This window comes from Enterococcus sp. DIV0421, assembly GCF_051713745.1.
In the GTDB taxonomy this organism is placed as follows: Bacteria; Bacillota; Bacilli; order Lactobacillales; family Enterococcaceae; genus Enterococcus_D; species Enterococcus_D casseliflavus.
The window spans coordinates 864,938-922,608 of sequence record NZ_JBIOQM010000002.1 but is presented as its reverse complement, the minus strand read 5'-3'; the positions used below and the strand labels follow the sequence as shown (position 1 = coordinate 922,608).

The 57,671-nt window shown below is 42.6% G+C and carries 62 protein-coding genes (2 of these 62 running past the window's edge); 8 read left to right on the top strand and 54 right to left on the bottom strand.

The window, feature by feature from the left end; genetic code table 11:
* Both IGI96_RS15525 and IGI96_RS15520 read left to right on the top strand, forming a co-directional pair.
* Positions 1–1,683, top strand: the 3' portion of a protein-coding gene (locus IGI96_RS15525) for an amino acid ABC transporter substrate-binding protein/permease (protein WP_010748161.1). Its footprint begins 471 nt before the window's first position; 1,683 of the gene's 2,154 nt are visible here — the last part of the coding sequence; the start codon falls outside the window, past its left edge; its stop codon occupies positions 1,681–1,683.
* Between the two features lies 1 nt (position 1,684).
* Positions 1,685–2,422: an amino acid ABC transporter ATP-binding protein gene (locus IGI96_RS15520; RefSeq protein ID WP_438785332.1), complete on the top strand. Its 738-nt coding sequence runs from the start codon at positions 1,685–1,687 to the stop codon at positions 2,420–2,422.
* Positions 2,423–2,470: 48 nt separating this feature from the next.
* Here the strand turns inward: IGI96_RS15520 and IGI96_RS15515 are convergent, their stop codons facing one another.
* Entirely contained in the window at positions 2,471–2,710 is a 240-nt protein-coding gene (locus IGI96_RS15515; RefSeq protein WP_142967264.1) for a hypothetical protein, read from the bottom strand.
* Positions 2,711–3,098: 388 nt separating this feature from the next.
* On the opposite strand from IGI96_RS15515, the gene IGI96_RS15510 reads away from it, so the two are divergent.
* Positions 3,099–3,638: an outer membrane protein assembly factor BamE gene (locus IGI96_RS15510; RefSeq protein WP_142967263.1), complete on the top strand. Its 540-nt coding sequence runs from the start codon at positions 3,099–3,101 to the stop codon at positions 3,636–3,638.
* Positions 3,639–3,743: 105 nt separating this feature from the next.
* Positions 3,744–4,499: a Tat pathway signal sequence domain protein gene (locus IGI96_RS15505; protein WP_074934012.1), complete on the top strand. Its 756-nt coding sequence runs from the start codon at positions 3,744–3,746 to the stop codon at positions 4,497–4,499.
* A 95-nt stretch (positions 4,500–4,594) separates the two neighbouring features.
* On the opposite strand, the gene IGI96_RS15500 is transcribed toward IGI96_RS15505, so the two are convergent.
* The 11 genes from IGI96_RS15500 to IGI96_RS15450 all read right to left on the bottom strand — a co-directional run bounded on the left by IGI96_RS15500 (position 4,595) and on the right by IGI96_RS15450 (position 16,818).
* Positions 4,595–5,050, bottom strand: a complete 456-nt coding sequence (locus IGI96_RS15500; RefSeq protein WP_438785331.1) for an S-ribosylhomocysteine lyase — start codon at positions 5,048–5,050, stop codon at positions 4,595–4,597.
* 12 nt (positions 5,051–5,062) lie between these two features.
* Positions 5,063–5,707, bottom strand: a complete 645-nt coding sequence (locus IGI96_RS15495) for a class I SAM-dependent methyltransferase (protein WP_086338282.1) — start codon at positions 5,705–5,707, stop codon at positions 5,063–5,065.
* Between the two features lie 2 nt (positions 5,708–5,709).
* A complete protein-coding gene (locus IGI96_RS15490) occupies positions 5,710–6,855 on the bottom strand; it encodes a cystathionine gamma-synthase (RefSeq protein WP_074934015.1) in 1,146 nt (381 codons plus the stop codon).
* The gene (locus tag IGI96_RS15485; protein WP_086338283.1) at positions 6,845–7,810 is read right to left on the bottom strand and encodes a PLP-dependent cysteine synthase family protein; all 966 of its coding nucleotides are present in this window, start codon (positions 7,808–7,810) and stop codon (positions 6,845–6,847) included. Before IGI96_RS15485 ends, IGI96_RS15490 begins: the two co-directional genes overlap by 11 nt.
* 409 nt (positions 7,811–8,219) lie before the next feature.
* Entirely contained in the window at positions 8,220–9,320 is a 1,101-nt protein-coding gene (locus IGI96_RS15480; RefSeq protein ID WP_034857973.1) for a glycerol dehydrogenase, read from the bottom strand.
* A 187-nt stretch (positions 9,321–9,507) separates the two neighbouring features.
* Positions 9,508–10,677 (bottom strand): molecular chaperone DnaJ, encoded by a 1,170-nt coding sequence (gene dnaJ / locus IGI96_RS15475; RefSeq protein WP_005225937.1) that lies wholly within the window; start codon positions 10,675–10,677, stop codon positions 9,508–9,510.
* Positions 10,678–10,803: 126 nt separating this feature from the next.
* On the bottom strand, positions 10,804–12,633 hold the full coding sequence (gene dnaK / locus IGI96_RS15470; protein WP_005225936.1) for a molecular chaperone DnaK: 1,830 nt from the start codon (positions 12,631–12,633) through the stop codon (positions 10,804–10,806).
* Positions 12,634–12,685: 52 nt separating this feature from the next.
* Positions 12,686–13,273, bottom strand: coding sequence for a nucleotide exchange factor GrpE (grpE, locus tag IGI96_RS15465; RefSeq protein ID WP_005225935.1), 588 nt, complete (start codon positions 13,271–13,273; stop codon positions 12,686–12,688).
* A gap of 38 nt (positions 13,274–13,311) precedes the next feature.
* On the bottom strand, positions 13,312–14,355 hold the full coding sequence (hrcA, locus tag IGI96_RS15460) for a heat-inducible transcriptional repressor HrcA (protein WP_005225934.1): 1,044 nt from the start codon (positions 14,353–14,355) through the stop codon (positions 13,312–13,314).
* A gap of 183 nt (positions 14,356–14,538) precedes the next feature.
* Positions 14,539–15,729: a radical SAM family heme chaperone HemW gene (gene hemW / locus IGI96_RS15455; protein ID WP_086338284.1), complete on the bottom strand. Its 1,191-nt coding sequence runs from the start codon at positions 15,727–15,729 to the stop codon at positions 14,539–14,541.
* Between the two features lie 441 nt (positions 15,730–16,170).
* On the bottom strand, positions 16,171–16,818 hold the full coding sequence (locus IGI96_RS15450; protein WP_015509594.1) for a hypothetical protein: 648 nt from the start codon (positions 16,816–16,818) through the stop codon (positions 16,171–16,173).
* Positions 16,819–16,935: 117 nt separating this feature from the next.
* Between IGI96_RS15450 and IGI96_RS15445 the strand changes: the two genes are divergently transcribed.
* Complete coding sequence (locus IGI96_RS15445) at positions 16,936–17,802, top strand: aldo/keto reductase (RefSeq protein ID WP_086338285.1); 867 nt, start codon at positions 16,936–16,938, stop codon at positions 17,800–17,802.
* A gap of 136 nt (positions 17,803–17,938) precedes the next feature.
* On the opposite strand, the gene iadA is transcribed toward IGI96_RS15445, so the two are convergent.
* The 4 genes from iadA to truB all read right to left on the bottom strand — a co-directional run bounded on the left by iadA (position 17,939) and on the right by truB (position 22,967).
* Positions 17,939–19,123, bottom strand: a complete 1,185-nt coding sequence (gene iadA, locus IGI96_RS15440) for a beta-aspartyl-peptidase (RefSeq protein WP_086338286.1) — start codon at positions 19,121–19,123, stop codon at positions 17,939–17,941.
* Between the two features lie 30 nt (positions 19,124–19,153).
* Entirely contained in the window at positions 19,154–20,845 is a 1,692-nt protein-coding gene (gene yfcC, locus IGI96_RS15435; RefSeq protein ID WP_176323998.1) for a putative basic amino acid antiporter YfcC, read from the bottom strand.
* A 239-nt stretch (positions 20,846–21,084) separates the two neighbouring features.
* Complete coding sequence (gene ribF / locus IGI96_RS15430; RefSeq protein WP_176323960.1) at positions 21,085–22,038, bottom strand: riboflavin biosynthesis protein RibF; 954 nt, start codon at positions 22,036–22,038, stop codon at positions 21,085–21,087.
* Between the two features lie 2 nt (positions 22,039–22,040).
* Complete coding sequence (gene truB / locus IGI96_RS15425) at positions 22,041–22,967, bottom strand: tRNA pseudouridine(55) synthase TruB (RefSeq protein ID WP_016610162.1); 927 nt, start codon at positions 22,965–22,967, stop codon at positions 22,041–22,043.
* A gap of 122 nt (positions 22,968–23,089) precedes the next feature.
* Between truB and IGI96_RS15420 the strand changes: the two genes are divergently transcribed.
* Positions 23,090–23,668 (top strand): phosphatase PAP2 family protein, encoded by a 579-nt coding sequence (locus tag IGI96_RS15420; protein WP_015509588.1) that lies wholly within the window; start codon positions 23,090–23,092, stop codon positions 23,666–23,668.
* Positions 23,669–23,719: 51 nt separating this feature from the next.
* Here the strand turns inward: IGI96_RS15420 and rbfA are convergent, their stop codons facing one another.
* From rbfA to IGI96_RS15360, 12 genes are all read right to left on the bottom strand, one after another.
* Positions 23,720–24,070, bottom strand: coding sequence for a 30S ribosome-binding factor RbfA (rbfA, locus tag IGI96_RS15415; RefSeq protein ID WP_005225925.1), 351 nt, complete (start codon positions 24,068–24,070; stop codon positions 23,720–23,722).
* Between the two features lie 33 nt (positions 24,071–24,103).
* Entirely contained in the window at positions 24,104–26,863 is a 2,760-nt protein-coding gene (gene infB / locus IGI96_RS15410) for a translation initiation factor IF-2 (RefSeq protein ID WP_086338289.1), read from the bottom strand.
* A gap of 12 nt (positions 26,864–26,875) precedes the next feature.
* Positions 26,876–27,178 (bottom strand): YlxQ-related RNA-binding protein, encoded by a 303-nt coding sequence (locus tag IGI96_RS15405; protein WP_015509584.1) that lies wholly within the window; start codon positions 27,176–27,178, stop codon positions 26,876–26,878.
* A complete protein-coding gene (gene rnpM, locus IGI96_RS15400; protein ID WP_005225922.1) occupies positions 27,171–27,467 on the bottom strand; it encodes an RNase P modulator RnpM in 297 nt (98 codons plus the stop codon). Before rnpM ends, IGI96_RS15405 begins: the two co-directional genes overlap by 8 nt.
* 16 nt (positions 27,468–27,483) lie before the next feature.
* Positions 27,484–28,698: a transcription termination factor NusA gene (gene nusA / locus IGI96_RS15395; RefSeq protein ID WP_016610167.1), complete on the bottom strand. Its 1,215-nt coding sequence runs from the start codon at positions 28,696–28,698 to the stop codon at positions 27,484–27,486.
* Positions 28,699–28,719: 21 nt separating this feature from the next.
* Positions 28,720–29,193 carry a ribosome maturation factor RimP gene (rimP, locus tag IGI96_RS15390; protein WP_005225920.1) on the bottom strand — a complete coding sequence of 158 codons (474 nt, stop codon included), beginning with the start codon at positions 29,191–29,193 and terminating at the stop codon, positions 28,720–28,722.
* Positions 29,194–29,400: 207 nt separating this feature from the next.
* A complete protein-coding gene (locus IGI96_RS15385) occupies positions 29,401–29,742 on the bottom strand; it encodes a DUF2752 domain-containing protein (RefSeq protein ID WP_254907852.1) in 342 nt (113 codons plus the stop codon).
* On the bottom strand, positions 29,739–30,173 hold the full coding sequence (locus tag IGI96_RS15380; protein ID WP_034857985.1) for a DUF4234 domain-containing protein: 435 nt from the start codon (positions 30,171–30,173) through the stop codon (positions 29,739–29,741). Before IGI96_RS15380 ends, IGI96_RS15385 begins: the two co-directional genes overlap by 4 nt.
* Positions 30,174–30,325: 152 nt before the next feature.
* Positions 30,326–32,266, bottom strand: coding sequence for a threonine--tRNA ligase (gene thrS, locus IGI96_RS15375; RefSeq protein WP_375354175.1), 1,941 nt, complete (start codon positions 32,264–32,266; stop codon positions 30,326–30,328).
* Positions 32,267–32,577: 311 nt separating this feature from the next.
* A complete protein-coding gene (locus IGI96_RS15370; RefSeq protein ID WP_005225916.1) occupies positions 32,578–32,754 on the bottom strand; it encodes a 2-hydroxymuconate tautomerase in 177 nt (58 codons plus the stop codon).
* An 88-nt stretch (positions 32,755–32,842) separates the two neighbouring features.
* Positions 32,843–33,340, bottom strand: coding sequence for an ASCH domain-containing protein (locus IGI96_RS15365; RefSeq protein WP_016610174.1), 498 nt, complete (start codon positions 33,338–33,340; stop codon positions 32,843–32,845).
* Positions 33,310–34,182, bottom strand: coding sequence for an aminoglycoside 6-adenylyltransferase (locus IGI96_RS15360; RefSeq protein ID WP_034857988.1), 873 nt, complete (start codon positions 34,180–34,182; stop codon positions 33,310–33,312). The genes IGI96_RS15365 and IGI96_RS15360 overlap by 31 nt, the downstream gene beginning before the upstream one ends.
* 139 nt (positions 34,183–34,321) lie before the next feature.
* Between IGI96_RS15360 and helD the strand changes: the two genes are divergently transcribed.
* Entirely contained in the window at positions 34,322–36,601 is a 2,280-nt protein-coding gene (gene helD / locus IGI96_RS15355) for an RNA polymerase recycling motor HelD (RefSeq protein ID WP_086338292.1), read from the top strand.
* Between the two features lie 57 nt (positions 36,602–36,658).
* Here helD and IGI96_RS15350 read toward each other — a convergent pair whose 3' ends face one another.
* From IGI96_RS15350 to fabT, 24 genes are all read right to left on the bottom strand, one after another.
* The gene (locus IGI96_RS15350) at positions 36,659–37,318 is read right to left on the bottom strand and encodes a hypothetical protein (protein ID WP_034857991.1); all 660 of its coding nucleotides are present in this window, start codon (positions 37,316–37,318) and stop codon (positions 36,659–36,661) included.
* A 215-nt stretch (positions 37,319–37,533) separates the two neighbouring features.
* Positions 37,534–38,256: a YebC/PmpR family DNA-binding transcriptional regulator gene (locus tag IGI96_RS15345; protein ID WP_005225911.1), complete on the bottom strand. Its 723-nt coding sequence runs from the start codon at positions 38,254–38,256 to the stop codon at positions 37,534–37,536.
* Positions 38,257–38,335: 79 nt separating this feature from the next.
* Complete coding sequence (locus tag IGI96_RS15340; protein WP_086338293.1) at positions 38,336–39,502, bottom strand: nucleotidyltransferase; 1,167 nt, start codon at positions 39,500–39,502, stop codon at positions 38,336–38,338.
* A 27-nt stretch (positions 39,503–39,529) separates the two neighbouring features.
* Positions 39,530–40,258, bottom strand: coding sequence for a class I SAM-dependent DNA methyltransferase (locus tag IGI96_RS15335; protein WP_016610179.1), 729 nt, complete (start codon positions 40,256–40,258; stop codon positions 39,530–39,532).
* Positions 40,258–40,599, bottom strand: a complete 342-nt coding sequence (rsfS, locus tag IGI96_RS15330; RefSeq protein WP_034695537.1) for a ribosome silencing factor — start codon at positions 40,597–40,599, stop codon at positions 40,258–40,260. The genes IGI96_RS15335 and rsfS overlap by 1 nt, the downstream gene beginning before the upstream one ends.
* 11 nt (positions 40,600–40,610) lie before the next feature.
* Positions 40,611–41,210 carry a bis(5'-nucleosyl)-tetraphosphatase (symmetrical) YqeK gene (yqeK, locus tag IGI96_RS15325; protein ID WP_005225907.1) on the bottom strand — a complete coding sequence of 200 codons (600 nt, stop codon included), beginning with the start codon at positions 41,208–41,210 and terminating at the stop codon, positions 40,611–40,613.
* Positions 41,200–41,841 carry a nicotinate-nucleotide adenylyltransferase gene (locus IGI96_RS15320; RefSeq protein WP_005225906.1) on the bottom strand — a complete coding sequence of 214 codons (642 nt, stop codon included), beginning with the start codon at positions 41,839–41,841 and terminating at the stop codon, positions 41,200–41,202. The genes yqeK and IGI96_RS15320 overlap by 11 nt, the downstream gene beginning before the upstream one ends.
* A 12-nt stretch (positions 41,842–41,853) precedes the next feature.
* Positions 41,854–42,165 (bottom strand): ribosome assembly RNA-binding protein YhbY, encoded by a 312-nt coding sequence (gene yhbY / locus IGI96_RS15315; RefSeq protein WP_005225905.1) that lies wholly within the window; start codon positions 42,163–42,165, stop codon positions 41,854–41,856.
* 15 nt (positions 42,166–42,180) lie between these two features.
* Positions 42,181–43,299, bottom strand: coding sequence for a ribosome biogenesis GTPase YqeH (yqeH, locus tag IGI96_RS15310; RefSeq protein ID WP_010748089.1), 1,119 nt, complete (start codon positions 43,297–43,299; stop codon positions 42,181–42,183).
* A 1-nt stretch (position 43,300) separates the two neighbouring features.
* A complete protein-coding gene (locus tag IGI96_RS15305; RefSeq protein ID WP_005225903.1) occupies positions 43,301–43,825 on the bottom strand; it encodes a YqeG family HAD IIIA-type phosphatase in 525 nt (174 codons plus the stop codon).
* Between the two features lie 359 nt (positions 43,826–44,184).
* Entirely contained in the window at positions 44,185–44,910 is a 726-nt protein-coding gene (locus tag IGI96_RS15300) for an amino acid ABC transporter ATP-binding protein (RefSeq protein ID WP_005225901.1), read from the bottom strand.
* A gap of 16 nt (positions 44,911–44,926) precedes the next feature.
* Positions 44,927–45,616, bottom strand: a complete 690-nt coding sequence (locus IGI96_RS15295) for an amino acid ABC transporter permease (RefSeq protein WP_005225900.1) — start codon at positions 45,614–45,616, stop codon at positions 44,927–44,929.
* A gap of 22 nt (positions 45,617–45,638) precedes the next feature.
* On the bottom strand, positions 45,639–46,484 hold the full coding sequence (locus tag IGI96_RS15290; RefSeq protein ID WP_005225899.1) for a transporter substrate-binding domain-containing protein: 846 nt from the start codon (positions 46,482–46,484) through the stop codon (positions 45,639–45,641).
* A 190-nt stretch (positions 46,485–46,674) separates the two neighbouring features.
* Positions 46,675–47,460, bottom strand: coding sequence for an acetyl-CoA carboxylase carboxyl transferase subunit alpha (locus IGI96_RS15285; RefSeq protein WP_015509573.1), 786 nt, complete (start codon positions 47,458–47,460; stop codon positions 46,675–46,677).
* Positions 47,453–48,322, bottom strand: coding sequence for an acetyl-CoA carboxylase, carboxyltransferase subunit beta (gene accD / locus IGI96_RS15280; RefSeq protein WP_005225897.1), 870 nt, complete (start codon positions 48,320–48,322; stop codon positions 47,453–47,455). The genes IGI96_RS15285 and accD overlap by 8 nt, the downstream gene beginning before the upstream one ends.
* 12 nt (positions 48,323–48,334) lie before the next feature.
* Positions 48,335–49,699, bottom strand: coding sequence for an acetyl-CoA carboxylase biotin carboxylase subunit (locus IGI96_RS15275; RefSeq protein WP_438785330.1), 1,365 nt, complete (start codon positions 49,697–49,699; stop codon positions 48,335–48,337).
* A 7-nt stretch (positions 49,700–49,706) separates the two neighbouring features.
* On the bottom strand, positions 49,707–50,135 hold the full coding sequence (gene fabZ, locus IGI96_RS15270) for a 3-hydroxyacyl-ACP dehydratase FabZ (RefSeq protein WP_005225895.1): 429 nt from the start codon (positions 50,133–50,135) through the stop codon (positions 49,707–49,709).
* A gap of 4 nt (positions 50,136–50,139) precedes the next feature.
* A complete protein-coding gene (accB, locus tag IGI96_RS15265) occupies positions 50,140–50,610 on the bottom strand; it encodes an acetyl-CoA carboxylase biotin carboxyl carrier protein (RefSeq protein WP_438785329.1) in 471 nt (156 codons plus the stop codon).
* Positions 50,611–51,849, bottom strand: coding sequence for a beta-ketoacyl-ACP synthase II (gene fabF / locus IGI96_RS15260; protein WP_005235583.1), 1,239 nt, complete (start codon positions 51,847–51,849; stop codon positions 50,611–50,613).
* A 12-nt stretch (positions 51,850–51,861) separates the two neighbouring features.
* The gene (fabG, locus tag IGI96_RS15255; RefSeq protein ID WP_438785328.1) at positions 51,862–52,599 is read right to left on the bottom strand and encodes a 3-oxoacyl-[acyl-carrier-protein] reductase; all 738 of its coding nucleotides are present in this window, start codon (positions 52,597–52,599) and stop codon (positions 51,862–51,864) included.
* Positions 52,600–52,608: 9 nt separating this feature from the next.
* Positions 52,609–53,532 (bottom strand): ACP S-malonyltransferase, encoded by a 924-nt coding sequence (fabD, locus tag IGI96_RS15250; protein WP_074536437.1) that lies wholly within the window; start codon positions 53,530–53,532, stop codon positions 52,609–52,611.
* 123 nt (positions 53,533–53,655) lie between these two features.
* Entirely contained in the window at positions 53,656–53,880 is a 225-nt protein-coding gene (locus IGI96_RS15245; protein WP_005225890.1) for an acyl carrier protein, read from the bottom strand.
* 52 nt (positions 53,881–53,932) lie between these two features.
* Complete coding sequence (locus tag IGI96_RS15240) at positions 53,933–54,895, bottom strand: beta-ketoacyl-ACP synthase III (RefSeq protein WP_086338296.1); 963 nt, start codon at positions 54,893–54,895, stop codon at positions 53,933–53,935.
* Positions 54,896–54,904: 9 nt separating this feature from the next.
* Positions 54,905–55,345, bottom strand: coding sequence for a fatty acid biosynthesis transcriptional regulator FabT (fabT, locus tag IGI96_RS15235; RefSeq protein ID WP_008378199.1), 441 nt, complete (start codon positions 55,343–55,345; stop codon positions 54,905–54,907).
* A gap of 320 nt (positions 55,346–55,665) precedes the next feature.
* Between fabT and IGI96_RS15230 the strand changes: the two genes are divergently transcribed.
* Positions 55,666–56,607, top strand: a complete 942-nt coding sequence (locus tag IGI96_RS15230; RefSeq protein ID WP_086338297.1) for a GIY-YIG nuclease family protein — start codon at positions 55,666–55,668, stop codon at positions 56,605–56,607.
* 68 nt (positions 56,608–56,675) lie between these two features.
* Here IGI96_RS15230 and IGI96_RS15225 read toward each other — a convergent pair whose 3' ends face one another.
* On the bottom strand, positions 56,676–56,906 hold the full coding sequence (locus IGI96_RS15225; RefSeq protein ID WP_005225886.1) for a YkuJ family protein: 231 nt from the start codon (positions 56,904–56,906) through the stop codon (positions 56,676–56,678).
* An 83-nt stretch (positions 56,907–56,989) separates the two neighbouring features.
* Positions 56,990–57,671: the 3' portion of an NAD(P)-dependent oxidoreductase gene (locus tag IGI96_RS15220; protein WP_016610191.1), read on the bottom strand. Its footprint extends 194 nt past the window's final position; only the last 682 of its 876 coding nucleotides appear in the window; its start codon lies off the right edge, out of view; its stop codon occupies positions 56,990–56,992.

Sequence of the window (57,671 nt, the reverse complement as noted above, 5' to 3'; positions counted from 1 at the left end):
CAATATGGCTACGACATCAAACTTTATGATGACGCTACTGGGTTGTATGGCGCTGTACGCAATGGTACTGTGGCAGCCGCTTTTGATGATTATCCAGTGCTTGGCTATGCCATCAACAACGGCGAACCGATGAAACTTGTCGGCGAACCTGAAAAAGGTGCTTCTTACGGATTCGCTGTCAGAAAAGGCCAAAATCAAGAACTACTTGAAAAATTCAATGCTGGTTTAGCCAACATGAAAGCTTCTGGCAAATACGACGAAATCGTCAATACTTACATCACAACGTCTGATTCAGATGCAGACACCAGTGAAATGGTGAAAGTCGAACCAAAGAAAGATGTTTACCGAATTGCCAGTGACTCCGCCTTCGCTCCATTTGAATTCCAAAATGAAGACAATGAGTATGTAGGGATCGATGTGGATTTAATGAATCGGGCGGCAGAATTGCAAGGGTTCAACATTGAATTCAATTTCATCGGTTTTTCAGGAGCTTTGCAAGCCTTGGATGGTAACCAAGCAGATGGGATGATCGCTGGGATGACGATCACTGATGAGCGTCGTCAATCCTATGACTTCTCTGACTCTTACTTTGAAAGCGGCATTCAGATCGCTGTAAAAGAAGGCAATGATTCCATCAATTCCTATGAAGATTTAGATGGAAAAACCGTTGGTGCGAAAGTGGGAACAGAAAGTGCAGACTTCTTGATCGCCAACGAAGAAAAATATGGCTATTCGATCAAATATTATGATGCAGCCGATCAATTATATGCAGCTGTTAACGGCGGACAAATCGATGCCATGATGGATGATTATCCAGTGATCGGTTATGCCATCAGCCAAGGTCAAAAACTAGTGACACCGATTGAAAAAGAATCTGGCGGTCAGTACGGTTTTGCGGTGAAAAAAGGCCAAAATCCTGAACTGATCCAAATGTTCAATGAAGCATTGAAAGAAATGAAACGGACTGGCGAGTACGATCAAATCATCAATAAATACATTGAAGATGGCTCTGCCACAGAAAAACGAGTGGATGAATCAACGATCACTGGTTTGATCAGCAACAACTATAACGTCTTATTAAAAGGTTTATGGAATACCCTTTTACTAGCATTGATTTCTTTTGCCTTAGCATTAGTGATCGGCATCATTTTTGGACTATTTAGTGTTGCTCCAATCAAAGCATTGCGGGTTTTTGCAGGGATCTATGTTGATATCATTCGTGGTATTCCTATGATGGTATTGGCTTTCTTCATCTTCTTCGGACTTTCCGATGCCATTGGTATCACGATTCCCGACTTTGCAGCCGGGGTCATTACATTGACTTTAAATGCCAGTGCCTATATCGCTGAGATCGTCCGTGGCGGGATCAATGCGGTGCCAAAAGGTCAGATGGAAGCCTCTCGTAGTTTGGGGATGACCTACACTCGGACAATGCAGAAAATCATTTTACCGCAAGCGATCAAAATCATGATTCCATCTTTCGTTAACCAATTCGTTATCTCGTTGAAAGATACAACGATCATCTCGGTTATCGGAGTCGTAGAATTATTGCAAACTGGGAAAATCATCGTTGCTCGGACTACGCAAAGTACCTATGTTTACTTGATCATCGCGATTATTTACTTAGTCGTGATCACAGCTTTAACGAAACTTGCAAAAGTTTTAGAAAAGAAGGTGAAATAGCATGAAAGAAAAAATCTTAGTTGAAAATCTTGTAAAAAAATACGGCGACAATACCGTATTGAACAATATCAATGTTTCAATCGCTGAAGGAGAAGTCGTTTGTGTGATCGGTCCTTCAGGATCTGGGAAATCGACGTTCTTACGCTGTTTGAACCGCTTAGAAGAACCAACCAGCGGCGATATTATCGTTGACGGCGCACATCTGATGGATAAAAACACCAATATCAATGCTGTTCGTCAACATATCGGCATGGTGTTTCAGCATTTCAATCTCTTCCCTCACTTGTCGGTTTTAGAAAATATCATTTTAGCACCGATGGATCTAAAAAATGCTTCTCGGCAAGAAGCGGAAAAGAACGCAATTCGTTTATTAGAAACGGTCGGTTTGGCAGATAAAAAAGACATGTACCCTGACAATCTGTCTGGAGGACAAAAACAACGGGTGGCGATCGCTAGAGCTTTAGCAATGAATCCCGATGTGATGTTGTTCGATGAACCAACCTCCGCACTCGATCCAGAAATGGTTGGCGATGTACTAAATGTTATGAAGGGTTTGGCAAAACAAGGAATGACCATGGTGATCGTTACTCACGAGATGGGGTTTGCCAAAGAAGTAGCAAACCGTGTGATGTTTATTGACGGCGGGAACTTCTTGGAAGACGGTACCCCTGAGCAAATCTTTACCAATCCTAAGCATGAGCGTACCAAAGACTTCTTAGACAAAGTATTGAATATTTAAAAAAACCTCTGCATCAGTCCGACGAAGGAACTGTTGCAGAGGTTTTCTTTATTGTTTGTTCCGTTTCGTTTCATCTGCGATCCGCTTTTGATTTTCCCCCAAAAACACTTTTGTATCGATGGGGTTTGCTTTGTTCGCCCCGCCGATGCCAGTATCAACCATTTTCCCCCAGCCCTTCAACGGCTCTTTCCCCGCTGCACGAAGCTTGGCATTTTTTAACCGTAATGCCTGTTTTTTTACTTCTTTTTTCGCTTGATGTTTTGCTTGCCAGTCCCTTAAGATCTTCATTCCCTCTTCCTCTCTTTTCTATTAAAACAATGCCACATTCAAATGCTCGAAAACATTCCCAACGATCTGTTTGCGTCAAATGCCCTTTGCCACTGAAGCCGTATTTTTTTATCTTGTAGTTGACTATAGTATATCACGTGAATTTCATAATCATCAGGAATAGAGACTAAATTTTATTAAAACTATGAAATGCAATTTGAAATCGAGTAGTCAGATCAGGAGTGGCATGTTACACTTATTAAACAACACTCCCTCCATAACTGCATAAGCTGTATAAATACATTGATTCTTTTGTTTAACCATCGGTCAGAACCCTTCTTATAAAAAACCAACCTTAAAATAACAACAAAAGAAAAATGCAGAAAATTACTTTGGAGGCATGCATCGTATGAAAACCATCTATTTCTTTCCCTTACTGATTTTCCTTTCCTTATCACTCACAGGCTGTACCCTGATTGACGAACTCCTGGATGAAACGCGACAAAGCAGTTCTTCATTAGAAACAGCGGTGACGTCTCAATCATTGTCAATGGATTCGGAAGCTAGCAGCTCTTCCTCTACTGAAAAGCAATCAACGTCTACTACAATTGACATAAGCAGCTCTTCTGACAGCCTTGATCAACAGTCAGTAAGTACCGAAGAATCCACCTCTCACTTCACCTATTGCGAGCAATTGCAGATTGGATTGCCACGACGTTGGAATAGAACCGTCACCAAAGATTTGCTCCACCAATTGCAAGAAGGAATGTCCTGCGATCAAGTATTAGAGATCATGGGTGGACTGCCTTCTTGGCGACTAGCGATTCTAGGCGTGGAATCCAATGCCTGGATCAATCAAGAGGGCGAAGCGATCATCGTTACCCTTTCCAACCGAACCGTTACTGGCGTTACCTGGCATGATCAGTTTTCTGAAACAGAAATTGAGTAATCCATTAAGCGATCTCTCGTAACTAAGATTGGCAAAATGCGTGATGAAATTCAAACACCTCTATTATCATAAGTCGTCTAAAAAACTTAGGAGTTGAAGGATAAAATGAAACTGAATCGTCCTCAGAAAAAAATCCGGGAGCATCGCAGAAGAAGTCTTTTGCTTTGTTTGGGCATTAGTTGTTTTTTACTCGGAGCTGTCCTCTTCTACAGCGAAAATCAACCAGCAGCTGCCTACGAGCAGTTTTTAGAGATCGATTACTTAACTGCTTTACTGGAAGAAAGACCTTCCCCTGAATCCATCAGCGATCTTGGCCTCGATCTCATCAAACGTAGTGATCGGGTAAACCAAGAGCGCAGTGCCATTAACCGAAAGCGGCGCCGCGAAAATGTGATCGTCACGGAAGAGACTAGAAAAGTTTTTTCTCCCGATCAAGGAGCAATGGTTGATGAAGTAAGAAAAGTAACCACTCGTTTACCTGATTCAGCCATTGATTTGTTATCAACGATGGCTGACAGCAGCGCTCTCGAGACAAAAAGAGTTCCTTTAGGTTCAAGGGACAAACTGTCCAAAATCAGCTTTGATTTTGACTCCGATAACGCGGGAAATGAACATTTATCTAGAATCACATTGGTTGATGTCCCAGAATTTTTCGGTATTGATTTCTCACAATTCGGGAAAGAGGATGATATTGAGGAGATCAAAGAGACATTGATCGAACAGTATGGTTTAGATGCTCACATCAGAGACGTTAGCGCCATTCGGAGACTTTTCTTTGTTCATGAAGGATTTGAGTTTTACATTAGTCAAACCTATAATCCAAACGGAGTCGGCATCACTGTCCAAGCAGTAGAACCATAAACAAAAACTATCGAACCCCCGTCTCTTTGCGGGTTTAACAAAAAAGGCGTCTGCGAATCCAAACGCAGGCACCTTTTTTCTACTTCTATTTTTATTTAGGCAAAAACGGTCGACCAATTGTCACGTTCATCAAGAAATTCTTGCGCTAATTTTTGCGCACCCTCTAAGGTATGGTTCGCCGCCCAACCGCATTGCACTTCATTGCTGGCAGGTACTTCAGTTGCTTGCAAAACGTCCTTCATGGTTTTTTCTAGGACGGTCAAAATCTCTTCATAATCGTCGTGATTCAAGACAGTCAAATAAAAGCCGGTTTGGCAGCCCATTGGTGACCAGTCCACGATATAATCCGCATGATTACGAATCAATTCTGCCGTCAAATGTTCTAGCGAGTGCAGACTTGCCATATCTATATGCGCTTGGTTCGGCTGCTTCAAACGGACATCATATTTGATGATGGTATCATTCGTTCCTTGTTTTTTATCGGCAACCCGTACATAAGGTGCTTTGACTTTCGTATGATCCAAATTAAAGCTTTCAACATTCATTTTCATTGTACTTCTCTCCTACTCTTTTAGTGCTTCCACAAGCCAAACATACTCATTGATCTGCTTAAAACGACTGGTAAACCCATGCTGACGAAAGTACCGTTCGATATCCGCTGTGACTGGATAGTACTCTCTTTGCAGATCAGCGGCTAGTCGCTGGTAACCAGCTTGCCGTGCTTCATCGATTCGTTCCATTTTGTGGGCTAGAGAAAGAAACATCGTATCCCCGAAAAGCACTTTCCCGCCTTTGGGCAGCATCGCAGCATATTTGCCGATTGCCCGTTGTTTTTCGTCCTCCGTAAGATGATGAAAAACATAGGTAGAAACGATCGTATCAATCACATCCGTGATCTCAGGAAAAACCTCCATATCACCATCTACAAAAGTCACTTTAGAAAGACTGGGTTTTGACTTGGCGATTCGCCGCATCTCTGGCGATGGCTCGATTGCCAGCACGTTTTTTCCTTGATCAAGCAGAGCTTGTGTTAGATTTCCAGTTCCACTACCAAATTCTACCACAGACTGCCCTGCTTTTTCAGCTATTTCAGCGAGTAACTGTTCATATTTGAAAAAAACCGCTCGATATTCTTCATCCTTACCTGCAACTGTTTCATCGTACTCAGCTGCCCAGTCAGAAAAAATTGGAATAAACTCTCTCCCCATCACTAGCTACCTGCCTTTTCAAACGCTTGTTCTAAATCTGCCTGCAGATCCTCACCGTCTTCGATGCCGAGAGACAACCGAATCAAGCCATCTTTGATCCCAGATTGCTCACGAATTTCTTTAGGGATCGAGGCATGGGTCATCACGGCTGGCACTTCTACCAAGCTTTCCACGCCACCTAAGCTTTCTGCTAAAGTAAAAATCTTTAATGATTCAACAAATTCTGCTGTTTTCGATTCATCGTTTAGTTCAAAAGATATCATACCGCTATACCCAGACATCTGTGATTTGGCGATCTCATGTCCTTCATGGGCAATCAATCCTGGATAATACACGTTTGCGACAGCTGGATGTGCTTGTAAGTAGTGAGCAATTTTCATCGCGTTGTTTTGATGTGCTTCCATCCGCAAAGCAAGAGTTTTGATGCTTCGTTGAATCAACCAGCTATCATGAGGCCCCAATACACCACCAATGGCGTTTTGTAAAAAAGCAATTCTTTCGGCGATTTTTGGCTCTTTGGCAACCGCTAACCCAGCTACTACATCACTGTGTCCACCGAGATACTTGGTAGCACTGTGAATCACAATATCTGCGCCTAATTGTAGCGGCTTTTGAAAGTAAGGGGTCGCAAAGGTATTATCCACGATCGTCAAAATGTCCTGTTTTTTAGCTAGTTGGGCAACGATTGCGATGTCCGTGATCTTCAATAATGGATTAGTCGGCGTTTCCAGAAAGATCGCTTTGGTTTCTGGAAGGATGGCTGCTTCAACGGCAGCTAGCTCATTTGTTTTGACAAGTGTATAAGACAATCCGCTTTTTTCTAATACTTGATGGAGCAAACGAAACGTCCCGCCATATACATCATCCCCTAAAATGACATGATCTCCAGTCTGAAACAGCGAGAAGACCGCATGGGTGGCTGCTAATCCAGAGGCAAAAGCAAACCCTTGGGCGCCTTCTTCCAGATCCGCAATCAATTCTTCTAAGGCAAATCGAGTTGGATTGCCTGAACGACTGTATTCATATTGCTTTGGCTGACCAAGAGCATTTTGCCGATAGGTTGATGTTTGGTAAATTGGCACACTAACCGCACCAGTCATTTCGTCTTCGCTGATACCGCCGTGGATTACTTTTGTATTAAAATGCATGGTTTACTCCTCCTATGAATGGGGTGATTGCTGATTCACCCGCATAAATCTGTTTTGATAGATAGCGATCGCCTCCATCTGGAAAGACGGTAACGATCGAGCTTCCAGTTGGTAATTCGAGGCTTTCTTTTACTGCTGCTGCCATCGCCGCTCCACTTGAACTTCCAACAAGCAAACCATAGTTTCTTGCCAAGTAACGAGTAAAAGCAAAGCCTTCCGCATCACTGATCGTATAAATTTGATCAATAAGCAAATCGTCAAAAAATTGTGGAATGAACTCAACACCGATCCCTTCAATCTCATGTCCATGGGCAGGCCCGCCATTTAATATCGATCCTTCTGGTTCAACGACAGCAAGTCGAGTGCTTGATTTTTGCTTCTTTAAGTATGTTGCGACACCCGCGAAGGTCCCCCCGCTGCCAGCTCCAGCAACAAAGCTGTCAATTTTTCCAGATAACTCCTGAAAGATCTCTGGGCCTAAGGTTGCTTGGTAGGCTGCAGGATTGTTTTGATTGTGAAATTGCATTGGCATATAACTATTTGGTAGCTGTTTTGCTATTTCCTTTGCTTTTTCAATCGCCCCTTGAATGCCTGCTTCAGTGGGCGTATGAACGATGGTCCCGCCCAACGCTTCAATCAGTTGCTGCTTTTCAAGGCTAAATTTTTCAGGAATGACAAAAATCATTTTTAAGCCATACTCGATTCCAGCTAAAGCTAAACCAATTCCAGTATTTCCCGCTGTCGGTTCGATAACGGTTGTCTCATGATCGATCATATGCTCGCGAAACGCTTCATCGATCAAATACTTTCCTAAGCGGTCCTTGATACTTCCACCAGGATTTAAATACTCAAGTTTCGCATAGATGGTACTTCCCTTTTTGCCGCCAAATGCTGCGGCATCAAATTCAAAGAATGGGGTGTGCCCAATCAATGCTTTTATATTATTAACGATCATCGCTCGACTCCTCGCTCAACTTTGTTTGGCACAACTCGTATGCTTCATGTACTCATTTTCATTTGCAATCATCAGCCGTCGCCAATGAAAGCGGTAAAAAACAGCAAACAAAAAGGGGTACTGACTATTACATCAGTACCCCAAAAAAATGTCGTCTTATCCGGATAGAAGTGAATCACTGAAGAAACTTCAGCGATCTTCTGCGACAAAGGAACTAATAATAGGCATGACAAATCGGTATGCTGCTTTTTGCACCATACAACAACAACAGGTAGTTTGTGTGTTGACGTTTGTCATGTCTTGTTCCCTCCTTTAATTTGCTTGTTATCAAAATAGCACGACTCTTTTTTATTGTCAAACGTTTTTTGAAATCACCGAGCACACATTGATGATCTTTAATAAAATAACATCATAGAGGATAGTAAGCACTCACATAGGCATCCACGGCTTTGATCGCTGCTGCAACATCTTCTGCAGAAACCGGAAATGGCATATTGTGGATCGTTTCCCCTTCGATGGTTGCTTGCTCGCCAATTTTTAATAGGTCTGCATCGCTGGCTTCCGCAAGATGCATGTCGGATAATGTCGTCGGTAATTCTAATGCCTGATACAATTCTATATATTGGTCGAGCTCTTCAGGATCTGCATTTTCCAGCATCAATTGAGTGAGTGTTCCGTAAGCAACCTTCTCACCATGGGTCAGATCATGAACGTCTCCTTCAAGGGCTGTCAAGCCATTATGAATCGCATGAGCTGCTGCCAGACCTGCACTTTCAAAGCCTAATCCACTAAGCAAAGTGTTGGCTTCCACGATTTGTTCAAAAGCTTCGGTAACGACTTGTTTTTTATTCGCTTGATAGGCTTTTAAGGCATTCTCAAAAAGGATCTCTTCGCATTTTTCAGCGATCGCCATGCTGGCAATTGGTTGCACCCCGCCGACCATATTTTTACTATGGCTTCGAGCAACAGCACGTGCCTCGACATAGGTTGCGAGTGCATCCGCAATACCAGCGGCTAGCAATTTGGCAGGCGCTTTGGCAATCACAGCGGTATCCACTAAGACAAGTTCAGGATTTTTGTTATAAAAACGATACTTTTCAAAACGACCTTCATCAGTATAAATAACAGAAAGTGCCGAAGTTGGTGCATCAGTGGAGGCAATCGTTGGCAAAACAGCAATCGGTATTTTCAATTCATCCGCAACAGCTTTCCCAGTATCGATGGCTTTCCCACCACCTAATGCGGCAATCACTTCGATTGATTCACTTTTAGCTTTAGAGACGATACGATCGATTTCATTTGCAGAAGCTTCTCCACCAAAAATTTCTTTTACCGGTTCTAACTCGGCTGCTTTCAGATTCTCAAATAGTTCTTCACCGGCAATTTTCCAAACAGTTTCATCGGTCAAAAGAAGCACTTTCTTTCCTAAATCTTTGATATGGGATAACCCATGCTTCAAGACCCCTTTTCCTTGAACGTATCGTGACGGACTCGCAAATATTCTTTCCATTGTATCTCCTCCTTTAATTGGTCTACTTTTATTGTGACACACTAAGCAAGCGATTTCAAAGGAAAAGAAAAAAAGATGGCCAAGAAGATTCGATTCTTGCCCATACTGCACATTTATAGCCATACAAACACTCATGCCCTTATAAAACGGATGGTTTTATAAGGGCATGAGTTGGATTTTTTCATGGTTATTTCTTTTTCCCACCAAAAGCATCTTTCATTTTATCAAAAAATCCTTCTGGTTGTTGTTCGTTCGTTTCATGGCCACTGGCTTTTGCATAAGCCCGCAATGCCTCTTTTTGTTCCTCATTTAAGTTTTTAGGTGTAATCAGCTTCACTTTGACCTGTTGATCGCCATTGCCGCCTCCCCGTAAGCGAGGGGCTCCCTTACCGCGTAAGCGGAAGTTTGTGCCTGTTTGCGTACCAGCTGGAATTTTTAATTTCACATTCCCATGAACCGTTGGTACATTGACTTCGTCGCCTAAAGCAGCTTGGACAAAGTTTAACGGCAGTTCGTAATAAATTTCCGACCCATCACGGTCAAAAATATCACTTTCTTCCACTCGGAAAACAACGTACAGATCACCATAAGGACCACCATTGGTGCCAGCTTCTCCTTGACCAGACAAGCGCATTTGTTGTCCATCTTCGACACCTGCAGGTACGTTGACTTTCACACTGTGTTTTTTCTTTTCATGGCCAGTACCATGACATGTTGTACATGGTTCTTTGATTTCTTTCCCAGTTCCATGACAAACATCACAGGTTTGACGGCTCATCACACGACCAAGCGGTGTTTGACGTTCAACATTGATGGTACCTGCACCATGACATTTATGACAGGTTTCTGGTGAAGTACCTGGTTTTGCCCCGTTCCCACCGCAGGTATGACAGGTTTCTTCACGATTGTATTGAACAGTTTTTTCCACTCCGAAAATCGCTTCTTCAAAGGAAAGATCAACCGCATATTGCAAGTCCGCTCCTTGTCGAGGTGCATTAGGATTGGCTGCTCTGCCGCCTCCACCACCGAAAAACGATTCGAAAATGTCTTCAAATCCACCAAAACCGCCACCGGAGAATCCGCCACTGTTAAAGCCGCCGAATCCACCGCCATAACCGCCTCCGTAGTTCGGATCGGTACCAGCATGACCATACTGGTCATAAGCAGCTCTTTTTTGGGAATCACTTAATATTTCATAGGCCTCAGAAATCTCTTTAAACTTTGCTTCTGCATCAGGTTCTTTATTGATGTCTGGATGATATTGTTTTGAAAGCTTACGATAAGCTTTTTTGATTTCGTCATCCGAAGCCCCTTTTTGTAGACCTAAGACCTCATAATAATCTCTTTTGTCTGCCATTGGCTTCCCTCCACTATATTCTTGCGTCTCTCGTATTTTAGCATATAATTCGCTCTAGAAAAATACGTTTCGCAAATTCATAAGAAAAAGCCAAAGCGGTGACTTTGGCTTTTTCACAAACAGCGATTATTTATCGTCACCGTCTACTTCTTCAAAGTCGGCGTCAACCACATCGTCTGCGCCGCCTTGTGCAGCTTCTGGATTTTCTTGTGCTTGTTGTTGTGCTGCTTGTTCGTATAATTTAACAGTTAAGTTTTGTACGATTTCATTCAAAGCATCACGTTTCGTTTTCATTTCTTCTAAGTTGTTTGCTTCAAGTGCAGCTTTCAACTCATCACGAGCTTCTTCCGCTTTTTTGACTTCGTCTGCATCCACTTTGCCTTCAAGCTCTTTCAATGTTTTATCAACAGTGAACAACAAAGCATCGACGTCATTGCGTAGATCAACTTCTTCTTTGCGTTGTTTGTCGGCTTCAGCGTTTGCTTCAGCATCTTTTACCATGCGTTCGATTTCTTCATCTGATAAACCTGAAGATGATTTGATCGTGATTTTTTGTTCTTTTTGTGTACCTAAATCTTTTGCAGAAACATTGACGATCCCATTTTTATCGATATCAAATGTTACTTCGATTTGAGGAATGCCACGAGGTGCTGGTGGAATATCCGTCAATTGGAATCTACCTAATGTTTTGTTGTCAGCTGCCATTGGGCGTTCTCCTTGCAAGACATGGATATCAACGGCTGGTTGATTGTCTGCTGCAGTTGAGAAGACTTGTGATTTACTTGTAGGGATCGTTGTGTTACGATCGATCAGTTTTGTGAAGACGGCACCCATTGTTTCGATACCTAATGATAATGGTGTAACGTCTAGTAAGACGACATCTTTCACATCACCTGTGATCACGCCACCTTGGATCGCAGCACCCATCGCTACCACTTCATCTGGGTTTACTGATTTGTTTGGTTCTTTATTGGTTTCTTTACGAACAGCATCAACTACTGCTGGAATACGTGTTGAACCACCAACTAAGATGACTTCATCGATTTCTGATTGTGATAAGCCAGCATCTTTCAAAGCTTGGCGTACTGGAATTTTTGTCCGTTCGACTAGGTCTGCGGTCAATTCATCGAATTTCGCACGAGTCAAGGTCATTTCCAAGTGCAATGGTCCAGCATCACCAGCTGTGATAAATGGCAAGCTGATTTGAGTACTTGTTACACCTGACAAGTCTTTTTTCGCTTTTTCAGCAGCATCTTTCAAACGTTGCAAGGCCATTTTGTCTTTTCCAAGATCAATGCCGTTTTCTTTTTTGAATTCTGCTACCATGTGATCGATGATTTTGTTATCAAAGTCATCCCCACCTAGGTTGTTGTCCCCAGCAGTTGATAATACGTCAAAGACGCCATCCCCTAATTCAAGGATCGATACGTCGAAAGTACCGCCACCTAAGTCAAAGACTAGGATTTTTTCATCTTTATCTGTTTTGTCTAACCCATAAGCTAAAGCTGCAGCAGTTGGTTCGTTGACGATCCGTTCTACTTCAAGACCGGCAATTTTACCAGCATCTTTGGTTGCTTGACGTTGTGCATCGTTGAAGTATGCAGGAACAGTAATGACTGCTTTTTCAACTTTTTCACCTAAATAGTCTTCAGCAAATCCTTTGATGTATTGAAGAACCATTGCGGAAACTTCTTGTGGTGTATAGGATTTGCCTTCAACTTCTACTTTGTATCCAGCTTCACCCATATGGCGTTTAATAGAAGAAATCGTATTCGGGTTTGTTACTGCTTGGCGTTTTGCAACTTCCCCTACTTGGATCTCACCGTTTTTGAATGAGACAACAGAAGGTGTGGTACGGTTTCCTTCTGGATTCGTAATGATTTTTGCTTCGCCGCCTTCAAGGACAGCAACAGCTGAGTTTGTTGTTCCTAAGTCGATACCGATAATTTTACTCATAAGTAATACACTCCCTTTTTTAATTTAAACATCTACTTATAGATAGAAAGAACTATTGTGCAACGATGACCATGCTTGCACGCAAGACACGATCATGCAATTTATACCCTTTTTGCAAGACAGTAACGATTGTGTCTGCCGGTGTTTCATCAGAGGCAGGTACAGTCTGCACCGCTTGATGCAAGTTCGGATCGAACATTGCACCTTCAGCAGGAATCTCTTCGATTCCCTCTTCTTTTAAGGCTTGACGCAGACTTTCAAGAACCATTTCAACGCCTTTTTTCAAATTCGCAGCTTGGTCTTGATCGACATCTGCTGCCATCGCTCGTTCCAAATTGTCGATTGCTGGCAACAGTTTTTTGCCAAGATCTTGCGAGCGGTATTTTTGTAAAAGTTCCCGCTCGTTGCGGTTACGTGAAGTGATATTTGCGATCTCTGCACGAGCACGCAGGAATTGATCTTCCAATTCGTTATTCTTTTCTTGCAAAAGTTCCAATTCGCTTTTTTCCACTGCTTCTTCCTCTGGTTGAGGAGTCTGTGCTTCAGTTTCAGTTGATTCATTTGAAGATTCAGTTGTTTCTGCGGTTTCTTCAGCAGTTTTATCTAATTCTTCATCTAAACGCTCTTCTTTTTCCGTCACGTTTCAACCATCCCTTCTACGATTTGTTTCATTGCCGCTTATTCATTGGCAGCGTCTAATGCGCGATAATAATCGGCCAATTTTTTTGCTAACTCGCCTCGAAAAACTTCCATCAATCCAAACATCCGTGAATACGGCATACTTGATGGACCTAATAAAGCGATCGTTCCTTGTCCATGACCTTCGATTTCATAGCTGGCTTGGATCAAACTCATATTTTGTAACAAGTCGTTGCCAAGCTCAGAGCCGATTCTGATTTGAATCGCAGAATCTCTTGGCGCCAGCAGCTGTGTCAGCTGATCTGCGTTTTTCATAAATGAATACATCGATTTGAACTGACTAACATCTTGCGTCGGTTCAAAATCCAGAAGATTCATTCGCCCGCCGACGAAGATTTTTTCTTCAAAAATATGGCTCAGCATCGTATCAAAGAGATCAACGATTCCGTCAGTCGTTTGAAAATACTTATGCAGAATCATAGGAATCTCGGTTCTTAATCGATGGTAGACCGTCATTAGAGGTTCACCGATCAATTTGTCGTTGATGATCCTTACCATTTTTTCCAAATCTTCGCTGCTCATCGATTCAGGAAGAGTAAAGACTTGATTTTCGACATTTCCTTTATCCGTCACGATGATCGCGATGATCTGTCGTGCATTCAAAGGGACGATTCGAAAGCCCGTCAATTTCCTTTCCTTCATATCTGGTCCGAGAGACAACGCTGTATAGCTAGTCAAGTTGGACAAGATCGTGGCAGACTGCTGGATGATTTCATTGATTTCATGAAAATCTTTTCCAAAAGAATGACGAATGGTTTGAATTTCGTTTTGGTCAACTTCAGATGGCTTCAATAAGTGATCAACGTAATAGCGATACCCTTTTATTGATGGCACACGCCCTGAAGATGAATGTGTTTTTAGCAGAAGTCCAGCTTCTTCCAGCGCCTTCATCTCATTACGAATGGTGGCAGAGCTAGCTTCAACCCCATCTTCCATCAATCGCTTCGAGCCCGTGGGCTGACCAGTATTCGTATAGTTTTGGATGATGAGGTGTAAAATCATTTGTTGTCTAGGTGTCAACATTTTATCCACTCCTCCGTTAGCACTCATTCCTATTAAGTGCTAACACGATTATAAATATACCATATTTGCTAGGAATGTCAAGTATTTGCATCACTTTTTTAGCACTCTTTCTAAGAGAGTGCTAAAAAAAGAAATCAAAAAAAGAAGCAGCGCGAAATGGCTACTTCTCTTCCTTGTTCTTTCTTATTTTTCTCCATCCAAGAGAAATGCTTCAAACACTTCGTTGCCAATGAACATCCCAGCTTTCGTTAAAAAGACACGATCACCTTGACTAGCCAACCAGCCTTTTTGAATCAACTGTTCGCTAGTTGAACCATAGATTTCCTGAAAAGACTTCCCGAATTTTTCTGCAAAGCGTATTTTTGAAATGCCAGCCTTTTTACGAAGGCCTAAAAACAGTTCCTCTTCCATTTGATTACTGGTTGTCAATTCTTCAGTTTCATGGATTGGCAATTGATTTTCCTGTAATGGTTTCAAATAATGCTGGATTGGACCTTTATTCTTGTAGCGGGTCTGTCCAAGATACCCGCTGGCGCCTGCCCCAAAGCCAAAATAATGTTCATTGTTCCAATACACTAGATTATGCAAGGACTCATACCCTGGTCGTGCAAAATTACTGATTTCATATTGATTCAAGCCAGCTTTTGTCATCGCAGCGATCGCCTCATCAAACATCTGCGTTTCAGCTTCTTGAGAAGGCAGCGCCATTCTCCCTTGGCGAACCCAGTTCATAAACATGGTTTTGTTTTCTAAAATCAAGGAATACATCGCATAGTGAGGCAACCCGAGATCAATCGCTCGCGTCAGTGTATCACGGAAGCTTTCTATGCTTTGTCCCGGAAGTGCATAAATCAAATCGATCGTCACATTCTGAAAATCATGTTTTTCCAGCAGCTGAATGGTTGAATAAACATCTTCAGCGGTATGCTTGCGGCCAATTTTTTTAAGCAAGCGATTATCAAAGGTTTGGACCCCCATCGACAAGCGATTGACTTGATGATTTTTCAAAACCAGCATTTTTTCTTCACTCAAATCACCAGGATTTGCTTCCACGGTAAACTCTTTGGTTGTGTGGGTCGGCAGCAATTCATGCACACCTGAAAGCAATCGATCCAGCTGGTTCGCCGAAAGCGACGTTGGCGTCCCGCCGCCGATATAAATTGTTTCCGCCTCATTGATAGGCTGACGCAAGAGGGTCAGCTCAATTTCTTTTAATAACGCTTCGATGTACTCATCCACTGGCTGCCCTTCTAAAAACACTTTGTTGAAGTCACAGTAATAGCAGATATGTTCACAGAATGGTATATGTATATACGCAGAAATATTTTGCGCGCTTTTTGTAGATGGATCGTTTATTGTTTGACCTTCAGGCATTCCTAAGTGATTCTCCTCTATCTTCTTTTTACTCCCATCGCTGAGAGCATCGGCACTCATTGTAGCATAGTTCTTAGAATTCTCCTATCACTTGGACTATTTTGGGCAAGAAAAAACACCACTTCCAAGAAGTGATGTCTTCAAATAGTCATAGCAAAAATTAAGAGCACTACTCTTATTAAGTACGGTAAAATACCGCTTTTGTTCTTATCCCACCCAGAAAAAAATCTGTTTGTTACAAGAACTAACACTTCCCCCAAACTGTTAGCGCCACAATAGATAAGCTGTTGCTGACGGCTTACTTAACAAGAGCAGGACTCTTATTCTTGAAAGACAATTGCTTGTCTTATCTGACTTAAGTATACCTTTTTTAAAAAATTAAGTCCTATCATCTTTTTCACCAGTCTATGAAAACGATGAGAATCATCCCCTTGGCGACCGTTATAGAATGTGCAGCAAAATATCGATCAGATAGCGGATCAACCGATACGCAATAAATAAGAAGAAAATATTTCCCAGCAAGAATTGAAAAACATTGCCGATCGATCCCTTAAAGGAGCGAAAGCTGAAATAACGCGACCAACGATTGAACCCGTTTTGGCGATTTCGTTTCAAACGATACGCTTCATCATACTTCATTTCCAAGAGGTCATAGTAAAAAATCATCAAGGGTTGTTGCACAAAGAAAACTTTTTTATAGCCTGCCATCAACGTGTACTGCTTATTATTGGAAGGGAAGTTGCGATTGCCGTTTTTCTTCACGCGCATCGTTGTTCCATCGTTCATTGGGAACGCATAATGATCCTCGAATTCTGTCAGTTGATGAATTTGCGGCACCTGATTTTCTTCTTCAAAAGCACGTACGACCTCACTCGCTTTCTGAGAAAGTGAAACCAGCCACGCCATCATCCCTAGCAAAATACCTAGCAAGATGATATTTAAAAGCAAACTTTCTTGTAACAAAAATAAATAACCTAAGATAATCAAAATCGCCACACCTAGGGCAATCATTCTTCTACGGAAATAACTGCGATACATCAATTCAAAAGAGCGCCGATAATAGGCAAAATCTTCTTTTACAAAATCCATTTTTTCCACATCTTTCTGCGTTTAGGTTGCTGATAATGTATCAAAGATCCTTTTGAAAGTCAATTTACCGAAAAAGTTTCAGCGTCTGATTTGTTTCAAACAAGAAAACGTTTTATAATGGAAGATGTAACAAAAAAAAGCGATGAAAGTAGGTTGAGATACGTGATATTACAAGAAACATTTACCTTGCAGAACAAACTGACGATTCCTAAGATTGGCCTTGGAACCTGGCAATCTTCTCCAGAAGATGCTTACAACGCCACAAAATTTGCCATTCAAAACGGTTATCGACATGTCGATACAGCGGCAGCTTACAAAAACGAAGAAGCGGTTGGGAAAGCTGTGCGCGATTCAGGCGTTGCCCGCGAAGAAATTTTTGTTACCACGAAAGTACCTGCTGAGTTGAAGACCTATCAAGAAGCGGTTGATAGCATTGATGCTTCTCTAAAAAAACTTGACTTAGGGTATATCGATTTGATTTTGATCCACGCTCCTCGTCCTTGGAAAATCATGGGAAACAATCCAGAAAACAAAGATTTTCATCTTGAAAACATCGATGTTTGGAAAGCACTAGAAGAAGCCTACTTAAGTGGGAAAGTAAAATCAATTGGTGTTTCCAACTTCGATCAAAAAGATTTACAGAATATTTTTGATCATTGCGATGTGAAACCGATGGTCAACCAGTTTGTTTACCATATTGGACGTACAAATGAAGAGTTATTGGCATTTTGTAAAGACCACGAAATTTTAGTGGAAGGCTATTCTCCAATCGCCACTGGTCGTTTACTCGATAACGATGCAGTGAAGACGATTGCGGAAGCTTATGGAAAATCTATTCCACAACTTTCAATTCGTTACTTGCTACAAAAAGACATTCTGCCATTGCCAAAATCCGTTCATGAAGAATACATTGCTGACAATGCTAAAGTTGACTTTGAAATTTCTGAAGAAGACATGAAGAAATTGGATGAGCTGCAAGCTTAAGAATGCTTGCGTTTAATTGAAAAAAGCAGTCCGATCAAGTCCAGTAAATACTGGTCATGGATCGGGCTGCTTATTTTCTTCTACAACTCTGTTTAGAAAAACAACCATTTCTTAGTTTGTCAAAGCTAGAATCTTCTTATGTTAGTTGCTCAAAGGTACCCCACACTTTTACTTCTTGTTTTTCTACCATCGTTCTGCCTTTCGCTAGAACCGTTTCTACTGTTAATGTTTCTTTGTTCAGCAAACAAATATCAGCATCCATCCCTGCTGCAAGACGTCCCTTTTGATCAAGCTTCAATACTTTCGCTGGATTAGAAGTGATTGCTCGAATGGCGATCTCCAATGGAATCTGCTCTTTTTGGACTGCTTCTTTAATGCCTACCATCAAGGCTCGCGAACTACCGACACCCAGACCTATGAATTGATTGTTTTCATCAAAGTACGGGAGGCTACCTTGCCCATCAGAGGTCATGGTAAATTGATCCAGCCCGATCCCTTCTGCTAACAAACGCTTCAATCCTTTACTGAAGCGAACCTCATCGTCTTCTTTTTCCCAGAAATCAGGATCCTCACTCGCCGTAAAATCAATCGTTCCACCCATTTTTGCAAAAGCAATACTTGCTTCGAAAAGCTCGCTGGTCCGATTGGCATGTGTCGGTAAAAATTGGCTGATTGGAATCTCTGTTTCTTCGATGGTTCGTAAAAGTAGCTCATATTTTCTCTTTCCTCCACCTAAGTGGACGTTTACGATGCCTGCTTTTCCAGAAAGCATCCCACCAACACGGGCATCCGCCACCGCGCGGGTAAATTCTTCGAAACTCGGTTGTGAAGAACGATGGTCAGAAACGGCAATTTCACCGATACCAATGATTTTGTCAATAGTCAAAAAATCTTGAATGATAGAATCGGTGACCGGAGTCAATGGCAATCGATAAGAACCGTCATACAAGTACGTCGTGATGCCTTCTGCCTCTAGTCCACGGGCCTTACTGATCAAGGCAGTCATATCTCTGCCTACTCCGTCAGTACCCAAACACCCAACCACTGTCGTTACCCCCGCTGAGGTCAGCTGAGACAATTTCACTTCTGGTGTCCGGTTCTGAAAGCCGCCTTCCCCGCCACCTCCTAAGATATGAAAGTGGCAGTCAATAAAGCCGGGAACAGCAAGTAACCCTGTGCCATCGATTTCTTCAAGAGGAACCCCTGAGAATCCTCCTTCGATCGAATCTTCAATAGCAATGATCTTGTCTTCGCTTAAAAGAATATCTTTTTTTCCTAAATAGTCAGGCGCATAAACCTCCGCTTGTCGTATCACCTTCATGAGTGCTTCCTCCTCGTGTCTGATTGCTTCTTATTGCAAGCCGATCGCGACTGCAATAAAGATGAAGATCGTTCCTAATACAAATAAGAACCCTTGCATTTTGATCTGGAATTTCGCCCATTTCACCCATTCGATTCTTGCGACACCTAGCACACCGATCAGACTTGCCGATACTGGAGTGAAGGCATCCATGAAGCCTGAGCCTAATTGATAAGCCAATACAGCGATCTGTCTTGAAACACCTAAAAGATCAGCTAATGGCGCCATGATCGGCATGGTCAATGCAGCCTGACCTGAATTGGAGGTCACGATCAAATTGAAGAAGCTTTGGAAAATGTACATGAACCATGCCCCAATAAATGCTGGAACATTGCTTAACAAACCACCGATGCTGTGCAAAATCGTATTCAAGGCTGACGGCACGTTGGCATCAGAACCGCCGAGAACCAGAAGAATCCCTTTGGCCATCCCTACAACGATTGCAGTTCCTGCCAATTCTGAGGCACCAGATTGAAAGGCACTCGCCACATCATTCAAGCCCATATTTTCTAATTTGAAAAGAACCGCTATGATTCCTGCCCCTAAGCCCATAACAAAGAATTGAGAAGCAATCTCGGGAATATAGTAGCCTTTCTGCGTCACACCCCATACGATCCAGATCAAAACCACCAGCATTTCAACCAAGATCAATTTATGACCTAATAAAAATGGTTTTTGCTCACTGGAGGTTTTTTCAAGATGATTTCTAAAATACGCATCCGATTGATACGTTAGCGATTTCTCAGGATTCTTGCGAATTCTTTCGGCATAGATCATTAGGTACCCTGCGGATAGTGCGGTAACCACGACCCACATGATGATTCGGAACGTTGCGCCTGAAAGAACGGGAATACCTGCGATCCCTTGAGCTACTGCCACACTAAATGGACTCATCCACGAGGTGGCATTTCCAATCTGAGAGGCGACATAGGTGACGGTGACCGCCACGATCGAATCATACCCCAATGCGATCACGAAAGGCACCATGACCATCGAAAACGGAATGACTTCTTCTGCCATCCCAAAGGTAGCGCCCCCAAATGAAAAAGCAAAGAACAACAGCGGCAATGCCAAGCGTTCTAATCCACGAGTTTTGCTGATAAATGCAAAGATCCCCGCATCAATCGCTCCGGTTTGCATGATAATACCAAACGCACCACCGACCACTAGGATCAGTGCTGCGATCCCAACTGCTGAGCCGTATTTATCACCAGAAACCAATCCTTCAAAAACAAAATTTAAGAAGCCGAAACCGTTAAAGTCATCAGTTCCCCAAACCTTGGCTGTTTTGTGCAGTTTTTCAGAAGTATCATACATTTTTTCGCCGTAAAGACTGTAAAGCGTGTCATCGGTCAGTCCCACCTCATCTAATTGACTCTGGGACAACTCTTTAGGCCCTTCAGCTAGAACAGCTGCTAAAGCCTCAGGATCGACATCTAATTCTTCCAACTCTTGTGGATCGTCTTCCAATTGATTCAACTGTTGATAGACGTATTCGTTATCTAACGGGTAGGCATAACGAAACGAATCTTGCATCAAGACCGTTCTGGTACTTATTTCCCCATTTGCATCGGTATACTCGATTTCTTGTGTACTGAATTTCCCAGCGGGAACTAAGAAAGTCAGCAACCACGCCAACAATACGACCCCAAAGATGATGACATACGTATGAGGCGTTTTCATTTTAGTTAAATCTTTCTTTTCTTTCCCCTTTTTTGCTTTTTTTCCAATTGTCACTTTTTCTCTCCCTTTCCCTTTGCAGCATTCTGCATAAATTATCATTTTTGCCTATTTTTTAGTATATCGAAAAAACGTTTTTTCCTCATGGGGAAAGCATTAGAATTCAAATAAACTACGTTATAAAAAGAAAGAAAAAGAAAAAGTGAAAAGAAGCCAGAAACGCTTCTTTTCACTACGAATGACTAGTTTTCTTCAGAAAGCCCATCAAAATAAGCTTCAGTGTCTCGTTCATCTTGCTTTAATTGCTCGATCAACGCTTGTGCGCCATTGAAAGCGACTTGATCACGTAAGAAATGATGCCAACGGATCGCCACGGTTTCACCATAGATATCTTGGTGAAAATCGAGAATATAAATCTCTACTGTTAACTGGCGACCTTGACCAAACGTATCATTGTGACCAATCGATCCCATCGATGGATACCACTTGTCACCAACTTTGATTTCCGTCACATAGACGCCTTCTTTTGGCAACCGAACGGTGCTCTTCACTTTGATATTTGCGGTTGGAAACCCAAGTTCTCGTCCTCTAGCATCACCGTGAACGACGGTTCCTTCAAATTCATAAATATACCCTAACAAGCGATTGACTTGCGCCATATCACCATTTTGTAGTGCAGAGCGAATGCGTGTGGAGCTGACCTTTTCCTCATGAAACGATTCTTGCGCGACAGTCACGACTTCAAAACGTCCTTCTGCATAGGTTGGCAAAAGCGCCATGTTGGCTATCTCTTTCTTGCCATAGGTATAGTCAAAACCTGCAACAACAACTTTTGCATGCAGACCGATCATGTATTCATCCACAAACACCTGTGGTGCCAGATTTGCAAAAGCAGAAGTAAACTCAATGATATAAAGAATATCTACTCCAAGCTTTTCCATATGCGCTTCCTTTTGAGCCAAGCTGGTCAGGTATTGCATTTTTTCAGGATCGACTTTTTGAAAAACGATCGAGGGATGTTGATTAAAGGTCATTAATGCCAATTTTAACCCTTTTTCTTCTGCGATCTTTCGTCCTGTTTCAATGACTTTCTGATGACCTAGATGTACGCCATCGAAAAAGCCTAACACTAAGACGATCTCCTCATCAGGAATCGCTGCGTGATCATAAGGGTGTCTTATTTCAATGATTTCCATATTCATTCTCCTATTTCTGTACGGATGACTTTTACCGGTTTCATCATATCTTGGTATTTGTCATGAGCTTTATAGATACTGATCAATTGTTCTCGATAAAAAATCGCCACTAATTCCTCTGGGCGCTCTTGTAATCCAAACACGCTGAAAGGCAAGCGCATGCCATTTTTTACTTTCTGCCAGAGGTCCGCATCGATCGTCACTTGAACAAACTCCGATACCCCATATTCCACCGGTAGCAGTAGTTCCGAAACACGTTGTTCATCGACTGCCTTTTGCACCTCTGCAATCGTGTAAGATTGTTCTTTAGAAAAACCACCGCTTTTTAAGCGAGTCAAATCAGACATATGCGCGGGTACACCCAGCAATTTCCCTGTGTCGACCGCTAACGTGCGAACATAAGTCCCTTTTCCACAAGAAACTTCAAAACGCCAGCTTTGCGTATTGTCCTCATGAAAAACCGGCTCTGAAATTCGTTTGAAGGAATAAATTTCTGCTTTGCGCTGTGGTCGCTCGACAGTTTCATTGTTGCGAGCATATTCGTAAAGTCGTTTGCCATTGACTTTGACCGCCGAATACATCGGCGGGATCTGGGTAATCGTCCCCGTCAACTGTTTCATTGCCTGATCGATTTCTGTCTTCGTAAACGGACGAGTTAGTGCTTGTTGTTCAACGATATCCCCAGATCGATCTTCTGTAGTGGTACTGAAGCCCAAGGTGATTTCCCCGGTGTAGACTTTTCCAGAATCAACCAAGTATTCGACGATCTTCGTTCCTTTTCCGATACAAATGGGCAAGACACCATCCACGTCAGGATCTAGTGTGCCGCTGTGTCCGATTTTTTTTGTCTTTAATATTTTTCGTAATTTAAACACGCAGTCGTGACTTGTTTGTCCACGCTCTTTCCATAATGGTAAAATCCCGTCCATCGTATTCCTCCATTTCACTTCAACTTGCTTATTATAACATATAAAAAAAATTCATTGCACGACAAAATCCTTTTCGCTCTTTCTCATTACATGATAAACTAAGCATATAAGGAGGTCCTAAAATGGTTGTTTTAACGATAGGGTCATTTATTGGATTTGCCATTTTTTTGATCATGATTCAGCTCGGCACGATGCAGCGTTGGGAAGAAGCGTTTGCTTTGCAAATCATCCAAAGCCGTACGCCCTCTTTGACGCGCATGATGCACTTTTTTACCAATTTAGGAAAAGCCTTTCCGACAGTTGCGATCGCTTTACTGTTGTTTGCCTTTCCATCATCGCGGGCGGATCTTGCACCAAAAACAGCAGTCAGTATCTTCATAGTATCAGCAGCTGCTTACTTGATCAAACGAATCGTCCGACGAGATCGTCCTATTGATCATCGTTTAGTTGAAGAAAAAGATCACAGCTTTCCTAGTGCTCATGCTGCCACATCCGCTGCCATGTATGGAACGATCGCCTTGAATCTTGGACAATTGGTTCCCTCAGCTGTCATCCCGATGACCTTACTGGCAATTTTGCTTAGCTTTATGATTGGCTTTAGCAGAGTCTACTTAGGAATCCATTTTTTAACAGATGTGATCGGTGGTTGGCTCTTAGGGGCAGGTGTTGCTGGACTGGTTACTTTACTGATGAATTCCTGATGCTTTTTCCAAATAAAAAAGAACAGCTTCGACTGGAAGCTGTTCTTTTTTTTATTCTTCTGAGTGCAATGCGCGAATCATTTCATCAATTTTATTCCCGTATTGTACAGATTCATCCAACTCGAATTGGATTTCTGGAACTTTGTAGAGCGTTAGCGCTTGGCCTAGTTCACGACGAACCAACCCAGTTGCTTTTTCCAGTCCTGCTTGGGCTTTTTGCTTATCTGAAGCCAAGTCCGTCAAGGTGCTGTAAAAGATCGTTGCTTGCTGCAAATCTCCAGTTACTCGTACATCTGTGATCGTCACATCTTGCACGCGAGGATCACGAACTTTTTTACGAAGAATTTGATTGACTTCTTTTAAGATTTCTTGCGCCACTCGGCGATCTCGATAGTTAGCCATTCAAAAAGCCTCCTTGTATAGTTGTCATTTCGTTTATTTTGTTGGTACTTCTTCCATGACATAGCCTTCGATCACATCATCGACTTTTACGTCGTTGAATTTCTCGATCATCGCGCCACATTCAAATCCTAGCTTCACTTCTTTGACATCGTCTTTGAAGCGTTTCAAGCTGGCAAGTTTGCCTTCATAGATGACGATACCGTCACGAATCACCCGTACACCACTGTCACGGCGAATGCTGCCTTCCGTCACATAGCAACCAGCGATCGTACCAACTTTAGAAACTTTGTAGGTTTCACGAACGATCATTTGACCGGTGATTTTTTCTTCAAATTCAGGATCAAGCATCCCTTTCATCGCTGTTTCGATTTCTTCGATCGCTTTGTAGATAATGCGATGCAAACGAATATCGACTTCTTCTGCTTCCGCTTGCTGTTTGGCTTGCGGTGTAGGGCGGACGTTGAATCCGATGATGATGGCATTACTTGCTGCTGCTAGCGTTACGTCACTTTCATTAATGGCACCAACGGCTGAATGGACGATGTTTACTCGCACACCTTCAACATCGATTTTCTTCAATGACGCAGCTAACGCTTCGGCTGAACCTTGTACGTCTGCTTTGATGATGACGTTCACTTCTTTCAGTTCGCCTTCTTTTAGACTTTCAAACAAGTTATCCAATGTCACACGACTGCTTGATGCACGTTGTTCCATCAAGGCACGTTTTGCACGTTCTTCACCTGCTGCCCGAGCCGTTTTTTCATCTTCAAAGGTAACGAAACGGTCACCTGCTTGAGGGACATCGTTCAATCCTGTGATTTCGACTGGCGTTGCAGGTCCAGCTGCTTTATCACGACGACCTAAATCATTCGTCATCACGCGGACACGACCGAAAGTGTTCCCTACAACGATTGGATCACCAACATGAAGAGTTCCTTGTTGTACCAATAGTGTTGCTACAGGACCTTTGCCTTTATCAAGGCGCGCTTCAATAACGGTACCGATCGCTCGTTGGGTAGGATCAGCTTTCAAATCTTCGACTTCTGCTACTAAGAGGATCATTTCAAGCAATTCTTCAATGTTTTGCCCAAATTTCGCTGAGATTTCAACGAAGATCGTATCCCCACCCCAAGCTTCTGGGATCAACTCATGTTCACTTAATTCTTGCATCACATGTTGAGGGTTAGCACCTGGTTTATCGATTTTGTTAACTGCAACGATGATTGGCACTTTTGCTGCTTTCGCATGGTTGATCGCTTCCACCGTTTGCGGCATGACACCATCATCAGCTGCGACAACTAAAATCGTAATATCAGTGATACTTGCTCCCCGTGCACGCATACTGGTGAACGCCGCGTGTCCAGGAGTATCTAAGAAAGTGATTGGTTTGCCATTGATGTCGATTTGGTAAGCCCCAATATGCTGCGTGATTCCTCCAGCTTCACCACTTGTTACGCGTGAATGACGTAATGTATCAAGCAATGTTGTTTTCCCGTGGTCAACGTGACCCATGATGGTAACAACAGGTGGTCGTGATACTAAATTCTCTTCAATTTGTTCTTCTGCTTCGAAGAATTTATCGATATCTGCGATATCCACTTGAACTTTTTCTTGTGGTTCGATTCCGTAATCGGTAGCAAGCAGTTCAATCGTATCTTTATCTAAAGGTTGGTTTTGATTGACCATAACCCCCATCATAAAGAGCTTCTTGATGATCTCTGCTGGTTCACGGTAGATTTTTTTCGCGATATCCGCTACGTTCATGCCTTCTGTATATTCCAATACTTCTGGCAGTTCACGGAATTTACGTGCTGGAACTGGCGGTTTCTTTTCCGTCTGCTGACGGCCTTTTTTCCCTTTTTTGTTAAATTTATTGCGATTGTTGTTGTTGAAATTGTTATTGCGTCCACCATAATTTGACTTGCCTCGGTTTTGATTTCCTCCACGGGAATCATTCGAGCCTTGCGTACGGTTGTTGTTGCGGTCTGCCCCTTGCGTATTTCCTGCAGATTGAGCGGCTGGACGGTTTTGTTGCCCTTGATTGTTCGGACGATTTTGTTGTCCTTGGTTGTTTGGACGGTTTTGCTGTCCTTGGTTATTCGGACGATTTTGTTGCCCTTGGTTGTTTGGACGGTTTTGTTGTCCTTGATTGTTTGGACGGTTTTGTTGTCCTTGATTGTTCGGACGATTTTGTTGTCCTTGATTGTTTGGGCGATTTTGTTGCCCTTGATTATTCGGACGGTTTTGTTGCCCTTGATTGTTCGGACGGTTTTGTTGCCCTTGATTGTTCGGACGGTTTTGCTGTCCTTGATTATTCGGACGGTTTTGTTGTCCTTGGTTTGTTGGGCGGTTTTGTTGCCCTTGATTGTTACGATTCTCTTGGTTATTCACTCGATTATGACTTCCTTGGTTATTTGGTCTGTTACTTCCTTGACTGTTCGTGCGCTCTACTTGTCCTTGACCAGCAGGACGGTTATTGCTTTGCGTAGTTCGCTGTTGACTTTGATTGTTATGACGGTTTTGGAAGTTAGGATTATTTCTTTGCGTTTTAAATTTCTTTTGTTCTTGTTTTTCCGGCTGGTTGGCTGGTTTCTGATTTGCGGGATTTGAGTTTGCAGATGTTTTACCATTTGGATTGCCGCCTAATGACTGCTGCAATTTCTGCGCCTCTCCATCTGAGATCGCGCCCATATGATTTTTGACATCAAAGCCTAAAGATTGTGCTTTTTCAACAACCTCTTTGCTCGATTTGTTCCATTCTTTTGCAAGTTCATAAATTCTTTTTTTCCCCATGCAATCACCTTCCTAACCTAATATTAATTCCTGCACCTTCCTTGCAAATCCTTGATCTAAGATGCCAATGACCATTCTTGGTTTCCCAATGGCCGCACTGATTTCATCAGCAGAAAATGCATCTAGGAGCGGAATTTCGTAATAAGAACTTTTGTCCTTAATTTTCTTTTGTGTATTTTTACCAGCATCACTGGCGACAATGACCAAAGCAGCTTTCTCATTGCGAATCTCTTTTAAGGTCATTTCTTCACCAGTCACTAATTTCCCAGCACGCATGGCTAGTCCTAACATATTTAATGCTTTGGTTTTATTCATTTGCAAATAACTCTTTTCGCGCTTTTTGGTGCGTTACATAGTCCAATAGTTCTTGGTAAAATTCATCTGTCAATTTCGTTTCCAACACTCGATCTAAAATACGCTTATCCCAAGCTTTCTGGGCTTCAGCCGGTTCGATCGCTATATAGGCACCACGACCAGGCATTTTTCCGGTTGGATCAATAGAAACAACGCCTTCTTTTGAACGAGTGATACGAAGCATTTCTTTCTTAGGCAACATTTCACCTGAAATCACTGATTTTCGTAAAGGAATTTTTCGTTTTTTCATCACGATCTCACCTCAACTATTTTTCGTCAAACTCAACATTTTCGTAATCATCTGCAGTCATGTCTGATGAAAGGATTGCTTCATCGAGCGTTTCTGTAGATTCCGTTGCTTCTGTGCTGATTTCTTCAGCAGCTTCTGAAGCAGTTGCATCATACTCATCGATATAGTCGCCTTCATCCAGCTTCGCATAAAACTCTTCCATGTCTGTTTCTGATTTGATATCGATTTTGAAGCCAGTCAATTTGGCTGCTAGACGAGCATTTTGTCCGCGTTTACCGATCGCCAATGATAATTGGTAATCAGGAACGACAACAGTACATGCTTTCGGATTATCAACGTCGAAAATAACGTCGCTGACTTCTGCTGGATTCAACGCATTGGCGATAAAGATCGCTGGATCTTCATTCCATTCCACGATGTCCATGTTTTCGCCTTTTAGTTCATTGACGATCGCTTGAACCCGTTGACCTTTAGGGCCGACACAAGTGCCGACTGGATCGACGTTGGCATCAAAGGAACGAACAGCGACTTTGGCACGATCCCCTGCTTCACGAGCAATACTTACGATCTCTACAGTACCATCATATACTTCTGGCACTTCTTGTTCAAATAATCGGCGTAGCAAATCTGGATGGCTACGGCTAACGAATACTTGAGGGCCTTTCGAAGTATTTTCAACACGAGAAACGAATACTTTGATCCGATCATGGGGTTGATAAAACTCATTTGGCATTTGGTCTTGTTTTGAAAGCACGGCTTCAATTTTGCCTAAGTTTACATAGATATAACGATTATCTTGGCGTTCAACAATTCCTTGCAGAATGTCTTTTTCGTACGCACTAAATTCGTTATAGATAATGTTTCTTTCTGCTTCACGGACCCGTTGCAAAATGACTTGTTTTGCCGTTTGCGCCGCAATACGACCAAAGTCTTTAGGCGTTACTTCAAAACGGATTTTGTCGCCGATTTCATAAGCGGGATTGATTGTCATCGCTTCTTTTAATGAAACCTCTAGTTGCGAGTCCATGACTTCTTCTGTCACTTCTTTGACTGCATAGACGTGGATGTTGCCTTTTTTCTGATCAAATTCAACTTCCACATTTTGTGCTTGCCCGTAATGACGTTTGTAGGCTGAAACCAATGCCGCTTCCAAGGCATCGATGACAATCTCTTTTGAAATGCCTTTCTCTGCTTCTAATGCATCCAATGCATTCAACATTTCTTTACTCATGATTCTTTCATTCCTCCGTGTTTAAAATTGAATGGCTAAACGAGCTTTGGCAATATTTTTCCGGTCGATCGTTCGTTCTTTTTCTCTGGTTTTGATTCGGGTCTTAATAACTAGCTGATTTTCGTCGAATGACTGTAAAAAGCCTTCGAACTGTTTTTCTCCATCAATCGGTTGATATAAAGAAACATGAATGTACTCGCCGACTGCCCGTTGATAATCTGCTTCTTTCTTCAATGGACGCTCGGCGCCAGGGGAAGAAACTTCCAAGAAATAGGCCTGTGGAATAGGATCAGGTTCGCATTGGTCTAATTGTTCACTAAGTTGTTCACTGACAAAGGCACATTCCTCGATATCGATTCCGCCTTCTTTATCGATGAACACACGAAGAAACCAATTTTTCCCTTCCTTCACGAATTCTACTTCAACTAATTCAAATTTTTGCGCATCCAGAATAGGGGTCACTATATCTGTAACAGTTTCCACTACCGTACTCACAACATCGCCTCCTTTATTTCTCAACGAAACGAACTTCATTCCATTAAAAAGAGTGAGCGAAAAAACCGCTCACTCACTCTAAGTATCATTACATTGTAAATATAACACAATTTTCATAAAGATTCAACTACTGTCGCATGTTCCCTTCGCTTTCAGAAAAAAACAAAGCATTTTCTTAAAGATTTTTAATGCTTGGGTGAAGGGCTGTTAGTGAATCACTTGTCCAATCCGGCGTAGTAGTTGTGGGAAAATGCTCTCTGGATCAAAGTCCATTGGCGCGTCATGTGGGAAATGAAGCCAGAGCCGACCACCATAAACCACTAATACCAAAAGTGTCAAGGTCAGCCACAGGTTGTGACTGTGGTAAAGTTTGCTGATTTTCGGATTATTTTTGAACAAAACGATTCCGAATACGATCGGCACCAACCAAAACAAGGGATGAAAATGCAGCGCACCTTCAAGATCACCCTGAAATAAGTGCAAGTAGGCGCGCGTCATGCCACAACCTGGACAAGGAAACCCCGTTAACCATTTAAACGGACAAATCAATAATCGACCCAATCATCTGAATCAGACGAATCGTTTGATGTAGCAGATGACATCATGGCATTTTGATCAGCAGCTTCCCACATTTGATTCATATCACCTTGTAAAATCGCCATGTTGATGAAATCAAAAGCAAAAAGGCTCAAGACGACAAAAAGGATTTTGTTGTCACTCAGACGAGGCATATTCGCTCGTTGTTGTGCACTCATAAAGATATCCGCAATTCGATACCACCAATAAATTTGGTACAATCCGCAAGTAAGGATCGTGAGTAAAATCGACGTTTCTGGCGAAAGACGATTATCCCCGCTGTACTCTGCTAGCTCTTTGGTTGTTTGGTACATCCAAAAGAATGTATAAATGCCACAAGTAATAAATGTTAATAAAATGACCGATACAACCGATTTCTTTCTAACTCCGTAATTATAATTCATCACAAACTCCTTTTCTTTTTTTTCATTTTTGCCACTTATCAATTATACTACAATCTAATCATCATAACAAAACCTATTTATTTATTTTTATGAATTTAGACAAAAAAGCACCGTCTTAAAGAAGGTGCTTTTTCGCTTCATCCATCATAAAACTATTTTCGACTATAGTTTTTTACTTCTGCAGCCATTGCATCAACAAACAGATTCAATTCTTCGACTTGGGTCTCTTTGCTGCCGTAGCGACGGATATTGACTGTCGCGTCATTGACTTCTTGATCCCCAACAACGATTTGGTAAGGAATTTTTTGGGTTTGTGATGCGCGGATCTTATACCCCATTTTTTCGTTGCGGTCATCCACTTCTACCCGCAGTCCTTGTGCCTGCAAGCGTTCTTTGATTTCGTAAGCATAGTCACTGTGAGCTTCGACTGAAACTGGAATGATCGATGCTTGGATCGGCGCCAACCAAGTTGGGAATGCGCCTTTATAGGCTTCCGTTAGATAAGCCACAAAGCGTTCCATCGTTGAAACGATGCCGCGGTGGATCACCACTGGACGGTGGTTGTTTTCACCATCTTCACCAACATACGTTAGGTCAAACCGTTCAGGCAACAAGAAATCTAATTGGATCGTTGACAAGGTTTCCTCCATGCCTAAAGCTGTTTTCACTTGGACATCTAGTTTTGGTCCATAGAAAGCTGCTTCGCCTTCTGCTTCAAAATAATCCAATTCTAATTCATCCATAGCGGCTTTTAGCATCGTTTGCGCATTTTCCCACATTGCATCGTCATCAAAATATTTGTCTTTGTTTTGTGGATCACGATAACTTAGACGGAAACGATAATCGGTGATATTAAAGTCTTCATAAACACCGATCATTAAATCAAGTGTCCGTTTGAATTCTTCTTTGATTTGATCCGGACGGACGAATGTATGCCCATCGTTTAAAGTCATTTCCCGAACCCGTTGCAATCCAGATAATGCCCCTGATTTTTCATAGCGGTGCATCATGCCTAATTCAGCGATCCGAATCGGTAGCTCACGATACGAATGAATGTCATTTTTATAAACCATCATATGATGCGGACAGTTCATTGGTCGCAATACTAACATTTCCCCATCCCCCATATCCATTGGCGGGAACATGTCTTCATGGTAATGATCCCAGTGCCCTGAGGTTTTGTATAGATCCACGTTTGCCATGATTGGTGTATACACATGTTGGTACCCTAAGCTGATTTCTTTGTCCACGATATACCGTTCGATCGTACGACGGATCGTAGCTCCTTTTGGCAGCCAGAAAGGCAAACCAGCGCCGACTTCAGGTGATAACATAAACAATTCTAATTCTTTTCCTAATTTGCGATGATCGCGTTCTTTTGCTTCTTCCCGTAAACGGATAAATTCCTTCAAGTCTTTTTTATCGAAAAAGGCTGTTCCATATACCCGTTGCATCATCTGGTTGTCAGAGCTTCCACGCCAGTAAGCACCTGCCACTGATAATAATTTGTACACTTGGATACGACCAGTTGATGGGACGTGAGGACCGCGGCAAAGATCGACAAATTCACCTTGCTGATAGGCAGTAATCGTTTCATCAGCTGGTAATTCAGTGATCAACTCTACTTTGTATGGATCTTCGGCAAAAAGGGTCAACGCTTCTTCTTTTGTTAACACGCGGCGTTCGATTGGCAGATTTTCTTTGATGATCTTCATCATCTCTGCTTCGATTGCTGGTAGATCTTCTGCAGTTACTGGGTTTTCCCCATTGTCTGTGTCATAGTAAAAACCAGAATCAATTGCAGGTCCTACCCCAAAATGGATCGATGGATAGAGTCTGCGCATGGCTTGAGCCATTAAATGAGCTGTCGAATGACGAAGTAAGCCTAAGGCGTCTTCATGATCGGGTGTCACGATCTCAATCGTTGCATCTTCTTCGATCGGACGTGAAAGATCGATCAGTTGTCCATTGACTTTTCCAGCTAAGGCTTTCTTTGCAAGACTTTTCGAGATACTTTCAGCAATCTCTTTGGTTGTTACCCCAACAGCAAATTCTTTTTTTGCGCCATCAGGAAATGTAATAAATAATGACATATGAATGTCCTCCTTTGATGATTTCAATCAATAAAAAAAGTCCTAGTATCGGTTACGATACTAGGACGATCACTCGTGGTTCCACCTATTCTTCAAAAACAGAAAAAGTCTGTTTTCCTCTTCATGAGATAACGGTTCAACCGCCTCCGTTTCAACAGAGGTCTTAAAAAAGTGGTCATCCTTTGGTTTTCTTCTAGGAAATTTTCAGCCAAGATTTCCCTCTCTTATCGAAGACTCTCAAATTCAGGTGTCTTTTTTATTGATCGATTATGGCTCAATTAAACCACTCTCTTGATAAAAAAGCAAGAGAATTATTTCCAATCGCCATTCACAGCATAGGTTCCTTGCTTCATTTCATTGATGATAACATGGATATGCTCTTTAGGGGCGCCTGTATTTTTATGGACCGCCTCAGTGATTTCTTTCATCATATTCGTCAGTTGCTCTTGCGAACGTCCTTCAACTAGTTCGACATGGATAAATGGCATACGACTTCCTCCTTTGTTTGCTTTTGATTATACACCTTTTTCAAAAAGACAAAAACTATTACCTTGGTTTCCAAAGAAAACCATGACTTTATTCTTCCTGATAAACGACACAAAACTTTTCGCAAACACACAGCATTTGATCGTGAAAAGACAACCCCGCTGAGGCATAAGCTTGTCGAAAAAAAGCTTCATGAACACGGCGCCAATAAGCCAAAGTGCGATCTCCTTCGCCTTCTAAAAAGGCAAAGTCTGCTGTCACCTCATCAAAAGGCACGATCGACACTGACTCTAAGTAAAGAACAGCTTTTGGTACATCCGACCCATTTAAAAGGACACTATAGGTTCCTGATTGCGGCAATGCTTCTTGCTCGATTTCATAGAGCGCAGCGGCAGATGTCGTTGCCGTCTTTTTGCCAGCTAAAACCAGTGCTGCCAGTTCATCGGCCATTTGTGGTGTATCGCCAAAGGACCAAGCATCTTCATAGGTCAAAGGAGATTGATTTCTTGGATTTTCTTTTAAAAACCGCTGCCAAAACGCCTGAATCTGACAGTCTTTTATTTTTGATTCTCTGGTTTCATCTGCCAATTTTTTTCACTCCAATACTTCGTATATGTTTGGACATTCTCAGCTTCTTGCCAATCATAGGCCAGCCCTAATTTCTCGCTGATGTTCTTTGCTTGCTTATCAAAACGTTTTTGCATCTTCAAGAGGGACTGACCGCAGGCAGTGATCGTGGAAAAATCAAGCAATGAGGTCAATTCCCGCCACTCCTTTTCCGTTAGAAACGACTGTAGGTATTTATGATTTTTCCCTGTACTCACCTGAAATTGCTGAGCTTGGGCAACGAACAAATCTTCAATCCATAACAATTCTTGCCAACAAATAGTGTATAAATGATCCGCAGCATAAATCAGCTGCTTTCGAAGCAGCCCTTTCACGACATACGTGCTTACCCACCAAAATTCGTTGCAGTGTTCCTGAAAAGCGGCTTGGGTCGGGCGCTTGATCCAGTAATGCGAATGATTTGCTTGATTAGCAAAACTTAGTATTTGGTCTGGATCAAGCAGCGGCTGCAAGCCTGGTTCGTTAGCCAGACGATCGACCAGTGCAAGAGGACATAGCATGAGATCGATTCTTACTCCGTCTAAAAAATGCATCAAGTACGTAAAACACCCGCCCAGACTCGGCGGATAGATGGTGCTAGCTTCCGGTGTTTGCTTGATCATGATCGGTCCAAAGGCTTCTAACCATGAAGGATCATCGACCAAGGGCTGAATATCATCCATTACGTAAACCACATCAAAGTCTTGTAAAAAATCTTTTGGCGCCTGTGGATCGGTCCGTGAACCAGATAAACCGATGGCACGTGCCCCAACACGTTGCCCCACAGACAGGATCAATTGGTGCAATTCTGCTTCTTCCCTCACCGTCTCCACCTCTTTTTCGTTTCGTTTTTGAACACCTAAGCTCTTTTTATAAATATTAGCATAGTTTCTTTTTTTCCACGACATTCGCAGGGAAAATATGCTATAATTTTATGTCGCAATTTTTTAAGGAGGATCCTTCGTGAACGAACGTCAAAAAGAACAACAACATGTTAATGAAACCATTGCTCTGATCCACAGAGAACAAGCGATCCTTTCGCAGCAAAAACAAGAGTTAGCCGCTAAAATGGATGATCAATTAAAAGAAATCGCCGATAAGAAAATTCGCGGGGGCGACAGTGAAGCCTTTTATGAATCAGTTATCGAGTACCAGCAGCATGAACAAGAATTGCTGATAAAATACCAAACCGCAGAATCACAAGAAAAACGCGTCAAAATCTTAACAACGATGGCGGGCAATCCGTATTTTGCTCGAATCGATTTCAAAGAAGAACAAGAAACCGAGACCCTCTATTTGGGGATCGCTTCATTGCGAGACAAAGATGAAGAAACGATCGTCATTGACTGGCGCGCACCGATCGCCAATCTTTATTATGAAGGAGAGCTTGGTGAAACCTTCTACGAAACAGACACTGATCGGTTTACGGTAGAATTGCTTTTGAAACGCCAATTTAAAATTCAAAATGGTGAAATCTTGTCGATGGTCGATACTTCGGAGATCATCAATGACGAATTTTTGTTGGAAATATTGGATGAAGCCTCTTCTTCTCAAATGCGTAACATCGTTTCGACGATCCAAAAAGCACAGAATCAAATCATTCGTGATACCACCAATAAATTCTTACTGATCGAAGGAATTGCTGGAAGTGGGAAAACCTCTGCTTTGTTGCAGCGGGTCGCCTTTTTACTTTATCGGAATCGCAAATGGTTGGACGAAAAACAAGTCTTGCTGTTTTCACCCAATCATTTGTTTTCTGACTATATTTCCATGGTCCTGCCTTCTTTAGGTGAAAGTGAAGTGCCCACAAGAACCTTCCACCACTTTATCCAATTGATTCTGACTGGCTATGAAGTGACGAAAGAAACCCAACAAGAAGAAACCTTTTTAAGTGGCGACGATGATGCCATTGAAAAAATCAAAAGTAGTCTTTTCTTGGTGGAAAAAATCAACCGTTATGTCCGTTCGATTGCACCGATCGGTCCCTTGTTCCGTGATCTAAAAATCCAAGGGCAAACCTATTTGACAAAAGAACAGATTCGCCGCTGGTATCAAGAAACCAATAACGAACTGCCGATTTACCAAAGAACCCAACTGCTTCAAACGAAATTATTAAAAAAAATCGGCGGCTTGGAAAAAGATGAAGCCAAAAAAGACTGGGTCAAAGAAGCGACCGAAGAACAATTGCAACAAGTATTTGCCAATGATCCTCATCAAGAATACAGCGAAGAAAACGAACGCCGTTTGCGGAAGAAACTTAGACAGCAGATCGTCCGCAAGAAGTTCCGTTCCTTGACGCGGGGAGTGAAAAACTTTCAGTTTATCAACCAAGCCAAGCAATACTTACACTTTTTACAATCGGTTGAGTCTGCTGCAGTCAAAGAAACTGGCATCGAGCCTGCGGCTTGGCAGCAAAGTATTGCCTATATTCGACAAGGCATGCGCCAAAGACAGATCAAACAAGAAGACGCCGTTTTGTTTTTCTTACTGATCAAACAGCTTTATCCTGTTCATGTCGAAGAAAAAGCTCGGTTTATCTTTATCGATGAAATGCAGGATTTTCCACCAGCACAAGTGGCTCTACTGCGTCAGCTTTATCCAAAGGCTGGCATCACCCTGTGCGGCGATTTGAATCAAAAAGTGTATGGCAATGAAACGATCGTCGGGGCATTAGCAGAATTATTCCCCCACGAAAGTGTGAAACGTTATCAATTGAAAACCAGCTATCGTTCGACTAAGGAAATCACAGATTTCGCCAATCAATTTTTAGTTGGTAGTGATCAAGTGGAATTGACGGCTCGTAAAGGGGCGGTACCAACAATTGTTAAAGGAACTGCAACTGAAAATCTGGCTTTCCTAGAAACCAGTATTCGTGACGCAGCTGAGAATCAGCGTTGGCGCACCGCGATCATTTGTAAAACCGCAAAGGATTGCCAGCAGTTATATGCCCAGCTGGCGGAAACAATGCAGGAACAAGTGCAGCTGATCACCTCTGAAGAAGACTTCATGAAACGCAATGTGATGATCTTCCCGGCCTTTTTAGCAAAAGGGCTAGAGTTTGACCAAGTATTTGTCTGGACACCAGGTGCCACTTTCGTGACTGAACAAGACCAATTGATTTTTTATACAATGGCGACACGGGCGATGCATCAGTTGACCGTCCTCACCCAAGAGGAATTGCCGCTGCTAGCAAAAGCTGATCCTACCACTTATCAGTTCCAAGAAGCATCAACGATCGGATAACAAAAAACATCACTTTCGGCGAGTTCCCAAAGGAAACAAGCCGATCGTGATGTTTTTTTAGCCTTTTAACTCGCCAATAAATAAACGGGTTTCTGGATAGCGCATCCCTACGATGGTTAAAATCATTTGCAGCTCAGAAACGTGTTCGGGATCTTCTGGAACGAATAATTTTGTATGTCGTCCAATACTGCCGTTATCGATCAAGCGATGGGTACGATTCCACTCACTAAATTCTTCAATCGTCGTAAAGCGACTAAGAGGAAAGCCAGCGCCATCTAGAATTTCTGTCAATCGAAAAAGTACATAGGAACTGTCGATGACAAATTCTTTTTTATGAGGCAAAGCACGCGTTCGTTTATAATCAATAATTGCTTTTTCTGGTCGGTGCTCTAAAAGCCAATCCAACAGCAAGAAGAACCCTTCCATTCGATACTCATCGATAAAGAGCCGTTCAGAGTATTCCGACATGCGAAAGACTAAAGGAATCAAGAATCGCTCTTTATATATTAATAAGGGTGCGCGATCAACGACGACATTTAAATAACGATTCAAATAAGAAGAGCCGCGATAATCACCTAGACGATACCCTTCCACCCCATACTTTTGATATTTCCGACAAAGAGCCGAGCAGTCAGAAATCGATACAGACACTTCTGCTAGCTTTTCAAAACCACTTAAGATTCGATTAAATGGCTCTAAAACGATTTTTTCTTCCATGTCTGCCCCCCTAACGATTTGTTTGCTTATGTAGTAAATCATAACACATAAAATGTATAGAAACCAACTGAAAAGATGATCAACACAGAAGAATTTTCATTAAATGAGCAACGCTACCGCTTCATTATTTCTCTTGCATAAGCGACAAAGCCTCTACATAAAAAAACATACTAAAAAAATGGCAGCCAGATTGTCTCTAGGCTGCCAAGTGACACTTATTCTTCCGCGTCTGCCACATTGTGATAGACGTTTTGTACGTCTTCAAGATCTTCTAACACATCGATCATTTTTTCGAATTTTTCTAGATCGTCACCCGTCAAGGTTACTTCATTTTGAGGAATCATTTGCATTTCTGCAATTGAGAATTCAGTGATTCCTTTTTCTTTCAAGGCTTCTTGAATGGCATGGAAGTCACTTGGTTCACCGTGAACGATGATTTGTCCATCTTCTTCAACAACATCACGAACATCGATCTCTTTGTCCATCAAGTATTCTAAGATTTCATCCGCATCGTCACCGGCAAAGCCAAAGAGTGCCGTGTTATCAAACATATAAGCAACGGCCCCTGAAACACCCATATTCCCGCCGTTTTTACCAAAAGCGGCCCGAACATCGGCTGCGGTACGGTTGACGTTATTTGTCAACGTATCGACGATCACCATTGATCCATTTGGTCCAAATCCTTCGTATCGAAGTTCTGAGTATTGTTCATCGCCAGAACCTTTGGCTTTTTCAATCGCACGGTCAATAATGTGTTTTGGCACATTGTAGGTTTTCGCACGTTCGATAACAAAGCGTAATTTTTGGTTCGCGTGAGGATCAGGATCACCCGATTTTGCTGCTGCGTAGATTTCGATTCCAAATTTTGCATAAACTCGGCTATTGTTTGCATCTTTAGCAGTTTTTTTCGCTACGATATTTGCCCATTTACGACCCATGATTTCACTTCGCTTTCTTGTTTTTAAAAATCCTTATTCATTATACTTGTCAAATGGCGTTCTGTGAAGTAATTTTCACTTATTTATCAATAAAAAGCGGAATTCTTCGAAAATTTTGTTCTGTGATTTGAGGATTCCCTTGCTGATAGATCTGGTCGATCCGCAATGACAAGCCATAGCGCTGTGCTTCTTGCTTACCAAATTTAGCGATCAGCGGCAGGGTCAGCTCTTTTTTGATCTCTTTTAAATAGTGCTGCCCTTGCTTCGTATACCCTAAGACTCGAATAAAGGAATGTTCTTGAGCTTCCTTCATTTCAGCTTTTGTCACTTGGAACAATACATAACAAGCAAGACGCTGCAGCCGCGTTTGGGTATAACGTTTCGTCTTTAACAACTTGATAAAATCTGCAAAAGAATCCGCCGCCGTCACATATTGTTTTAGTCGATATTCTAATCCTTCTTCCATCTGGTAAATAGCAGCTAATTTTTCGATTGGGGCAGAGATGATCTGGTATTGAAGATACGGCCAAAAGGCTTCCCAATCGACTGTTGCTTGTGAAAGAAAGGTTTGTGTTGCTTCAGGAACAAAATCCGCAACAGCTGCACCTTGTTTGATTGCTTGGCGAATGGCTGTTGCACTGGCGATCGTGGGATGATCGAATTGTTCTGAATGATAAGACGCCGCAACGCGTTGGATGGGGACCAAGCGCATTGGTTTTTCATAATGCAGCACTTCCCGTGCATACGCCATACCCAACAGATGATTGGGCTGGTCTTTTTCTGCATGGTACTCAGGATATAGCTCACTGAGGACCGCACTCATTTTTTGACTATAGGTAGCATTTTGCCTAGCTAAGCGTTGAAATGCGTCATCGATCATTAGTTGATTTTCTTTTTCAAAGTGAGCAAACTTGGCATAGTCGAAGGGGTGTTTCGTATCTGTGCCAAAGCATAACAACTCACATTGCAGATCCTGCAGAATCCTAATCGCTCCCGATGCAAAAAAATCAGCAGAGTGGACGGCCCAAGCGGGGGGCAATTCGACGATCAAGTCTACCCCATGTTGTAGTGCTGCTTGAGCTCGCTGCCATTTATCGATGATTGATGGTTCGCCACGCTGTAAAAAATTTCCACTCATCACCGCAACGACGACATCAGCATTCGTTACTTGCCGTGCTTTTTCCACATGGTATTGGTGTCCATGGTGAAAAGGATTGTATTCTACGACTAGTCCGCAAGCCTTCATCGACATCCCTCCTGTTTTACATAACGGTTACTTATGGCAGACAAAAAACCAGCGACGGCTTTTTTCATTTGGCTTCGTATCGATAAAATCAGCATAGCATTCAACATTAGCAAAACCAGCATTTTCTAACATTCTTAAATAGCTTTCAAGAGGATAGGTTCTTTCTTGATGAAGCTCATCTAAGCGTTCAAACAACCCATTCTCTTGTGCAACAAAAAAGGTCAAGAAGTGTTCAATGCTATGGTCTTTTTCGCCTTGATAGCTTTCCCAAAGAAAGGCAAATTCATCGGTTTGGTAATGATAGCTATAATCAGGAAAGACTTCATCGATTTGATATAAGGAATGCACATCAAATAAAAAGACGCCATCTTCTTCTAAACAACTGTAAACACCATCAAACACTTGCTGCACACTCTGCTCGTCTTCCATGTAGCAAAGGGAGTCAGAATAGCAGGTAATTGCTTGATAGGTGCCAACATCTACGAGATCCAGCATGTCACCCGCAACAAATTGCACAGCCGCCTCTTCTTTTTCAGCCCGTTGACTAGCGATCATCAGCATCTCTTCTGAAAGATCTAACCCAGTCACGTCAAAACCAGCCTTGGCAAACTCAACGGCTAACGCACCAGTTCCACAAGCCAATTCTAACAGCTGTTTTCTTTTTCCTAAATGACGACAAGAAAAATCCAGCCACTTTTTATAGAGACTGGAATCCATTACTTCGTCATAGACAAATGCGAAGGTTTCGTAAGCCATTACGCCACGACCCATTCATTAAGATCCACAAGCGGCGCATCAGACCATAATTTTTCTAGGTTGTAAAAAGCACGTTCTGAGGCACTGAATACGTGAACGATCACGTCACCTAAGTCGATCAAGACCCATTTTCCACCATCTTTTCCTTCGACACGACGAACAGATACTTGATTTTCTTCTTCTTTATCGATGACTTCATCAATGATCGCATTGATTTGACGTTCGCTATTTCCTGAACAGATCACAAAGTAATCTGCTAGCAAAGAGATTTCCCGCACATCTAATGCCATAATATCTTCGGCATGTTTTGAATCGGCGGCTTTTACAGCAATTTCTAATATTTTCTGACTATCTATGGTAATTCCCTCCTATATTTGGCTACCCAAAAATTGTAGGTTTCGATCGTTTTTGGGTAAATAACTGCTTCTGTTTCGATCAAATGAAGCAAGGTATGTTTCGTTTCGTAAGCAACAGCGGCATCTAAGTCAATCATTGCGATCTCTCTGGCTTCAACGACTCCAGGAAACGTACGTCCGGGTTCGATATAATCTGCCACATAGATGATTTTATCTAACAGGCTCATCTTAGCAGCTCCGGTGGTGTGCAAACGGATCGCTTGTAAGATTTCTTCGTCATCGATTTCTAATTCTCGTTGAACGAAATCAGCACCGACAAGTCCATGCCAGATGGCATTGTTCCAGTTCAAGAGATCCAAGTCGAATCCGTCTCTACGAATGACTAATTGAAATTCTTCATCGCTGCGTTCTTTCGCATAATCATGCGTCAAGGCGGCGATGCTGGCTTTGACCGGTGAAGCACCATATTTTTCCGCAAGGGCAACGGCCGTTTTTTCGACACCTAACACATGCTCAAAGCGCTTTTGACTCATCTGCATTTGGACCTTTTGCATCAAAAGTTCCCGTTCTGCTTGTGTGTAGTGTTCACTCTTCATCCAAGTACAACCCCTTTTCTTGAATATAGTGTAACACATTATCTGGCAATAAGTAGCGAACCGAACAACCTTGTTGCACTTTTTTACGAATTGTTGTTGAGCTGACATCCATTAGCGGGATATCGATCCAAATAATCGGGTATGGGCTATCGATCGGCACTTCTGGACGACGAACCCCCACAAAAGTCACCAATTCCATCAGCTCATCGATTTGATGCCATTTTGGTAAATAGTTCACCATATCCCCGCCAATGATAAAATAATAATTGGTATCTGGATTCTTAGCTGTCAATTCCCGCATCGTATCAACCGTATAACTCTTACCTTTTCGTTCCAACTCAATGGTCTCTACAGCAAATCGCGGATTATCGGCGATCGCCAACTCCAACATCGCCAAGCGGTGCTCAGCTGGGATCGTCTTTTTCTCATCAACATGAGGCGGTAAATACTCAGGCATGAAATAAACTTTATCCAGCCCTAATGCTTGCCCTACTTGCTCACCCATAACCAGATGTGCGTAGTGTACTGGATTAAAATTCCCACCAAGAATGCCCACTTGCTTTTTCGGTACAAGTTCTTGTGTTTGTGTCTCTAAAACCGTTTGTACCTTTCCAAATGTTTGTCCTTGCATGCCTTCTCCCTCCTAAATTGAACGAACTTTGCTTGAAATCGTTTGGTATTTTTCTTTGCTTGACGGTTTGAATAAAACGATCACTCGTCCGATGATCTGTACCACTTCACAGCCGACTTTCTCACGGATCGTTTCAGCTGCTTCGTCAGCAACCTCATCGGTATTTTGGAGCAATGAGACTTTGATCAATTCTCGTTTTTCTAGCGCTTCTTCAATTTGCGCCATCATCGCGTCATTCAAGCCGCCTTTGCCGATTTGAAAAATCGGGTTTAAATGGTGCGCTTCACTTCGTAAAAATCTTTTTTGTTTTCCTCGTAAGTCCATATTCTTCCTTCTTCCTTATACTAATGCTTTACGTCTAAGCACATCGACACCCTTTGGCGCCCACCCAGCGATGACACACGGTTTGGTGATCGTGATCCAGCCAAGTCCAGCAAAAACGATATCGGTTTTTTCTTTGATTGAAAATTCGAAACGGACGAGTTCAGGAAAATCCGCCACTTCATCTGCTCGCGGCGGCTGCAGCAGCCCACCAACATGTTTCTCATAAAACTCATCGGCTTTCGTTAATTTGGTCCGATGGATCGCCACATCATTTGCTACATAAGCAATAAATGAACTGCGTTCTCCTTGAATGAAATCAAATCGGGCAAGTCCTCCTAAGAACAAGGTTTGTTCTGGATTCAACTGATACACCTTTGGTTTGATCTCTTTGGCTGGTGCCACGATTTTTAGATCTTTTTTACCTAAATAATGCGCCATTTGATGACGATGAATGATTCCTGGTGTGTCGATCAAGAAGTGTCCGTCATCCAATGGAATCTCGATTTTATCCAATGTGGTTCCTGGGAAACGCGAAGTCGTGATCAATTCGTTGATCCCCGCTGTTTGTTTGATGATTTGATTGATCAATGTTGATTTTCCAACATTCGTCACACCCACCACATAGACATCGCGTCCTTCACGATACGTTTCGATCGCTTGCAGTAAAGCTTCCGTTTCACCTGGCTTCTTGGCACTCGTCAATAATACATCCACTGGTCTTAAACCAGCTTCATGAGCACGTTCCTTCATCCATTGGGTCATCTTCGATTTTTTCAAAGATTTTGGCAAAATATCCACCTTGTTGCCCACTAATAAAACAGGATTATTGCCGACGAAGCGGTGCAGTCCTGGGATCAATGAACCATTAAAATCGAAAATATCAACGACATTAACGATCAAGGCTTCTTTTTCCCCGATTTCATTCAGTAGACGCAGAAAATCATCGTCGGTAAGGGAAACATCTTGGATCTCATTGTAATGGCGCAAACGGAAGCAGCGTTGACAATAGACTTCTCCTGATTCAAGTCCTTTTTCTAATGCGGATTGCGGGGTGTAGCCCAATTCATTGGGGTTCGTTGTCTGAATCACTGCCCCGCAGCCGATACAGTGAATTTCTTCGATTCCTTCTGTCATATTAAATTCCTCCACGCCATTTTAACTCTGGGTTGTGCTTCAATAAATAGTTCATGATTTTTCTTTCTGCGGCTCGATTAAATTGGGTTTTCCAAGAATCCGTTGGGATCACTGGTTTCACTAAAATACTGCGAACACCGGCACGATTGGCACCTCGTACATCCGTCATGATTTGATCGCCGATCATCACGACCTCTTCTTTTTTCAAGCCTAATTGCTGATAGCCTTGTTTGATCCCTCTTGAAAAAGGTTTTAATGCGCGGTGTACGTACTTTAAGCCAAAGGGCGCAACTGCCCGTGCCACTCGTTCACTATTGTTGTTGGAAACGACAACTACCGGTATCCCAGCATTTTTCATTTCCAGTAGCCAGTTTTTTAGTTCTTCGGTTCCGTCAGGATTGTTCCAAGCAATCAAGGTATTATCAAGATCGGTCAAAATCCCTTTGATCCCCTGTGCCTTTAGTTGGCTAGGGGTGATTTTATAAATCGCATCGACCATCCAAGTCGGTTTATAATTTGAAAACATAAAATCTCCTTTGCTGCATGATTTCTTCACGTATTAAAAATCGGCGACTAGTCATCGATCCAAATTGTCGATCCTTAAAAAGAAACAGTCCGATCTGCCTACAATCACGCAGATGGTTTCTATCAAGATCAGACCTCTTCAACCTGTAATTATACAATAGAATCTTTTTGAATACTAGCAAGTGCGCCAGTTTCTGCAGGTTTCTTGTAAAAGAACTGAAAAAGGAACCTGCCAAGACAACCGTTTGTCCTATCACTTCTTTAAAGTAGTCTTTTTTCCGTCAAAAAAGCATCCTTTTACTGAAAGGATGCTTAGGAAAGGTCCAAATTTATCACTAACAACTGCGAACTTCTCGCAGTTTACAATACTTTACTCAAAAAATCAATGGTTCGTGGATTTTTCGGATGATCAAAGATCTGTTCTGGCGTTCCTTCCTCCATAATGATTCCCTGATCCATAAATAAAATCCGATCCGCGACTTCTTTCGCAAAGCCCATTTCATGAGTGACGATGACCATCGTCATTCCTTGCTGAGCCAAACGCTGCATGACGGACAATACTTCGCCAACCATTTCAGGGTCTAACGCTGAAGTCGGTTCATCAAAGAGCATCACGTCTGGTTCCATCGCCAAGGCACGTGCGATAGCGATTCGTTGCATTTGTCCACCAGAAAGACTTTGAGGATAGGCTTTTGCTTTGTCTGGTAAGCCAACATCATTTAGTAGTTGTTTTGCCAACTGATCAGCCGCCGATTTTGCTACCTTCTTGACCTTCGTCGGGGACAAAGTAATGTTTTCTAAAACCGTCATATTCGGAAAAAGATTAAAATTTTGAAATACCATACCCATTTTTTCACGCATCTTATACAAATCATTCTTTGGATCGGTAATATCGGTTCCTTCAAAAAAGATTTTTCCGCTTGTCGGTACTTCTAATAGGTTCAAACAGCGTAAAAACGTGCTTTTTCCTGACCCAGATGGCCCAATCACCACAACGACTTCTCCTTGATCGATCGTCGTTGTGATCCCTTTTAGCACTTGATTGCTGCCAAAGGTTTTGTGTAAATCTTGAATATCTAACATCATAGCTTGTCTTCTCCTTTTAACGACGATAGCCTTTGCCTAGTTTCTTTTCCCATAAACTCAATAGTCGCGAAGTCGTAAACGTCAAGATGAAGTAAATGACCGCCGCCACATAGAAAGGCGTTAATGGTTGGAAAGAACTGGTGACAACGATCTGCGCACTGTTCATCAGCTCGTAGATGCCGATCGTTGAAAGCAAAGAGGAATCCTTAATCAAAACGATAAATTCATTGCCTAGTGGCGGCAAAATGTTGCGTAGTGCTTGTGGCAATACGACATAACGCATCGTTTGAAAAGGCCGCAACCCTAAAGAACCAGCCGCTTCTGTTTGACCGTAATCAACGGCATTGATTCCCCCTCGGACGATCTCAGCAACATATGCCCCAGAATTAAGCGAGAGCGCAATGATCCCAGGAAATAGCCGCCCAAAATCAAGACTCAACACGCCGATCGAGACCGTCGGCAAGGCAAACATTCCTTGCAAAAGACCAAAAGCGATCAATATCTGCACCAGCATCGGTGTGCCGCGGATGACTTCAATATACGCATTAGCAAACCAGCGCAAAGGCGTCACTTTTGATAATTTCATTAGGGCGAAAATCACCCCTAGAATCGTTCCAAAGATCACGGTGATGATAGAGATCACGATGGTGATCACCACACCAGAAAGAAAATAAGGGTAATATATCGCTAAAAAGGATAAATCCATAATTGTGTCTACTCCGTTCTATCTATTGCGCCGCATTTTCGTTGGCTAGATCTGTGTTCTTTTGTACATACTCATCGATTGTACCATCTTCAATCAATTCTTTCAAAATACTGTTTAGTTCTTCTTGTAATTCGGTACTCCCTTTAGGTAAAGCAATTGCATAAGAATCGCCTTCAGATGCTTCTAATGCTACATCAGTGATCACGAGGTCATCATTTTGTGCAACATACGATTCAGCAACCGCACTTTCAAGGACCAAACCGTCGATCGAGCCTTGTTTCAATTCATTGACTAGATTCGGAACTTTGGCGATGGAAACCAATTGCGAATCAGCTAATTGATCTTGAACGATCATTTCTTGGATCGAGCCTTTTTGAGCGCCTACTTTTTTGCCAGACAAGCTTTCGATTGAATCAAATGCCGATTCATTGTTTTTATTAACAACTAATTTTTGTTCTGGTGTAAAATAGTTATCGGTGAAATCAAAAGTCTGTTTACGTTCGTCAGTTGCTGAGATGCCTGAAACAGCGATATCGGCTTTCCCTTGTTGCAAAGCAGTCAAAACAGCATTGAAATCAAGGTCCAAAATATTCACTTCGACACCAAGACGATCAGCGATCTCATTGACCATATCGATATCTGCGCCCACGATCGTATCTTTGCCATCGATCAAGGCATGAAATTCAAACGGGGCAAAGTCAGCAGAAGTTGCCACATTTAACACACCAGCTGCTTTGATGGCTTCCAATTGATTATCCGCCGAACCGCTGGCACTAGAACTTCCAGTACTCGATGAGCCGCCATTCCCACAAGCTCCTAAAACCAAAATCCCCGTCAATACAACAAGTGCTCCAAATAATTTTTTCATTAAAAACGCTCCTCTTCAAAACAAATATTTATGCAATATAATCTTCTTATATTCAGAATGTATACATAATAGCACAGAATAATTAAATTTTAAACTAAAAACTTCGCCATTTGTACGATTTATTCAATAACACTTTTAATAAAAAAATACTAGGATACCCATCCTCTAATCAGAGTGGATATCCTAGTTTTTAAAATCGGCGAAAACGTTGATACCTTGCCTCAAGCAATTCATCTGTTTGCAAGGTAGAAAGTTCGGCAAGTTTCTTTGAAATTGCCGCTTTCATCTGTTCCATCAATTGCTCTTTCGGTAAAAAGGCCTCTTCATGGGTTTCAGCAATCACTTTTTCAATAACACCGAGTTCATATAATTCTTGAGCTGTGATCTTCATCAAGCCAGCAGCTTCTTTGGCACGGCTGCCATCTTTCCATAGGATCGAAGCAAAGCCTTCGGGAGATAAAATGGCATAGATCGAATGTTCCATCATCCAAACCTCATCGCCTAATGCCAGTGCTAAGGCACCGCCGCTGCCGCCTTCACCAATGATGATTGCCAAGATCGGTACCGTTAAATCGGACATTTCCATCAAGTTACGGGCAATCGCTTCGCCTTCTCCGCGCTCTTCCGCGCCAATACCGCAAAACGCCCCTGCTGTATTGATCAATGTGACCACAGGTCGCTGAAATTTTTCTGCTTGCTTCATTAAGCGTAACGCTTTGCGATAGCCTTCAGGATGTGGCGAGCCAAAGTTTCTGCGTAAATTTTCAGGCAGATTACGGCCTTTTTGAATACCGATCACGGTCACTGGCTTGCCATCTAAACAAGCAATGCCGCCAACAACGGCTTCATCTTCGCCAAACAGACGGTCTCCATGAAACTCTTCAAACTCAGAAAAAATGCCGTCAAAGTAATCCAGTGCCGTCAAACGGTCTTTGCTGCGAGCGAGTTCAACGATTTCGTGGGCTGCTCTAGTCATTACGATCCCATCCTTTCCGCGTATGCAAAGAAATCAAATGGTGGATTTTTTCCCGCAAATTCGTCCGCGGAACGATTTGATCGACAAAGCCATGATCTAACAGAAACTCTGCCTTTTGAAAGTCTTCAGGTAGTTCCTGACGAATGGTTTGTTCAATCACACGTCGTCCAGCAAAACCGATCAAGGCTTGCGGTTCTGCCAGGATGATATCCCCTTCCATCGCAAAACTAGCGGTGACGCCACCGGTTGTCGGGTCCGTTAAAACCGTTAGATAAAACAAGCCAGCTTTACTGTGGCGTTTTACCGCGGCAGAGATTTTTGCCATTTGCATCAGTGACAAAATTCCTTCTTGCATCCGCGCACCACCTGAAGCGGTAAAAAGAACAACTGGTAGCTGTTTTTCGATCGCACGTTCAAACAAACGGGTGATCTTCTCCCCCACGACCGTTCCCATACTGCCCATGATGAAATTCGCATCCATGATCCCGATCGCTAACGGCAATCCTTGAACTTTTGCTTCTCCTGTGAGGACAGCCTCATGCAACCCAGTTTTTTCTTGCATTTGTGCGACTTTATCCAAATATCCAGGAAAATCAAGAGGATCTTTTGTGGTTACATCTGTGTCCCATTCTTCAAAACTTTTCTCATCAATCGTGATAGCGATCCGTTCCCAGGCACTGATTCGGAAATTATACCCGCAGTGAGGACAGACTTTCTCTGCCCCCATCTCCTTCGTATAAAGCGTTCGTTTGCAACTAGGACATTTCGCCCAAAGATTATCTGGTACGACTGGTTCGTTCGTTGGCAGCTGACCTCGATTAGGATTGATGCGAATGTAGTTTTTCTTCTTAAATAAAGCCACTCATCTTCCCTCCTATTGTTCAGGTGTCCAATTTGGCAGAAATTCCTCTTGTAAAAAGGCGGTTGTATAGTCTCCCGCAATCACTTTCGGGTGACTGATCAAGTCCATTTGGAATTCTGCATTCGTAATGACACCATCGGTCACTAATTCGGCTAACGCCCGCTGCATCTTCATCAACGCTTCGAAACGGTTCTCGCCGTGAACGATCACTTTAGCGATCATAGAATCATAATAAGGTGGAATCGTGTAGCCAGAATACATGGCACTGTCTACACGAACGCCTAGGCCGCCACTTGGTAAAAACAAATTGTTGATCTTGCCTGGTGACGGTGCAAAATTGAAGGCTGGATTTTCTGCATTGATCCGACATTCGATCGCCGCGCCCGTCATCTTGATGTCTGTTTGCGTCAAGCCTAGCGGTTCGCCACTAGCGACTTCAAGTTGTTTTTTGACTAAATCAATGTTTGTCACCATTTCGGTGATCGGGTGTTCCACTTGAATTCGAGTGTTCATTTCCATGAAATAAAACTCCCCAGTGTCCGCCATTAAAAACTCGATCGTGCCAGCATTACGATACCCTACCGCTTGTGCGGCACGTACCGCTGCTTCGCCTAGTTCTGCTCGCTTGCTTTCAGAAATCACCACAGAAGGGGATTCTTCCAACACTTTTTGGTTGTTGCGTTGTAGCGAGCAATCGCGTTCACCAAGGTGGATAATATTACCAAAAGAATCACCTAACACTTGCACTTCTATGTGTCGAGCAGGATAAATGATTTTTTCAATGTACATTTCATCGTTGCCAAATGCCGCTTTTGCTTCTTGCTGCGCCGAAGCAAAATGATGCGGCAACGCTTCTTTATCGGCGACTTTCCGTATCCCTTTACCGCCACCGCCGGCCGCTGCTTTGAGCATGACTGGGTAACCAATCTCTTCAGCGATCGTTAAAGCTTCTTCCACATCAGAAATCGCGCCTTTGCTTCCGGGAATGACCGGTACTTCTGCTTCGATCATCAAGCGTCTTGCATTGATTTTGTTTCCCATTGCATCGATAGTCTCACTCTTTGGCCCAATAAAGACGATATTGCATTCCTCGCACATCGCAGCAAAGCGGCTATTCTCTGAAAGGAAGCCAAATCCAGGATGGATCGCCTCAGCCTTTGTGACGATCGCAGCGCTTAGGATCTGCTGTACATTCAAATAAGAGTCGGCTGCTTTGGCAGGTCCGATACAAATCGCTTCATCGGCAAGCTCTGTATGCAACGCTTCTTTATCTGCTTCTGAATAAACGGCGACCGTTTGAATACCTAATTCGCGACAAGCGCGAATGATACGTACGGCGATTTCGCCACGGTTTGCGATCAATACTTTAGAAAACATGTCTCACCTATCCAATCATGAAAGTCAATTCTGCTTCCGCCACTTTTTTCCCATCAACATAGGCAATTCCTTTGCCGATGCCAGCTGCAGATTTCACTTTGATTATTTCTACTTCTAAGATCAAGGTATCGCCTGGTGTTACTTTTTTTCTGAATTTCGCTTTGTCTAAACCGCCAAAATAGGCAGTTTTCCCACGAAAATCTTCCAATGATAGCAATGCCACAGCACCTGCTTGCGCCATTGCTTCCACGATCAATACTCCGGGCATCACTGGTTCATGGGGAAAATGACCTTGGAAAAACGGCTCATTGATAGTAACGTTTTTCTTCGCAACGACCCGTTTGCCTTCTTCTAACTCCTCTACCCGATCCACTAAAAGCATCGGATAACGATGAGGGATGATTTCTTTGATTTCTTGAATCGTTAATGCGCTCATTGCTTTACCCTTCTTTCACACGGAATAATGGTTGATTGTATTCAACGATTTGTTCGCTTTCAACCAAGACTTCAACTAATTCGCCATCGACGTCGCTGATGATTTCATTCATGACTTTCATCGCTTCAACGATACAGAGAATATCGCCTTTTTTCACGTGATCGCCGATTTGTTTGAAGTTGTCTTTATCAGGACTTGGTTTCAAATAAACGACACCCACTAATGGAGAGACAACTTCTTTGCCCTCTAAGACAGGTTTTGCCGTTTCTACTGTGTCCGGTGTTGCTGAGACAGCAGGCGTTGGTGCAACAGGAGTTGGCGCAGCATTCGCTGCAGGTGCAGAGGATGCATTTTGTAGCCCACTTGTCGTATTTTTATTAAAATAAAGTTCAAATGTCTCTTTTTTTAATTGAAGCTCAGTTAACGTCGATTGATCGAATTGGCTGAGCAGCTCTTTTACCTCATGTGTTTCCAATTACGCTTCCTCCCAACGTTTCAGCAAGATCACTGCATTATGACCGCCAAACCCAAGTGAATTACTCATGGCATAGGTCAATTCTGCTGGTTGGCTTTGATTGATAACAACGTTCAAGTCGATCTCAGGATCTTGTTCTGTCACGTTGATGGTTGGTGGAATAAATTGATGTTGTAATGCTAATAGTGAAGCAATGGCTTCGATTCCACCAGCCGCCCCAAGCAAATGACCAGTCATTGACTTTGTACTGCTGACATATGGTTTTTTATAGTCTTCGCCCAATCCGTATTGGATCGATGTCGCTTCTGCACTGTCATTGGCAGGCGTGCTTGTACCGTGGGCATTGATGTAGCCAACTTCAGCTGGGGTGATCGATGCTTCTTGCATCGCCAATTTCATTGCTTTTCCAGCACCTGATCCATCAGGATTTGGCGCAGTCATATGGTAGGCATCACAGTTCGCACCGTACCCTACGACTTCACCTAAAATCGTTGCCCCCCGTTTTTGCGCATGCGCCAATGATTCTAAAATGAAGACGCCAGCGCCTTCACCCATGACAAACCCACTACGATTTTTATCAAACGGAACGGAAGCTTTGTCAGGGTCTGATTCAGTGGTTAACGCCGTCAGAGACGCAAAACCAGCGATACCGATTTCACAGATCGTCGCTTCTGAACCACCAGCGATCATGACATCTGCGTAGCCATGCTTGATGTTCCGAAAAGCTTCACCGATTGAATGGGTACCAGAAGCACAGGCGGAAACAGTCGTCGTACAAATGCCTTTCGCACCTACCCGTAATGCAATGTTGCCGGCAACCATATTTACGATCGACATCGGTACGAACATTGGTGATACCCGATTTGCTCCTTTGTCATGCATCCGAATTACTTGGTCTTGAATCGTTGGCAAGCCGCCGATCCCTGAACCAACCATCACGCCAAAACGATCCACATCAATGGTTTCTGTATCTAACTTCGCCATTTCCATCGCTTCTAACGCCGCATAAATTCCATAAATGGAAAAAAGATCCATCCGCTTCGTATCTTTTTTAACGAAGTACTTTTCTAACGGAAAATCTTTGACTTCAGCGGCAACTGAGATCCCTGTTGCTTCTGCGTCAAATTTTGTAATCGGGCCGATGCCGTTGGTCCCGTTTTGTAAACTTGCTAAAAATGTTTCTGGGTCATTTCCGATTGGAGAAGTGACGCCGTATCCTGTAACTACTACTCGATTCATCTATTCTTCCTCCTACCCTTGCATTGCCATCCCGCCGTCTACACTGATCACCTGACCAGTGATGTAGGGGCTTTTTGCTAAAAAGACTGCTGTTTGCGCAACATCCTGTGTGGAACCAAAACGCTGTAATGGAATATTTGCCAATGATTGTTCTTTGACTTTATCCGACAGCACTTCAGTCATCTCTGTTTCGATAAATCCTGGGGCGATCGCATTGCAGGTGATCCCCCGAGCGGCACCTTCACGAGCGGCAGATTTCGTAAAACCGATCACGCCAGCTTTACTTGCCGCATAGTTGGCTTGCCCGATATTTCCCGTCAAGCCGACCACACTCGTCAAATTGATGATGCGGCCTTCTCGCAGCTTCATCATTTTTTTCAACGCGTGCTGCGTCATATTGAAGGTACCAGTCAAATTGATTTTGATCACTGAATCAAAATCTTCGGATTTCATTCTCAACAATAATTTATCATTCGTGATCCCGGCATTATTGACTAAAATGTGGATCGGTCCGACTGCCGCTTCTGCTTCTAAAAGCATGGCTGCCGCTTGATCAAAATCAGAAATGTCCCCATTGATCGCTACACATTTCACGCCGTAGCTGGTGATGCGATCGATCAGTGACTGGGGAATTTCTTTTCGTCCATTTAAAACGATATTCGCTCCTTCTTTGGCAAAGGCTTCCGCGATGGTAAAACCGATCCCTCGCGAGCTACCAGTTACAAAGACGTTTCTATTTTGCAGATCCATAAATTCCTCCTAGTTGAATCGGGCTAGTGTATCTGCCAACGTTTGGCTATCTTCTACACGCGCAGTCTGTATTTCTTTGTCTATTTTCTTCATAAAACCGCTCAATACTTTTCCTGGTCCGATCTCGATGACTTGTTGGATGCCAAGCTGCTTCAGTGTCGCAATGCTTTCGTAAAAACGCACTGGCGATTTCACTTGTAGCGTCAACAGTTCCTTGATTTGGTCTTGCTGCATTGGCTGCGCGGTCGTATTGCTGATGACAGGTACTTGTAACTCATCAAAGGTGATTTGAGCTAATTCCTGTGCTAATTGCTGCGATGCGGGTTCCAACAAAGCAGTATGGAAAGGACCGCTGACATTTAAAGGAATCACCCGTTTGGTTCCAGCAGCTTGTAACAATTCCACCGCTTTATCCACTGCCGGCGCTTCACCGCCAATGACGATCTGCTGCGGCGTATTGTAATTCGCTGGTGTCACGATCCCCACTTGACTGGCTTCTTTACAGATTTCTTCAATCGTTTCAGCAGGTGTGTTCATCACAGCGACCATTTTCCCAATACCTGCTGGCGCCGCACTTGCCATATACCGACCGCGCTTTTGCACCAATGCGACTGCTGTCTGGAAATCAAGCGCACCACTAGCGACTAAGGCTGTATATTCGCCTAAACTCAAGCCAGCAACAGCATCTGCTTTGATTCCTTGCGCATCCAAAAGTCGCCAAAAAGCCGTACTTACCGTTAAGATGGCAGGCTGCGTATATTCCGTCTGGTTTAAACGTTCGTTTTCAGTAAAGCATAGCTCGGCCATATCATATCCTAGAATGGTGCTGGCTTGTTCAAACGTCTCACGAACGATGGCTTCTTGGTGATAGAGCTCTTCTCCCATTTGGGGGTACTGTGCGCCTTGACCGCTAAATAAAAAGGCTGTCTTCATCTTGCACTCCTTCATTACTTTGATCGTTGTCGTTGGAGAACATGGCTTCTTGCAGTTCGTCTATGAATCAGCAAAAACACGTTCTTAAAAAGGAAAGGCTAGGCTGTCTGCCTAGCCTTTGTTTTATGCTTGTTGTTTTTCTACATATTTAACTAGATCTTCAACGGTTGTGATACCATCTTCTGTTTCGATCTTCACATCGAATTCATCTTCGATCTCGTTAATGATTTGGAAAAGATCCAAGCTGTCTGCTTCTAAATCTTCTTGGATGTTTGTGTTCAATTTGATTTCTTCTTTTTCTTTTCCTAATTCTTCTGCTACGATTTCTTGAATTTTTTCGAATACCATGTGTATATTCCTCCAATGTGTTTTTCAATAGTAATTTTGTTTCGTGAACAAGTTATAAGGTGGCTAACATAGTTCCCCATGTCAATCCGCCGCCAAAACCTGAGAACACCACTTTTTGACCACTGCCAAGTGACAGTGTACCTCGTTTGATTTCTTCATCTAGCAATAACGGAATCGAGGCTGCCGAAGTATTGCCATAATCTTGCATATTTTGCAAAAATTTCTCACGGGGCTGCTTCAGCTTGCGAGCAACTTTGTCTAAAATACGTGAATTTGCTTGGTGAAGCAAAAAATAATCGATTGCTTCATCTTGTGTCAGATCATTGATCGAGGCGACCACATCACGTGTCGCAAAATCAAAGATTTCTCGTCCAATCATTTGCATACAAGCACTATACGCCGGAGCGTTTTGTGAAAAAGGATTCTCATTCGTTCGAAAACCAGATGTTAAAGACATGCCTCGCGTCCCATCTGCTTTTAAAGACTCTTTGAGCAAATGCTGCTCTGAACATGCTTCCAGCAATAGACCGCCGGCACCATCTCCGAATAAAACAGCCGTCGAACGGTCGTTCCAATCCAAGACTTTTGAAAGTACTTCTCCACCGATGACCAATCCTTTTTTAGCGCCCGTTCGAATCAGTTTTTCAGCCATAGACAATGCATACACGAAACCAGCACATGCTGCACTGATATCAAAAGCAAAGGCATTGACTGCCCCAATCGCCCCTTGGACTTGGCAAGCAACCGCCGGTGTATTGAAATCCGGTGTGATCGTCGCTACCAAGATAAAATCTAGACTTTCTGCTGAAAGCTGAGCATCTTGTAAGAGCGTTTGAGCGACGCGAATACAAAGGTCTGAAGTGTTTTCGCCGACAGCGACTCTTCTTCGTTTGATTCCCGTGCGAGAATGGATCCATTCATCTGAAGTATCCATCAAATTTGATAGATCATCATTTGTTACGATTTTTTCTGGAACATAACTTGCAGTCGCGGTAATTTTTCCAAACATATTCATCCATTATTCTCACTTATAATCTTGTAAAAAGTCATGCAGATTTTTCAGTGCTTTCAACAGTGCCTGTTCCTCTTCAGGAGACATCTGACTCAAGACACCCTTCACCATCTCACGATGAAAATGCTGATGAACACGATAAAGGAGTTTTCCTTTTTTCGTCAAACCTAGTTTGACGACTCGCCGATCATCTTCACTGCGAATCCGTTCTACATATTCTTTTTTCACCAAACGATTGATCGCGATGGTCAAAGTCCCAACAGTGATCGAAAGCTCTTTGGCAACTTCAGTCGTGGTCTTTTTTTTGTACATCCCGATGGCTTCGATGGTATGCATTTCGGTAATTGAAAGGTCTTTGAATTGAGATTTTTTCAATTCAGATTCTTCAATCACTAAGATGTCATTAAAGACGCTGACTAAGTAGTCATTAACTGTTTCTAAATTGGGTTCCATAACCTTCACCATCCGAATACTTTGATAATCAAATCATTTGATAGTCAAACTATATCGGAAGTTATTGAGAAATGCAAGAATTTTTTCGAACTTTTTTTATTTTTAAGCGCATTTTTATTTAAGAATTGATTTTCTAAGATTTTAAAAGCTGCGAGTTGACAAAATAATCCGTTTCCGTTATAGAGAAATTTCCTTTGAATGTCAAAGTTTATCATTGCGTTGCTTCCACTCTATTTCTAATTTTTTCTTGTCGATGACCAGCAATCGTTGCTCTCTTACGCTTCATCTGCTACTCTTTGAAGGAAGGAGAGGAACGATCGATGAATCCGAACAAAGAGTTTCTAAAAAACAAAGCAAATGCACTGCCTGAAAAGCCTGGTGTTTATTTAATGAAAGATCAGCACAACGAAGTCTTGTATGTAGGAAAAGCCAAATCATTGAAACAGCGTGTCGTTTCTTACTTCCGAAAAAATCAGCAGCATGCCAATAAGGTGCTTCGACTTGTTTATAATGTCGTTGATTTTGAAACGATCGAAACAGATACAGAATTGGATGCACTATTACTTGAATGTCGTTTGATCCAAGCTTTTCATCCTATCTACAACCGACAAATGAACCATTCAGCCAACTATTGCTTTGTTGACTTGACGAATCATACCTTCACGATCACTCAAACACCACAAATTGGCAGTTATGGCCCCTTTCGGCAAACAAAAAAATTGCCAACATTGTTTCAATTATTGTCAGAAACCTTTCAATTGCCGACTGTCAACGAACTGACGCTATTGACCTTACGTAAGCAGCTCCCTCAAATGGATGCGTATCCCTTGGAACAGAAGTGGCGGGAGATCGGCTGTTTTTTTGCAGGAAAGAAGACCGACTGTTTTTCACTCCTTAAAAAACGCTTGTCATATCTGATTGATCACCTATTGTTTGAACAAGCTAGTGTACTGCAGCGCCAGATCCATTTAGCACAAAGCTTTTACCAAGAAATCGTGAGGGTCAATCAGTTTATTCAAGAACCAGAAGTGATTTTTTCTATTCTCCTTGACTTAGAGGAGCCAGGATCACAGACGACTCAAATCAAATACTATCAAGTTAGCTTTGGAAAGTTGATCCAAACAAAAGTTCTTTCTCCCGAGGAAACATTCCAGCCACTCCCGCCAGCAAGCGCTGCGCTTCCTTTAGCCCCGGAAGATCTCGATCCATTAGGGATCATCCTTAATCACTTGTATCGCCAAGAAAAAGCAGCAGATAAATAAAAAACAGCAAGCCCAAGTAGGCTTGCTGTTTAGAAATGAGAAAGCGACGACGAATGTCCCACTCATTCTTATTGGATCAAATCATAGATTTCCATGGCTACAATATCAACATTATCAAATTGATAAGATTGACTTGATTCTGCTTCCGTTAATTCAAACGTTTCTGTCGAATTGTCATAAGTAACGGTACATTTTTCGACGCCTTCTTTTTCAAAACGACGTACTTGAACTTCATTGTCTTGCGCTTCGACCATCGCTTCTAAACGTTTGATGATAGCGACTAATTGCGAACTTTTCATTCGTAAGCCTCCTTTTTCTGTCCGTTATATTGTATCAAAACATCCTCTATCTTGCATTGATTTTTCGTATTTTTTTTGTCATTTTAAGATTTTTTTCCATCTTGCCACCAAAGTTTAATCAGCGCCTGCGTTCCGTCATTTTCGAAGCCTTTTTCAGCTAACTGATCATACAATTTTTTAGCTAAAGCGGTGCTTGGCAAATCCAATCCCATCTTCTTGGCCTCATCCAAAGCGATCCCCAAATCTTTGATGAAATGTTTGACAAAAAAGCCTGGAGAATAATCCTCTTTTAGGATACGAGGACTGTAATTCGTCATGGACCAATTGGCTGCCCCACCGCCAGAAAGCGTGTCAATCACTCGTGGTAAATCAAGACCGGCTTGATTCGCATAGACCAGCATTTCTGTCATCCCCGTCATGGTTCCGGCAATCATGATCTGATTGGCCATTTTCGTATGCTGACCCTTCCCTGCCCCTCCTTGAAGTTGAAACGTCTTTCCTAATACTTCAAAAAGTGGTTTTACTTGTTGGTAAGCTTCTTCATCGCCACCAACCATAATCGTTAGCGTGGCGTTTCTCGCACCAAGATCACCACCAGAAACTGGCGCATCGATACTCGCTGCTCCTTTTTCCTTCGCTGTCTGGTAGATTCGTTCTGCCAAATCAGGTGTACTGGTGGTAAAATCCACCAATGTTTTGCCCGTCACAGCCGTTTGAAAAATCCCTTGAGGCCCATAGTAAACCTCTTCAACATCGGATGGATAA

Excerpts from the sequence above, each read along its gene's own strand:
- IGI96_RS15500 (WP_438785331.1), bottom strand. The coding sequence starts at position 5,050 with ATGAAAATGAATGTTGAAAGCTTTAATTTGGATCATACGAAAGTCAAA.
- IGI96_RS15335 (WP_016610179.1), bottom strand. The coding sequence starts at position 40,258 with ATGGCTTACGAAACCTTCGCATTTGTCTATGACGAAGTAATGGATTCC.
- IGI96_RS15405 (WP_015509584.1), bottom strand. The coding sequence starts at position 27,178 with ATGAATAAAACCAAAGCATTAAATATGTTAGGACTAGCCATGCGTGCT.
- infB (WP_086338289.1), bottom strand. The coding sequence starts at position 26,863 with ATGGGGAAAAAAAGAATTTATGAACTTGCAAAAGAATGGAACAAATCG.
- IGI96_RS15240 (WP_086338296.1), bottom strand. The coding sequence starts at position 54,895 with ATGAATATGTTTGGAAAAATTACCGCGACTGCAAGTTATGTTCCAGAA.
- IGI96_RS15275 (WP_438785330.1), bottom strand. The coding sequence starts at position 49,699 with ATGTTTTCTAAAGTATTGATCGCAAACCGTGGCGAAATCGCCGTACGT.
- IGI96_RS15295 (WP_005225900.1), bottom strand. The coding sequence starts at position 45,616 with ATGGATTTATCCTTTTTAGCGATATATTACCCTTATTTTCTTTCTGGT.
- yqeK (WP_005225907.1), bottom strand. The coding sequence starts at position 41,210 with ATGAAGAGTGAACACTACACACAAGCAGAACGGGAACTTTTGATGCAA.
- ribF (WP_176323960.1), bottom strand. The coding sequence starts at position 22,038 with ATGGAAATCATTGAAATAAGACACCCTTATGATCACGCAGCGATTCCT.
- fabF (WP_005235583.1), bottom strand. The coding sequence starts at position 51,849 with ATGAATCGAGTAGTAGTTACAGGATACGGCGTCACTTCTCCAATCGGA.
- thrS (WP_375354175.1), bottom strand. The coding sequence starts at position 32,266 with ATGTCATTATTTATTACATTTCCTGATGGCGCAAAAAAAGAATTTGCT.
- IGI96_RS15305 (WP_005225903.1), bottom strand. The coding sequence starts at position 43,825 with ATGTTTTCAAATTATAAACCGACTTGGATGGTCGATGCGATTTATAAA.
- IGI96_RS15495 (WP_086338282.1), bottom strand. The coding sequence starts at position 5,707 with ATGGGGAGAGAGTTTATTCCAATTTTTTCTGACTGGGCAGCTGAGTAC.
- yfcC (WP_176323998.1), bottom strand. The coding sequence starts at position 20,845 with ATGAAAACGCCTCATACGTATGTCATCATCTTTGGGGTCGTATTGTTG.
- IGI96_RS15490 (WP_074934015.1), bottom strand. The coding sequence starts at position 6,855 with ATGCATTTTAATACAAAAGTAATCCACGGCGGTATCAGCGAAGACGAA.
- IGI96_RS15480 (WP_034857973.1), bottom strand. The coding sequence starts at position 9,320 with ATGGAAAGAATATTTGCGAGTCCGTCACGATACGTTCAAGGAAAAGGG.
- IGI96_RS15445 (WP_086338285.1), top strand. The coding sequence starts at position 16,936 with ATGGAAGATGTAACAAAAAAAAGCGATGAAAGTAGGTTGAGATACGTG.
- IGI96_RS15345 (WP_005225911.1), bottom strand. The coding sequence starts at position 38,256 with ATGGGTCGTAAATGGGCAAATATCGTAGCGAAAAAAACTGCTAAAGAT.
- fabT (WP_008378199.1), bottom strand. The coding sequence starts at position 55,345 with ATGGAACCCAATTTAGAAACAGTTAATGACTACTTAGTCAGCGTCTTT.
- IGI96_RS15230 (WP_086338297.1), top strand. The coding sequence starts at position 55,666 with ATGAATCCGAACAAAGAGTTTCTAAAAAACAAAGCAAATGCACTGCCT.
- IGI96_RS15290 (WP_005225899.1), bottom strand. The coding sequence starts at position 46,484 with ATGAAAAAATTATTTGGAGCACTTGTTGTATTGACGGGGATTTTGGTT.
- IGI96_RS15285 (WP_015509573.1), bottom strand. The coding sequence starts at position 47,460 with ATGACTAGAGCAGCCCACGAAATCGTTGAACTCGCTCGCAGCAAAGAC.
- IGI96_RS15520 (WP_438785332.1), top strand. The coding sequence starts at position 1,685 with ATGAAAGAAAAAATCTTAGTTGAAAATCTTGTAAAAAAATACGGCGAC.
- IGI96_RS15510 (WP_142967263.1), top strand. The coding sequence starts at position 3,099 with ATGAAAACCATCTATTTCTTTCCCTTACTGATTTTCCTTTCCTTATCA.
- yhbY (WP_005225905.1), bottom strand. The coding sequence starts at position 42,165 with ATGGACTTACGAGGAAAACAAAAAAGATTTTTACGAAGTGAAGCGCAC.
- IGI96_RS15485 (WP_086338283.1), bottom strand. The coding sequence starts at position 7,810 with ATGATCGTTAATAATATAAAAGCATTGATTGGGCACACCCCATTCTTT.
- hrcA (WP_005225934.1), bottom strand. The coding sequence starts at position 14,355 with ATGTTGACACCTAGACAACAAATGATTTTACACCTCATCATCCAAAAC.
- IGI96_RS15225 (WP_005225886.1), bottom strand. The coding sequence starts at position 56,906 with ATGAAAAGTTCGCAATTAGTCGCTATCATCAAACGTTTAGAAGCGATG.
- IGI96_RS15505 (WP_074934012.1), top strand. The coding sequence starts at position 3,744 with ATGAAACTGAATCGTCCTCAGAAAAAAATCCGGGAGCATCGCAGAAGA.
- IGI96_RS15300 (WP_005225901.1), bottom strand. The coding sequence starts at position 44,910 with ATGATGTTAGATATTCAAGATTTACACAAAACCTTTGGCAGCAATCAA.
- fabD (WP_074536437.1), bottom strand. The coding sequence starts at position 53,532 with ATGAAGACAGCCTTTTTATTTAGCGGTCAAGGCGCACAGTACCCCCAA.
- hemW (WP_086338284.1), bottom strand. The coding sequence starts at position 15,729 with ATGCCTGAAGGTCAAACAATAAACGATCCATCTACAAAAAGCGCGCAA.
- IGI96_RS15370 (WP_005225916.1), bottom strand. The coding sequence starts at position 32,754 with ATGCCATTTATCCATGTCGAACTAGTTGAAGGACGTTCGCAAGAGCAA.
- iadA (WP_086338286.1), bottom strand. The coding sequence starts at position 19,123 with ATGAAGGTGATACGACAAGCGGAGGTTTATGCGCCTGACTATTTAGGA.
- rbfA (WP_005225925.1), bottom strand. The coding sequence starts at position 24,070 with ATGGCTAACTATCGAGATCGCCGAGTGGCGCAAGAAATCTTAAAAGAA.
- truB (WP_016610162.1), bottom strand. The coding sequence starts at position 22,967 with ATGGACGGGATTTTACCATTATGGAAAGAGCGTGGACAAACAAGTCAC.
- dnaJ (WP_005225937.1), bottom strand. The coding sequence starts at position 10,677 with ATGGCAGACAAAAGAGATTATTATGAGGTCTTAGGTCTACAAAAAGGG.
- dnaK (WP_005225936.1), bottom strand. The coding sequence starts at position 12,633 with ATGAGTAAAATTATCGGTATCGACTTAGGAACAACAAACTCAGCTGTT.
- yqeH (WP_010748089.1), bottom strand. The coding sequence starts at position 43,299 with ATGACAGAAGGAATCGAAGAAATTCACTGTATCGGCTGCGGGGCAGTG.
- IGI96_RS15380 (WP_034857985.1), bottom strand. The coding sequence starts at position 30,173 with ATGAATTATAATTACGGAGTTAGAAAGAAATCGGTTGTATCGGTCATT.
- fabZ (WP_005225895.1), bottom strand. The coding sequence starts at position 50,135 with ATGAGCGCATTAACGATTCAAGAAATCAAAGAAATCATCCCTCATCGT.
- fabG (WP_438785328.1), bottom strand. The coding sequence starts at position 52,599 with ATGGATCTGCAAAATAGAAACGTCTTTGTAACTGGTAGCTCGCGAGGG.
- rnpM (WP_005225922.1), bottom strand. The coding sequence starts at position 27,467 with ATGAAAAAACGAAAAATTCCTTTACGAAAATCAGTGATTTCAGGTGAA.
- IGI96_RS15515 (WP_142967264.1), bottom strand. The coding sequence starts at position 2,710 with ATGAAGATCTTAAGGGACTGGCAAGCAAAACATCAAGCGAAAAAAGAA.
- IGI96_RS15245 (WP_005225890.1), bottom strand. The coding sequence starts at position 53,880 with ATGGTATTCGAAAAAATTCAAGAAATCGTAGCAGAAGAATTAGGAAAA.
- IGI96_RS15450 (WP_015509594.1), bottom strand. The coding sequence starts at position 16,818 with ATGGATTTTGTAAAAGAAGATTTTGCCTATTATCGGCGCTCTTTTGAA.
- IGI96_RS15420 (WP_015509588.1), top strand. The coding sequence starts at position 23,090 with ATGGTTGTTTTAACGATAGGGTCATTTATTGGATTTGCCATTTTTTTG.
- IGI96_RS15350 (WP_034857991.1), bottom strand. The coding sequence starts at position 37,318 with ATGGAAGAAAAAATCGTTTTAGAGCCATTTAATCGAATCTTAAGTGGT.
- IGI96_RS15320 (WP_005225906.1), bottom strand. The coding sequence starts at position 41,841 with ATGCAAGGACAAACATTTGGAAAGGTACAAACGGTTTTAGAGACACAA.
- IGI96_RS15340 (WP_086338293.1), bottom strand. The coding sequence starts at position 39,502 with ATGAAGGCTTGCGGACTAGTCGTAGAATACAATCCTTTTCACCATGGA.
- nusA (WP_016610167.1), bottom strand. The coding sequence starts at position 28,698 with ATGAGTAAAGAAATGTTGAATGCATTGGATGCATTAGAAGCAGAGAAA.